The organism is Microbispora sp. GKU 823 (assembly GCF_002027145.1).
GTDB lineage: Bacteria > Actinomycetota > Actinomycetes > Streptosporangiales > Streptosporangiaceae > Microbispora > Microbispora siamensis.
Genome location: NZ_MWJN01000057.1, coordinates 1 through 55,289, shown reverse-complemented (window position 1 = coordinate 55,289; position 55,289 = coordinate 1). Strand labels below are relative to the sequence as shown.

General features: G+C 69.1%; 54 protein-coding genes and 1 pseudogene. 28 read left to right on the top strand and 27 right to left on the bottom strand.

All coding sequences use genetic code 11. The features are described 5' to 3' along the window. A partial coding sequence (locus B1L11_RS26830) for an alpha/beta fold hydrolase (RefSeq protein ID WP_218671334.1) occupies window positions 1–834 on the top strand: 834 nt, incomplete at its 5' end. Window positions 835–977: 143 nt separating this feature from the next. Further along, window positions 978–1,088, top strand: a pseudogene (locus B1L11_RS55180) (short-chain dehydrogenase/reductase); the annotation flags it as partial. A gap of 123 nt (window positions 1,089–1,211) precedes the next feature. On the opposite strand, the gene B1L11_RS26820 reads toward B1L11_RS55180, so the two are convergent. Beyond that, a complete protein-coding gene (locus tag B1L11_RS26820) occupies window positions 1,212–2,015 on the bottom strand; it encodes an enoyl-CoA hydratase/isomerase family protein (protein WP_079317259.1) in 804 nt (267 codons plus the stop codon). Window positions 2,016–2,063: 48 nt separating this feature from the next. Here B1L11_RS26820 and B1L11_RS26815 point away from each other — a divergent pair, with 48 nt between their 5' ends. From B1L11_RS26815 to B1L11_RS26800, 4 genes are all read left to right on the top strand, one after another. After that, window positions 2,064–2,867 (top strand): enoyl-CoA hydratase/isomerase family protein, encoded by an 804-nt coding sequence (locus tag B1L11_RS26815; RefSeq protein WP_079317257.1) that lies wholly within the window; start codon window positions 2,064–2,066, stop codon window positions 2,865–2,867. Further along, window positions 2,864–4,417, top strand: coding sequence for an AMP-binding protein (locus B1L11_RS26810; RefSeq protein ID WP_079317255.1), 1,554 nt, complete (start codon window positions 2,864–2,866; stop codon window positions 4,415–4,417). Before B1L11_RS26815 ends, B1L11_RS26810 begins: the two co-directional genes overlap by 4 nt. Before the next feature lie 36 nt (window positions 4,418–4,453). After that, on the top strand, window positions 4,454–5,227 hold the full coding sequence (locus B1L11_RS26805) for an SDR family NAD(P)-dependent oxidoreductase (protein WP_079317253.1): 774 nt from the start codon (window positions 4,454–4,456) through the stop codon (window positions 5,225–5,227). Window positions 5,228–5,295: 68 nt separating this feature from the next. Beyond that, window positions 5,296–5,955 carry a TetR/AcrR family transcriptional regulator gene (locus B1L11_RS26800; RefSeq protein WP_079317251.1) on the top strand — a complete coding sequence of 220 codons (660 nt, stop codon included), beginning with the start codon at window positions 5,296–5,298 and terminating at the stop codon, window positions 5,953–5,955. Here the strand turns inward: B1L11_RS26800 and B1L11_RS26795 are convergent. Genes B1L11_RS26795 through B1L11_RS26785 form a run of 3 tightly spaced genes read right to left on the bottom strand, consistent with a single transcriptional unit; the run spans window position 5,933 to window position 8,779 of the window. Then, on the bottom strand, window positions 5,933–7,396 hold the full coding sequence (locus tag B1L11_RS26795) for a sodium:solute symporter family protein (RefSeq protein ID WP_143737573.1): 1,464 nt from the start codon (window positions 7,394–7,396) through the stop codon (window positions 5,933–5,935). The two genes, B1L11_RS26800 and B1L11_RS26795, sit on opposite strands and share 23 nt — an antisense overlap. Continuing rightward, entirely contained in the window at window positions 7,393–7,593 is a 201-nt protein-coding gene (locus tag B1L11_RS26790; RefSeq protein ID WP_079317249.1) for a DUF3311 domain-containing protein, read from the bottom strand. Before B1L11_RS26790 ends, B1L11_RS26795 begins: the two co-directional genes overlap by 4 nt. Window positions 7,594–7,603: 10 nt before the next feature. Further along, entirely contained in the window at window positions 7,604–8,779 is a 1,176-nt protein-coding gene (locus B1L11_RS26785) for a M20 family metallopeptidase (protein ID WP_179155334.1), read from the bottom strand. 349 nt (window positions 8,780–9,128) lie between these two features. Between B1L11_RS26785 and B1L11_RS26780 the strand changes: the two genes are divergently transcribed. Genes B1L11_RS26780 through B1L11_RS26770 form a run of 3 tightly spaced genes read left to right on the top strand, consistent with a single transcriptional unit; the run spans window position 9,129 to window position 12,111 of the window. Beyond that, a complete protein-coding gene (locus B1L11_RS26780) occupies window positions 9,129–10,457 on the top strand; it encodes an amino acid permease (protein ID WP_079317245.1) in 1,329 nt (442 codons plus the stop codon). Between the two features lie 31 nt (window positions 10,458–10,488). Next, window positions 10,489–11,331 carry a 3-hydroxyacyl-CoA dehydrogenase family protein gene (locus B1L11_RS26775; protein ID WP_079317243.1) on the top strand — a complete coding sequence of 281 codons (843 nt, stop codon included), beginning with the start codon at window positions 10,489–10,491 and terminating at the stop codon, window positions 11,329–11,331. Window positions 11,332–11,346: 15 nt separating this feature from the next. Then, window positions 11,347–12,111 (top strand): crotonase/enoyl-CoA hydratase family protein, encoded by a 765-nt coding sequence (locus tag B1L11_RS26770; protein ID WP_079317241.1) that lies wholly within the window; start codon window positions 11,347–11,349, stop codon window positions 12,109–12,111. A 1-nt stretch (window position 12,112) separates the two neighbouring features. Here the strand turns inward: B1L11_RS26770 and B1L11_RS26765 are convergent, their stop codons facing one another. Next, window positions 12,113–12,784, bottom strand: coding sequence for a TetR/AcrR family transcriptional regulator (locus tag B1L11_RS26765; RefSeq protein ID WP_079317239.1), 672 nt, complete (start codon window positions 12,782–12,784; stop codon window positions 12,113–12,115). 103 nt (window positions 12,785–12,887) lie between these two features. On the opposite strand from B1L11_RS26765, the gene B1L11_RS26760 reads away from it, so the two are divergent. From B1L11_RS26760 to B1L11_RS26750, 3 genes are read left to right on the top strand one after another with little or no spacing between them, the layout of a single operon-like run. Continuing rightward, window positions 12,888–14,039, top strand: a complete 1,152-nt coding sequence (locus tag B1L11_RS26760) for an acyl-CoA dehydrogenase family protein (RefSeq protein ID WP_079317237.1) — start codon at window positions 12,888–12,890, stop codon at window positions 14,037–14,039. Between the two features lie 22 nt (window positions 14,040–14,061). Continuing rightward, a complete protein-coding gene (locus B1L11_RS26755) occupies window positions 14,062–14,364 on the top strand; it encodes a hypothetical protein (protein ID WP_079317235.1) in 303 nt (100 codons plus the stop codon). 40 nt (window positions 14,365–14,404) lie between these two features. Continuing rightward, complete coding sequence (locus B1L11_RS26750; RefSeq protein ID WP_079317233.1) at window positions 14,405–14,758, top strand: AMP-binding protein; 354 nt, start codon at window positions 14,405–14,407, stop codon at window positions 14,756–14,758. 368 nt (window positions 14,759–15,126) lie between these two features. Here the strand turns inward: B1L11_RS26750 and B1L11_RS26740 are convergent, their stop codons facing one another. Both B1L11_RS26740 and B1L11_RS26735 read right to left on the bottom strand, forming a co-directional pair. Then, the gene (locus B1L11_RS26740; RefSeq protein ID WP_079317229.1) at window positions 15,127–15,456 is read right to left on the bottom strand and encodes a hypothetical protein; all 330 of its coding nucleotides are present in this window, start codon (window positions 15,454–15,456) and stop codon (window positions 15,127–15,129) included. Between the two features lie 295 nt (window positions 15,457–15,751). Further along, complete coding sequence (locus tag B1L11_RS26735) at window positions 15,752–16,681, bottom strand: LysR family transcriptional regulator (protein ID WP_204050755.1); 930 nt, start codon at window positions 16,679–16,681, stop codon at window positions 15,752–15,754. A 200-nt stretch (window positions 16,682–16,881) separates the two neighbouring features. Here B1L11_RS26735 and B1L11_RS26730 point away from each other — a divergent pair, with 200 nt between their 5' ends. Genes B1L11_RS26730 through B1L11_RS26710 form a run of 5 tightly spaced genes read left to right on the top strand, consistent with a single transcriptional unit; the run spans window position 16,882 to window position 22,070 of the window. Beyond that, window positions 16,882–17,763, top strand: coding sequence for a cyclase family protein (locus B1L11_RS26730; protein ID WP_256862914.1), 882 nt, complete (start codon window positions 16,882–16,884; stop codon window positions 17,761–17,763). Window positions 17,764–17,778: 15 nt separating this feature from the next. Then, window positions 17,779–18,909, top strand: coding sequence for an FAD-dependent monooxygenase (locus B1L11_RS26725; RefSeq protein WP_079317227.1), 1,131 nt, complete (start codon window positions 17,779–17,781; stop codon window positions 18,907–18,909). 35 nt (window positions 18,910–18,944) lie between these two features. Further along, window positions 18,945–19,883 (top strand): VOC family protein, encoded by a 939-nt coding sequence (locus B1L11_RS26720; RefSeq protein WP_079317225.1) that lies wholly within the window; start codon window positions 18,945–18,947, stop codon window positions 19,881–19,883. A gap of 4 nt (window positions 19,884–19,887) precedes the next feature. Beyond that, window positions 19,888–20,856: a fumarylacetoacetate hydrolase family protein gene (locus tag B1L11_RS26715; protein WP_079317223.1), complete on the top strand. Its 969-nt coding sequence runs from the start codon at window positions 19,888–19,890 to the stop codon at window positions 20,854–20,856. A 44-nt stretch (window positions 20,857–20,900) separates the two neighbouring features. Next, window positions 20,901–22,070: a S9 family peptidase gene (locus B1L11_RS26710; protein WP_079317221.1), complete on the top strand. Its 1,170-nt coding sequence runs from the start codon at window positions 20,901–20,903 to the stop codon at window positions 22,068–22,070. Between the two features lie 233 nt (window positions 22,071–22,303). Here the strand turns inward: B1L11_RS26710 and B1L11_RS26705 are convergent, their stop codons facing one another. After that, a complete protein-coding gene (locus B1L11_RS26705; RefSeq protein ID WP_218671333.1) occupies window positions 22,304–23,569 on the bottom strand; it encodes an ROK family transcriptional regulator in 1,266 nt (421 codons plus the stop codon). A gap of 380 nt (window positions 23,570–23,949) precedes the next feature. Between B1L11_RS26705 and B1L11_RS26700 the strand changes: the two genes are divergently transcribed. The 10 genes from B1L11_RS26700 to B1L11_RS26660 all read left to right on the top strand — a co-directional run bounded on the left by B1L11_RS26700 (window position 23,950) and on the right by B1L11_RS26660 (window position 33,301). After that, window positions 23,950–25,248, top strand: coding sequence for an ABC transporter substrate-binding protein (locus tag B1L11_RS26700; protein WP_079317217.1), 1,299 nt, complete (start codon window positions 23,950–23,952; stop codon window positions 25,246–25,248). Between the two features lie 75 nt (window positions 25,249–25,323). After that, a complete protein-coding gene (locus B1L11_RS26695; RefSeq protein WP_079317215.1) occupies window positions 25,324–26,262 on the top strand; it encodes a carbohydrate ABC transporter permease in 939 nt (312 codons plus the stop codon). Window positions 26,263–26,276: 14 nt separating this feature from the next. Further along, window positions 26,277–27,119 carry a carbohydrate ABC transporter permease gene (locus B1L11_RS26690; protein ID WP_079317213.1) on the top strand — a complete coding sequence of 281 codons (843 nt, stop codon included), beginning with the start codon at window positions 26,277–26,279 and terminating at the stop codon, window positions 27,117–27,119. Window positions 27,120–27,175: 56 nt separating this feature from the next. Then, window positions 27,176–27,586 carry a DUF6379 domain-containing protein gene (locus B1L11_RS26685; RefSeq protein WP_204050747.1) on the top strand — a complete coding sequence of 137 codons (411 nt, stop codon included), beginning with the start codon at window positions 27,176–27,178 and terminating at the stop codon, window positions 27,584–27,586. After that, window positions 27,583–28,677, top strand: a complete 1,095-nt coding sequence (locus tag B1L11_RS26680; protein ID WP_079317210.1) for a sugar phosphate isomerase/epimerase — start codon at window positions 27,583–27,585, stop codon at window positions 28,675–28,677. The genes B1L11_RS26685 and B1L11_RS26680 overlap by 4 nt, the downstream gene beginning before the upstream one ends. Beyond that, window positions 28,677–29,075, top strand: a complete 399-nt coding sequence (locus B1L11_RS48655; protein WP_204050745.1) for a DUF6379 domain-containing protein — start codon at window positions 28,677–28,679, stop codon at window positions 29,073–29,075. Before B1L11_RS26680 ends, B1L11_RS48655 begins: the two co-directional genes overlap by 1 nt. 10 nt (window positions 29,076–29,085) lie before the next feature. Beyond that, a complete protein-coding gene (locus B1L11_RS26675) occupies window positions 29,086–30,150 on the top strand; it encodes a sugar phosphate isomerase/epimerase (RefSeq protein WP_218671332.1) in 1,065 nt (354 codons plus the stop codon). A 3-nt stretch (window positions 30,151–30,153) separates the two neighbouring features. Beyond that, on the top strand, window positions 30,154–30,930 hold the full coding sequence (locus B1L11_RS26670) for a TIM barrel protein (RefSeq protein ID WP_079317208.1): 777 nt from the start codon (window positions 30,154–30,156) through the stop codon (window positions 30,928–30,930). 35 nt (window positions 30,931–30,965) lie between these two features. Beyond that, entirely contained in the window at window positions 30,966–31,835 is an 870-nt protein-coding gene (locus B1L11_RS26665) for a ThuA domain-containing protein (RefSeq protein WP_204050742.1), read from the top strand. Between the two features lie 194 nt (window positions 31,836–32,029). Beyond that, window positions 32,030–33,301, top strand: coding sequence for an ROK family transcriptional regulator (locus B1L11_RS26660; protein WP_079317204.1), 1,272 nt, complete (start codon window positions 32,030–32,032; stop codon window positions 33,299–33,301). 101 nt (window positions 33,302–33,402) lie between these two features. On the opposite strand, the gene B1L11_RS26655 is transcribed toward B1L11_RS26660, so the two are convergent. The 6 genes from B1L11_RS26655 to B1L11_RS26630 all read right to left on the bottom strand — a co-directional run bounded on the left by B1L11_RS26655 (window position 33,403) and on the right by B1L11_RS26630 (window position 38,223). Then, on the bottom strand, window positions 33,403–34,425 hold the full coding sequence (locus B1L11_RS26655; protein WP_079317202.1) for a sugar phosphate isomerase/epimerase: 1,023 nt from the start codon (window positions 34,423–34,425) through the stop codon (window positions 33,403–33,405). Between the two features lie 13 nt (window positions 34,426–34,438). Next, complete coding sequence (locus B1L11_RS26650; RefSeq protein WP_079317200.1) at window positions 34,439–34,837, bottom strand: DUF6379 domain-containing protein; 399 nt, start codon at window positions 34,835–34,837, stop codon at window positions 34,439–34,441. 38 nt (window positions 34,838–34,875) lie between these two features. Continuing rightward, the gene (locus tag B1L11_RS26645) at window positions 34,876–35,262 is read right to left on the bottom strand and encodes a DUF6379 domain-containing protein (RefSeq protein WP_079317199.1); all 387 of its coding nucleotides are present in this window, start codon (window positions 35,260–35,262) and stop codon (window positions 34,876–34,878) included. 28 nt (window positions 35,263–35,290) lie between these two features. Next, window positions 35,291–36,253, bottom strand: coding sequence for a sugar phosphate isomerase/epimerase (locus B1L11_RS26640; protein WP_218671331.1), 963 nt, complete (start codon window positions 36,251–36,253; stop codon window positions 35,291–35,293). Between the two features lie 291 nt (window positions 36,254–36,544). After that, window positions 36,545–37,312: a nuclear transport factor 2 family protein gene (locus B1L11_RS26635; protein ID WP_079317197.1), complete on the bottom strand. Its 768-nt coding sequence runs from the start codon at window positions 37,310–37,312 to the stop codon at window positions 36,545–36,547. Continuing rightward, window positions 37,309–38,223, bottom strand: coding sequence for a ThuA domain-containing protein (locus tag B1L11_RS26630; protein ID WP_079317195.1), 915 nt, complete (start codon window positions 38,221–38,223; stop codon window positions 37,309–37,311). Before B1L11_RS26630 ends, B1L11_RS26635 begins: the two co-directional genes overlap by 4 nt. Before the next feature lie 604 nt (window positions 38,224–38,827). On the opposite strand from B1L11_RS26630, the gene B1L11_RS26625 reads away from it, so the two are divergent. Further along, on the top strand, window positions 38,828–39,973 hold the full coding sequence (locus tag B1L11_RS26625) for an ABC transporter substrate-binding protein (RefSeq protein ID WP_079317193.1): 1,146 nt from the start codon (window positions 38,828–38,830) through the stop codon (window positions 39,971–39,973). A gap of 60 nt (window positions 39,974–40,033) precedes the next feature. Here the strand turns inward: B1L11_RS26625 and B1L11_RS26620 are convergent, their stop codons facing one another. From B1L11_RS26620 to B1L11_RS26565, 13 genes are all read right to left on the bottom strand, one after another. After that, complete coding sequence (locus B1L11_RS26620) at window positions 40,034–41,008, bottom strand: sugar phosphate isomerase/epimerase (protein WP_079317191.1); 975 nt, start codon at window positions 41,006–41,008, stop codon at window positions 40,034–40,036. Between the two features lie 10 nt (window positions 41,009–41,018). Further along, entirely contained in the window at window positions 41,019–41,996 is a 978-nt protein-coding gene (locus B1L11_RS26615; protein WP_218671330.1) for a sugar phosphate isomerase/epimerase, read from the bottom strand. Beyond that, entirely contained in the window at window positions 41,993–42,964 is a 972-nt protein-coding gene (locus B1L11_RS26610; protein ID WP_079317189.1) for a sugar phosphate isomerase/epimerase, read from the bottom strand. The genes B1L11_RS26615 and B1L11_RS26610 overlap by 4 nt, the downstream gene beginning before the upstream one ends. Then, the gene (locus B1L11_RS26605; RefSeq protein WP_079317187.1) at window positions 42,961–43,929 is read right to left on the bottom strand and encodes a sugar phosphate isomerase/epimerase; all 969 of its coding nucleotides are present in this window, start codon (window positions 43,927–43,929) and stop codon (window positions 42,961–42,963) included. Before B1L11_RS26605 ends, B1L11_RS26610 begins: the two co-directional genes overlap by 4 nt. Window positions 43,930–43,988: 59 nt before the next feature. After that, on the bottom strand, window positions 43,989–45,167 hold the full coding sequence (locus B1L11_RS26600; protein WP_256862913.1) for a Gfo/Idh/MocA family protein: 1,179 nt from the start codon (window positions 45,165–45,167) through the stop codon (window positions 43,989–43,991). Window positions 45,168–45,169: 2 nt separating this feature from the next. Then, window positions 45,170–46,180 carry a sugar phosphate isomerase/epimerase gene (locus tag B1L11_RS26595; RefSeq protein ID WP_079317185.1) on the bottom strand — a complete coding sequence of 337 codons (1,011 nt, stop codon included), beginning with the start codon at window positions 46,178–46,180 and terminating at the stop codon, window positions 45,170–45,172. A gap of 23 nt (window positions 46,181–46,203) precedes the next feature. Beyond that, window positions 46,204–47,094: a sugar phosphate isomerase/epimerase gene (locus B1L11_RS26590; RefSeq protein WP_218671329.1), complete on the bottom strand. Its 891-nt coding sequence runs from the start codon at window positions 47,092–47,094 to the stop codon at window positions 46,204–46,206. Next, a complete protein-coding gene (locus B1L11_RS48650; RefSeq protein WP_218671328.1) occupies window positions 47,091–47,492 on the bottom strand; it encodes a DUF6379 domain-containing protein in 402 nt (133 codons plus the stop codon). The genes B1L11_RS26590 and B1L11_RS48650 overlap by 4 nt, the downstream gene beginning before the upstream one ends. Continuing rightward, window positions 47,486–49,063 carry a GMC oxidoreductase gene (locus B1L11_RS26585; protein WP_079317183.1) on the bottom strand — a complete coding sequence of 526 codons (1,578 nt, stop codon included), beginning with the start codon at window positions 49,061–49,063 and terminating at the stop codon, window positions 47,486–47,488. Before B1L11_RS26585 ends, B1L11_RS48650 begins: the two co-directional genes overlap by 7 nt. A gap of 154 nt (window positions 49,064–49,217) precedes the next feature. Beyond that, window positions 49,218–50,765: an MFS transporter gene (locus tag B1L11_RS26580; protein ID WP_079317181.1), complete on the bottom strand. Its 1,548-nt coding sequence runs from the start codon at window positions 50,763–50,765 to the stop codon at window positions 49,218–49,220. Between the two features lie 261 nt (window positions 50,766–51,026). Next, on the bottom strand, window positions 51,027–52,553 hold the full coding sequence (locus tag B1L11_RS26575; protein WP_079317179.1) for a GMC oxidoreductase: 1,527 nt from the start codon (window positions 52,551–52,553) through the stop codon (window positions 51,027–51,029). Between the two features lie 82 nt (window positions 52,554–52,635). After that, on the bottom strand, window positions 52,636–53,523 hold the full coding sequence (locus tag B1L11_RS26570) for a thioredoxin family protein (protein WP_179155333.1): 888 nt from the start codon (window positions 53,521–53,523) through the stop codon (window positions 52,636–52,638). Beyond that, window positions 53,517–54,599, bottom strand: coding sequence for a Gfo/Idh/MocA family protein (locus B1L11_RS26565; protein WP_179155332.1), 1,083 nt, complete (start codon window positions 54,597–54,599; stop codon window positions 53,517–53,519). The genes B1L11_RS26570 and B1L11_RS26565 overlap by 7 nt, the downstream gene beginning before the upstream one ends. Window positions 54,600–55,289: the final 690 nt, after the last annotated feature.

Below are 55,289 nucleotides of genomic sequence, written 5' to 3'. Positions count from 1 at the left end.
TGGCCAGTCCCGGTGACGGCACTTCGGACCGTCACAGTCGACGGCTCCCCCGTCCACGTCATGGAGAGCGGCACCGGACCCGCGGTGCTGATGCTGCACGGCTCCGGACCCGGTACGACCGGATCCGGCGCCTGGGCAACGACGGCACAGGCGCTGGGCACGTCCTGGCACCTGGTGGCTCCTGACCAGGCGGGGTTCGGCCGTACACCAATCCCGGCGGGCTCCAGGGGTGGGCTCCGGCTGTGGACGGAGCAGGCCGCGGGCCTGATGGATGCTCTCGGTGTCGAGCACTACGCCGTGGTGGGCCACTCCATGGGCGGTGCCGTGGCGCTGGCGTTGGCGGCCGCGCGTCCCCAGCAGGTCACCCGTGTCGTGGCGGTCTCGACGATGGGCGCCCCCGGGGCGCCGCTGTCCGCCGAACTCGACGCGGTCTGGGCCGCCCCCGCCAGCCCGCTCGGGGCACGAGACATGTTGAGTCGCCTCGTGTTCGACCAAGCGCTCGTGACCGAGTCGGCCGTCGCCGCCCGTGCAGCTGCGATGCGAGCGGGGGCGGCCGCATACGCGTCGTTGTTCCCTTCACCCAGGGCACGTTGGGCCGACGACCTCACCCTCTCGGCGCAAACGCTGGCAGGGATCCGCGCGCCCGTGCTGCTCGTCCACGGCGCCGAGGACCGAGTCACCCCGCTCAGGACGGCAGCCCTGCCCCTGCTCGAACACCTGGCCGATGTCCGTCTGCACGTGCTCGGCCGATGCGGGCACGTGCCGGCGCTCGAGCACCCGCACGACTTCAGGCGACTCCTGTCGTGCTTCCTCGGCCGGGAACGAGTTCACTAATTGCTGCGACAGGTCCGCAGCCCGTGCTCAAGCAGATCAGCATGAAGCAGGCGTGATCCGCGCAGAAGCGCCCTCCCCGAGACCCGAGCCATGACGAGGCAGCGGCCGATGTCATTGCTCGACATGGTCGTATCGACATCCTCGTGAACAACGCCGGACGTAGCCACGTCGGTGCCGCGAAGGAAACCGGCGAGGCCGAGCAGCGGGCCCTGTTCGAGGTCCACTTCTTCGGCCCCGCCGCGCTGACCCGCGCCGCCCTTCCCCACCTGCGGGCACCGCGGTCCGGCGTGATCGTGCAGGTCAGCAGCATGGAGGACGATTGTCGTTCGCGGGAGCGACCGCTACCACCAGCCACCCCATCGGCGGACTTCAGCTGCTCACCGGGAGCCCGGCTGGAAGACGGGAGGACGTTTCTCCTGGAGTGCGGCGATGCCTTCCTGCACCTCCGCCCCGGCGAATCCGAGGAATTCGAGCGCCAAAGCAGCGTCGAAATGCGGAGTGGCAGCTCGCAGCCAGGAATTGAGCGCCTGTTTGGTCCAGCGCAATGCGGTGGGAGCACCGCCCGCGAGCCGGACGGCGACGTCGGTGGCCTTGTCGAGCACCTCACTCTCGTCGACCGCGAGTGAGACCAGGCCGATGCGCTCCGCCTCCGCGCCGTCCAGCGGGTCACACGTGAGCAGGTAGTACTTGGCCTTGGCCAGCCCGCACAGCAGCGGCCAGACGAGGGCCGCGTGGTCACCGGCGGCGACTCCCAGTTTCGTGTGGCCGTCGATCAGCCGGGCGTTCTCGGCGACCACGGAGACGTCGGCGAGCAGGGCCACGACGAGTCCTGCTCCGACCGCTGCCCCGCGTACCGCTGACACCACGGGTTTGGTGAACTCGATGAGGTTGGTCACGAGTTCGCGGGCTTCGCGGAGCCCGGCGGTCCTGGCCTGGGGGTCGTCGGCCAGGCTGCGTACCCAGTCCAGGTCGCCGCCCGCACTGAACGTGCGGCCCGCCCCGGTCACCAGGACGGCGCGCACGCGCGGGTCGGCCTCGGCGTCGCGCCAGACGCGGGTGATCTCCCCGTGGCCCACCGCGTCCAGGGCGTTGGCGCGGCGGGGGTTGTTGATGGTGATCTGCAGGACGCCTTTCGAGGCCCAGCTCAGGTCCAGCCGCTGGTATTCCGGGTACCCGTCCATGATCCTCCTTGCATAGTATCGATCGATCGATACAATACACACGTGTCAATGGAATCCCAGGTCTCAGCCGCTGACAGTCACGCCGCACGAGTGCTGCTCCACCATCGAGGGCCGGTGTCGGTGGTGACGCTGAACCGGCCGGAGAGGCGCAACGCGCTGTCCCGCCAGATGGTGTACGACCTCATCGAAGCGCTCGTCGAGGCGGACGGGCACGACCGGACGGCGGCCATCGTGCTCACCGGTGCGGGCTCGGCGTTCTGCTCGGGCGACGATCTGTCGGAGGCGGCCGGCACCGACGCCGAGACCTTCGACGAGACCATCGAGGGGCTGCAACGCGTCACGAGAGTGCTGCTCACCTCCGGCAAGCCGAGTGTCGCCGCGATCAACGGCGCGGCGATGGGCGGCGGCCTGGAACTGACCCTGGCCTGCGACCTGAGGGTGGCCGGCCGGGACGCCGTATTCGCCTGCCCGGAGGTGGCCTGGGGTCTGGTGTGCACGAATGGGGCGTCGGTGCTGCTGCCGTCCATGATCGGGCACGGACGTGCGCGCGACATGTTGCTCACCGGACGGACCTACGACGCGACGTGGGCCCTGGCAGCCGGTCTGGTCACCGAGGTCCTTCCGGGCGACCAGGTCCTCGACCGGGCTATCGCACTCGGTGCGGAACTGGCGGGCCGCGCGCAGGCCGTCAACCTGACCCGGCGGCTGATCAGCGACGGCAGTCATGAGGATCTGCTGCGTGCACTGGAACGCGAGGCGATCACCGTCGGAGAGGCGCGACGCACCGACGTGGCCGAGGCGAACCTGCGTGAGTTCGCGGCTCGCCGGGCGCGAAGGGAGGCTCGGCCGTGATCGAAGACGTGCGCACCCTCAGCGACCTCGTCGACCAGCACGCCCGTACCCGGCCCGACCACCTGGCACTGCGGGTCGAGGACGACGCACTCACCTACCGCCAACTGGCCGCGCGGGTCCGGTCGGTGGCCGCCGGCTTGGCGGACAACGGTGTGTGCGCGGGGCAGACCGTGGCTCTCGTCCTGCCGAACTGCGTCGAGTTCGTCATCACCTGGCTGGCTCTGGGCAGGATCGGGGCCGTGGCGGCGCCGGTGAACACGGCGCTGCTGGGCGATGGGATCGCGGCCGCCCTGCGGAGGTCCAGGGCCGAGGTCGCGATCGTCGATGAGCAGTTCCTGCCTGCGCTGGGAGAAGCGCTGCTGAACGAGGTGAACCTGCGCGCGGTCTTCGTCCGCGGCCAGGCCGATACCGCTTCCTTCCGGCGCTGGGAGGACCTGACGGGACCCGCGTCCTCTGCACCCCCTCACGACACCCGTCCGGGAGATCCGAGCATTCTGCTGTTCACCTCCGGCAGCACGGGACGCTCGAAGGCCTGCGTGCTGTCGCACCGGTACGTGCTCCGGCAGGCGGAGGTCTTCTCCGAGCAACTCGGCCTGACGGCCGACGACGTGCTGTTCTGCCCCTTCCCGCTGTTCCACGCCGATGCCGCGATCTTCACCGTCGCCCCCGCGTTCCTGCTCGGCGCGACCGCGGCACTGGTGGAGCGCTTCTCGGTGCGGCGGTTCTGGGACCAGGTGCGCCGCTTCCAGGCGACCGTCTTCGACTTCATGGGCGCGACGCTGACCATGCTGTACAAGCAGGAGCCCGCACCCGACGACGCGGACAACCCCGCCCGGCTCGGCTGGGGCGTCCCGCTGCCGGGGTGGGCAGGTGACTTCGAGCGCAGGTTCGGGGTGGAGCTCGTCGAGGTGTACGGCCTCAGCGACACCGGGATCGTCCTGTACAACCGCCCTGGTGAGACACGTCGCCCTGGGGCGTGCGGACGTCCCGTCCACCCGTTCGACGTCAGGGTTCTGGATCCCGACGGATTCGAGCTGCCGGCCGGTGAGGTGGGAGAGATCTGCATCCGGCCCCTCGAGCCGCACGTGATCCTGAGCGAGTACCTCGGCATGCCCGAGGTCACCGTCCAGGCGTGGCGTGACCTGTGGTTCCACACCGGAGATCTCGCCCGCCGGGACGACGACGGCTACTTCTACTTCGTCGGCCGAGGCGCGGACGTGATCCGCCGGCGCGGGGAGAACATCTCCGCCCTCGACATCGAGGCGGTGATCAGCCGGCATCCCGCCGTACTGGAGGTCGCGGCGTTCGGCGTGCCGAGCGACCTCACAGAAGAGGACGTGATGGCGGTCGTGTCCCTCCGGCCGGGCCAGAGCCTGGACGCCCGCACCCTGCTGTCCTACTGCGAGGGCCGGCTCCCCCGCCACATGCTGCCGCGCTACGTCGAGTTCACCGGTCCGCTGCCCAAGACGCCGACCGAGAAGGTCGAAAAGCGCGTGCTCAAGTCACGCGGTATCGGCCCCCACACCTTCGACCGCGAAACGTACGACTGACCACCGTTTTCCACCACTGACGACAAGGGTTCCACGATGACCGACACCTCTCCCCTCAACCACCCCGCTCTCGGCAACGCCACGGCGATCGTGACCGGCGGCGCGAAGGGCATCGGCGCGGCGATCGTCCGCAGGCTGGCCGCCTCGGGCGCCGCCGTCGCCGTCATCGACCTCGACACCGCAGCCGCGCAGGCGCTCGCCGACGAGGTGCCCAACGTCTTCGCGCTGACCGCCGACGTCGGCGACCACGCGTCCATGACCGAGGCCGTGGAGGCGGCCTGCACACGGCTGAACGGCCTGGACATCCTGGTCAACAACGCCGGCTGGGATCACGTGAAGCGATTCGCCGACACCGAGCCGCCGCTGTGGGACAAGCTCATCCACATCAACTTGAAGGGCGTGTTCAACGCCACCCACCTGGCCCTCCCCCGGCTCGTCGCACGCGGCGGCGGCCGCATCGTCAACGTGGCCAGCGACGCCGGACGCGTCGGCTCCTCGGGCGAGGCGGTGTACGCCGCGTGCAAGGGGGGCACGATCGCCTTCACCAAGTCCATCGCCAGGGAGACCGCCCGCCACGGCATCGCCGTCAACTGCGTGTGCCCGGGCCCCACCGACACTCCCCTGCTCGAAGAGATCAAGCAGGACGAGCGCGCCGCGGCCACGATGGACGCGATCGTCCGTGCCACCCCCGACAGGCGCCTCGCCCAGCCCGAGGAGGTCGCCGAGGCGGTCGCCTTCTTCGCCGCGTCCCCGGCACACGTCACCGGCCAGATCCTGTCCGTCAGCGGCGGCCTGACGATGGCGGGGTGACGGCGGCAGTGATCGCGATCCGGTAGGTTCAGTCACACGAGACGGTCTGGTCAGGTAGGAGCCGAACGATGCCGCGCCCGCGCGCCGCCGATGCGGCGGAAACCCCCCGTCGTATCCGCTCGGCGGCCATCAGCCTCTTCGCCGAGCGGGGGTTCCACGGCACGGGCATCCGTGACATCGCCACACAGGCCGGCGTCACCCTGTCCTCGCTCTACCACCACTTCGGCAGCAAGGACGACCTGCTGGTGGACATCATGTTCACCAGCACCGCCCCGCTCAAACGAGCCGCCGACCAGGCGTATCAGGCGCTGGAGACACCTTGTCGGCGCCTGGCGATGCTGATCGAGCAGCATGTGTGGGAGCACGTCACCGACCGGCTAGCCAAGATCGTCAGCGACACCGAGATCCGGGCGCTGTCCGGTGAGCGTCGCGACCGCGTAGTGGCCCTGCGCGACTCCTACGAGAACGTGTGGCGGACCACAGTGGAAGAAGGCGTCGCCGAGGGCGTGTTCACCGTCTCGCAGCCAAAGGCGCTGACCATCGGCCTGCTGGAGATGTGCACCGCGGTGTCCCATTGGTTCCAGCCCAGCGGCGACCTCACCCTGCCAGAGCTGTGCCACAGCTACGCCGACGGGGGCCTGGCCCTGGTTCGCGCCGCACGCGGGGGTCGCCCCGTGCGGCGCGTGGACCTGGAGATCGGCGAGCCTACGCGGTTCCTGGTGAGCTGATCACGGGAGCACGCCGCTTGGTGGCGAGGGTGACCAGGGCGAGCACCGCGAGATTGATGACCAGCGCCAGCACCCCCACGTTCAGCTGTTGCAGCACCGGCGGCAGGAACGGCGCCACATCGGCCACGGTCAGGCCGTTCACGGTCAGGTAGGCGATGGCCGCGGTCCCGGCCAGCATCCCGGCGCCGGCGCCCCAGCGGTTGACCGGGTTCCGGCGCAGCAGGCTGAGCAGGAACGCGGGGGCGAGCTGGGTGACCAGCGCGTACGCCAGCAGCAGCAGGTTCACGATCGCCGCACCGTCGTTCAGCGCGAGGTAGATCGTCACCACTCCCACGCAGGGCACCGCGAGCTGGGCCACCCTGCGGAGGTCGGCTCCTGGCCGCAGCGGCTTGTACACGTTGTTGGCGATCAACGCGGACGTGGTGTTCAGCAGCATCGCGCCGGGCACCAGCGCCGCCAGCAGCCCGCCTCCGCCCACCAGGCCGATGACCACGGGCGGCAGCGACTCCTTGGCCAGCCGCAGCAGCGACAGGTCGGCCTGTCCGGCCGGCAGCCCCGGCACGGCCAGCACGGCCGCGAAGCCGACGAAGAACACGAACAGCAGGAACAGCTGGTACAGCGGGAAGATGACGGCGTTCTTCCTGAACGTCGACTCCTTGCGCGCCGAGAACGTGGCGGCGAACAGGTGCGGCCACATGTAGAAGCCGAGTGTGGAGATCACCACCGTCGAGATGTACCAGGAGATGCCCAGGTTGTCCGTGTGCAGTGTGGCGAATCGGGGACGCGCCGCCTCGACCGCCGCGAACAGGTCACCGACGTTGCCGAAGTGGTGCAGCGGCAGGTAGATGCCGAGGAACCCGACCACGACCACGATCAGGATGTCCTTGACGACCGAGGTCCAGGCCGCGGCGAAGAGCCCGGACAGCGTGACGTAGCCGGTCAGCAGGACCCCGCCGATCACGATCGCGGCCGAGGACGACACCGCGCCGTACGATGCCTCGGCGACGATGATCCCGAGCCCCTTCAGCTGCAGCACGAGGAACGGCACCATGCCGGCCACGCCGATGACCGTGACGACGACGCCGAGGCCCCGGCTGTCGTACTTCCTGATGAAGAAGTCGGCCTGCGACACCAGGCCGTGCTCCTTGGCGTACCGCCACAGCGCGGGCAGCAGCCAGTACGAGACCACGTAGGCGAGGGTCACGTACGCGAGGATGTAGTACGCCGCGCCGCCGTTGGCGTAGACGAACCCGCTGATGCCGAGAAACGTCGTCGTCGTGTAGATCTCCCCGGCCATCAGCAGGAACACGAAAACGCCGCCGAGCGAGCGGTCGCCGACAGCCCATCTCTCCAGGCTCATGGGGCTGCGTCCGCGTGCGCGTATGCCGAGGTAGACAGCCACGGCCAGGGTCAGCGCCATCAGGGCGAGCGAAGGGATCACTGGTCGGCCTCCTGTCGGTTGGCCGGGTCGAGCCGGTACACCGCCGCCATGCAGACCGAGGTGACGACGATGGACAGGCTCAGCCAGAACAGCAGGAACGGCAGCCCGAGCACGTACGGCTCGACGCGGTTGGCCCACGGGACGACGCCCAGGATGAGCACGAACGGCACTGCGGCCAGGATGAAACGCACCCACATGGTTCTCTCCTCATCCAGCGGTCAGGAAGGCGGTACGGAGGTAGACGGCCGTGGCCGTGACCATGTCGTCGACGGACACCCACTCATCGAGGCTGTGCGCCTGGGCCAGCGAGCCGGGGCCGAACAACGCCACCGGCGAGCCGAAGTAGGCCGCGTCGGAACTGGCGGGGAACCCGTGCGGCTCGCAGTCGGGGACGCCGCTGAGCCGGGCCGCCGTGCGCAGCGCCTCGGCCAGCCAGTGGCCGTGGGGCAGTTCGTAGGCGTCGACCGTCCACCACGCCTCGCCGATCGACCACGTTCCCCGCTCCAGGACCGCCGCCAACTCGACAGGGACGTCCGCGGGGCTCTCACCCGGCAGCAGGCGACGGCTGAACTGGACGCGGCATTCGGAGGGCACGATGTTCGGCTTCGTGCCCCCCTCGATGACGCCGACGTTCACCGTCGCGGGGCCGAGCAGCGGATGCCGTCGCCGGTCGAGCGTGCGCTGGTAGTCCTCGAAGCCACCCAGTAGCCGGGCCGCCGTGAGGATGGCGTTGGCGCCGTGCTGGGGGACACTCCCGTGCGTGGCCACCCCCGCGACCCGCAGGTCGTAGGCCGCGAGCCCCTTGGTGGCCAGGCAGAGCGTCAGCTCCGTCGGCTCACCGATGATCACCGCGTCGGCCCTGGGCCCGCTCGCGCCGAGCGCCTTGGCGCCTTCCTGGCGGTACTCCTCATCGCCCACGCCCGCGATCAGCAGATCTCCGGCGAGGCTGATCGACCGCTCGGCCAGAACCTCGGCGACCTCCAGGTAGCAGGCGAGCGCGGCCTTCATGTCGCACGCGCCCCGCCCGTGAACCCTGCCGTCGCCGACGACGCCGGTGAGCGCCTGCGGGTAACCCGTCGTCTCGACCGTGTCCATGTGGCCGGCGAACATCAGCGACCTGCCCCCCGAGGCGCCGGGAAGCCGTGCCAGCGCGTTGTGGCGGCCGGGCGCGTACTCGTCGACGTCGCACGTCCAGCCGAGTGCGGTGAGCCGATCGCGAAGGTAGGCCGCTACTCTCCGCTCCCCCTCCTCCGCGCCCCTCGGCGCTTCGCCGAAGGGGTTCACACTGGGGTGTTCGATGAGTTCGCAGAGGGTCTTCGTCAGTCGGTCACGATCGATCTGCTCGACGCAGCGGGCCAATTCCTCGGAGTTTGGGACGGCCATGAACACGCTCCTATGTCCGGATCTTGGCGACGTATTGTATCGATCGTTCGAAACATTGAAAAGAGTGCAACTTGCGGCGTAGCTCCACCTCGCAAGGCGACTTCTGACGGTCGGACCCATCCATGGCCTGAGCCTGTGGCCGCCGTCCGCGGATTTAGAGCTCGCTATTGTATCGATCGATCGACTCAATTAGGCTGCCGCACCAAGCGCCGGGCAGCCGCGACCTCTCATCGCGCGCCGAGGCTCCCCATCTGCGGCCGGCCGTACTGGAGGCGAACCCTTGCCGCACCACAACGACTCGAATCCCCCGCAGGCGCTGCGGCGATCCCTGCGACCTCGGCATCTGTCCATGATCGCGCTGGGAGGCGTCATCGGGGCGGGGCTGTTCGTCGGCTCCGGCGCCGTCATCCACACCGCGGGTGTGCTGGCCCCGCTCGCGTACGCGGTGGGCGGAGTGATCCTGCTCCTGGTGATGCGCATGCTCGCCGAAATGGCCGCCGCACGGCCCTCGGTCGGCTCGTTCTCGGACTACGCCCGCCTCGCCCTGGGGAAGGGGGCGGGGTTCATCATCGGCTGGACGTACTGGTACTTCTGGGTCGTCGTCGTGGCCTTCGAAGCCGTGGCCGGAGCGGAGATCATCGGCGAGTTCCTTCCGCACCTGCCGCTCTGGGTCGTCTCCGCCGCCGTCATGGGCGTGATGAGCGTGGTCAACCTGCTGTCCGCGCGCGGATTCGGAGAGGCCGAGTTCTGGTTCGCTGCCGTCAAGGTGGCGGCGATCGTGGTCTTCCTGGCGATCGCGGCCGCCGCGCTGTTCGGTGTGCTGCCCGGGCAGCCGGCGCACGTCCTGGCCATCGGCGACGGCCCGCTCGCCCCGACAGGCGCCACCGGGGTGTTGAGCGCCATCACCGTGGTGGTCTTCTCCTACTTCGGCGCGGAGATCGTCACCATCGCCGCCGCGGAGGCCACCGACCCGGTCAGGGCGGTCGCCAGGGCGGCCACCACCGTGGTGTGGCGGGTCATCGTCTTCTACGTCGGTTCGATCGCTCTCATCGTGGTGTTGATCCCGCAGGCCGAGATCCAGCCGGGCGAGAGCCCGTTCGTCGACCTCCTGGAGCGGCTCGGCGTTCCCGGGGCGGCCGTCGCCATGCAGCTCGTCGTGCTGACCGCAGTGCTGTCGGTGCTCAACGCCGGCATCTACACCGCGTCCCGCATGCTGTTCGCGCTGACCGCTCAAGGTGAGGCGCCGCGCTCCCTGGCCAGGACCACGGCCCGTGGCACGCCGATCCGCGCGATCGTGCTCAGCACGCTGGCCGGCTGGCTCGCGGTCGCGGTGGCTTACCTCGCCCCCGAAGCGGTGTTCGCGTTCCTGCTCAACGCCGCGGGCAGTGTCGCCTTGGTCATCTACGCCGTGATCGCGATCTCTCAGCTCCGGTTGCGCAGGCTCGTCGAGCAGGAGGGCGGAGACCTGCCCGTCAGGATGTGGGGTCATCCGTATCTGAGCTGGTTCACGCTGGGGCTCCTGGTGGCGGTCGCCGTCAGCATGGTCGTCCTGCCCGAATCGCGTGGCCAGCTCGGGCTCGGACTGGTCGCGCCCGCCGGGATCGCGGTGATCTACCTCGTCCGTCGGCTGTCCCGGCCCCGCGCCGCGTCCGTCCTCACGGCCGAAGAGCCGCAGTGACCATTGGTTACTCCAAACACTTGAAGGAGACATGACGAATCACCCGCGTCACGTGACGATCATCGGCGGGGGCACCATGGGGTGCGGCATCGCCGGCCTCATGGCCGCCACGGGCAGCACCGTGACCGTGGTCGAGGTCGACCAGGCGGCCGCCGGCCGGGTGGCCGAACGGGTCCGCCGGGAGTGGCCGGACGACCCCGCCGCGCTCGCCCGGCTGGAGACGACCACGAACCTCTCGCGCACCCCGCCGGAGGCGGACCTCGTCATCGAGGCCGTGGCGGAGGACGCGAAGCTGAAGGCGGACGTGCTCGCCGCGGCCGGCAGGGTGGCGCACCATGCGATCCTCGCCACCAACACCAGCTCCATCGCCATCGGCCGGCTCGCGCAGGCCGTCCATGACCCGGACAGGTTCCTCGGGCTGCACTTCTTCAACCCGGTGGCGAAGTCGGCCCTGGTCGAGATCGTCGCCGGTGAGCGGACAGCGCCACGGACGGTGGAGCTGGCGAAGAGCTGGAGTGAGACGTGGCAACGCCACTCCATAGTCGTCCGCGACAGTCCCGGGTTCGCCACCAGCCGTCTCGGGGTGCTGCTCGGCCTGGAGGCGATCCGCATGGTGGAGGAGGGTGTGGCGGAGCCGCACGACATCGACACCGCCATGGTCCTGGGCTACCGGCACCCCATCGGCCCGCTACGCCTGACCGACCTGGTGGGACTCGACGTCCGGCTCGCCATCGCCGAATACCTCTCCGGTGAGCTCGGCGACCGGTTCGCGCCACCGCGACTGCTGCGCGAGAAGGTCGCCGCCGGCCTCCTGGGCCGCAAAACGGGACAAGGCTTCTACACCTGGACGAGCCGCGCAGCCAACGAACGATGACCGAATGGGAGACCCATGTGCGATGAAGTGATCACCGAGTACGCCGACGGCCTTGCTGTCATCACCATCAACCGCCCGAAGGCACGCAACGCCATCAACCTCTCCGTCGCCGAAGGCATCGCCGCCGCGATGGACGAGCTCGACGCCCGCCAAGACCTGAAAGTCGGCATCCTCACCGGCGCGGGAGACGTCTTCTGCGCCGGTATGGACCTCAAGGCTTTCCTGCGCGGAGAACGCCCCTACGTGCCAGGACGCGGGTTCGCGGGCCTGGTCGAGGCGCCTCCGCGCAAACCGCTCATCGCCGCCGTCGAAGGCTACGCCGTGGCGGGCGGATGCGAGTTGGTGCTGGCGAGTGATCTCGTGGTGGCCGCCCACAACGCCCGGTTCGGCCTGCCCGAGGTACGTCGAGGGCTGGTCGCGGCCGGGGGCGGCCTGCTGCGCCTCCCCGGACGCATCCCGTACCAGATCGGCATGGAACTGGCGCTGACCGGCGACTTGCTGCCCGCGGAACGGGCCCACGCACTCGGCCTGGTCAACCGGCTGACCTCGCCGGGAGAAGCACTGGCGCAGGCCCGGCAGCTCGCCGCCGCGATCGCCGCGAACGGGCCGCTGGCGGTCCGCGTCACCAAGCAGGTGATCGTCGAGTCACGGGGATGGCCGGCGGAGTCCGCCTTCGACCGACAGCGGGAGCTGATCGCCCCGATATTCACCTCGCACGACGCCCAGGAGGGCGCCCGCGCCTTCGCCGAGAAACGGCCGCCGGTGTGGAGGGGGAAGTGACTCAGGTGACCCGCTCCGACGGGTCACCGCCTGCTGTCACGGTCCGGTACCGCAGCTCAAGCCCGTCGAGAAGGGACTCAAGACCGACCGCGAAGGCGCTCTCGTTGATCTCCTGCTGTCGCTCGGCGAGGAGATGCGCCTGCCCCAGGTGCGCGTAGTTCTCCTCGTACACGGTCGCGTCATCGGGAAACCCGCCGGCGAAGGAGCCGAGCGCCGAACCCGTGACGAAATACCGCATGAGCGCTCCCACCCGGGTGGCTTCACGGCGAGGCCACCCGGCCGCGACCAGCCCTCCGAAGACGGCGTCGGCGATGTGCAGCGCATGGGGACGCCGTCCGGGCCCCTTGGCCACCACCGGGACGATGTTGGGATGCGCGGCCAGCGTGGCCCGGTAGGACTTCGCCCAGGCCGCCAAGGCCGCGCGCCAGTCACGGTCATCGCCGCCGAGCCGGGCGAACATCGACGTGTCGACCTCGCTGAGCACCGCGTCCACGACGGAATCGACCAGTTCTTCCTTGGTGGCCACGTGGTTGTAGAGCGATGGCCCGCTGACCCCGAGTTCGGTGGCCAGCCGCCGCGTGGAGACGGCGTCGAGCCCTTCGGCGTCGACCAGGGCGAGAGCCGCGGACACGATGCGTTCCCGGCTCAGCAACGGCCGACGAGGTCGCGCCACGACATTCTCCCTGCGCCTGGATGCCATCCCCTAAAACTTGCACCGCTAGTTTACCTGGATTACGATGCAACTAAAACTTGCACTGCTAGTTTTGGAGGACGGGATGAACCTCGAACTGTCCGAGGAACAGATCGCCGTACGGCAACTCGCCGCCGAATTCGTCGCCCGCGAGATCGCTCCCCACGCCGCTGACTGGGACCGCGCGGAATCCGTCGACCGGTCGATCGTGAGCCGGCTGGGCGACCTCGGATTTCTCGGCCTGACGATCCCCGAGGAGTACGGCGGCTCAGCGGGCGATCATCTGGCCTACGCCCTGGTGCTGGAGGAACTCGGCCGGGGTGACTCCGCCGTCCGCGGAATCGTGTCCGTCTCCCTGGGGCTCGTCGCCAAGTCGATCAACACCTACGGCGACGAGGACCAGAGGAACCGGTGGCTGCCCGCACTCACCAGCGGCCAGGCGTTGGGCTGCTTCGCGCTGACCGAGCCCGGCAGCGGATCCGACGCGGCCGCGCTCACCACCAGAGCCGAGCGCGACGGCACGGACTGGGTGATCAACGGCTCCAAGATGTTCATCACCAACGGCACCTGGGCGGACGTCGCCCTGGTCTTCGCCCGCACCGGGGAGCCCGGCCACCGGGGCATCACCGCCTTCCTCGTCCCCACCGACACCCCCGGTCTCGAACGTCGGGAACTGCACGGCAAGCTCGGCCTGCGCGGACAGCCCACCGCTGAGCTGATCTTCGACGCCGTACGGGTACCGGAGCAGGCCGTCCTGGGCCCGGAGGGCAAAGGCTTCTCCATCGCCCTGGCGGCGCTGGCCAAGGGCCGTATGTCCGTCGCCGCAGGATGCGTGGGCCTGGCGCAGGCCTGCCTGGACGCGGCCGTCGCGTACGCCAAGGAACGCGAGCAGTTCGGCAAGCCCATCGCCGCCCACCAACTGGTGCAGGACCTGATCGCGAGCATCGCCCTGGACGTCGACGCCGCCCGGCTGCTGGTGTGGCGGGTCGCCGACCACATCGACCGCGGCCTGCCGTTCGCCACGGAATCGTCGATGGCGAAGCTGTACGCGAGCGAGGCGGCCGTGCGCGCCGCGAACGACGCGCTCCAGGTCTTCGGCGGCTACGGCTACATCGACGAGTACCCGGTCTCCAAGTACCTGCGGGACGCGCGGGTGATGACCCTCTACGAAGGCACCAGCCAGGTCCACAAACTGCTGATCGGCCGGGCCCTGACGGGCGTCGCCGCCTTCACCTGAGCCAGTGAAAGGGAACCCCCTGATGCGTCCCGTCCCCTTCGCCGCTGCCCGCCGGACTTCCGTCCGTAAGGCGTTGACCCGGGTCGGCTGGGCGATCGACGACCTCGACACAGTCGAAATCAACGAGGCGTTCGCCGCCCAGGCCCTCGCTTTCCTCCAGGACCTGCACCTCGACCGCGACGGCGGTGCCATCGCACTGGGTCACCCACTCGGCTGCTCAGGCGCGCGCATCCTCACGACCTTGCCGTACCGCATGAACCGCACGGACGCCAGAAAGGGCCTGGCGACCATGTGCGGTGTGGCCGTCCTCGTCCTGCACGACTGAGTCCGCTGGCGGAGACCATGACCCCTGGAGCCGGCGCCGGGTGCGCGCGTTGGCCGCGGCAGTGAGAAAGATCAGCCCAGGTCGCAGCGACCGGATCGCCCTGTTGTGTCCTGGCACGATGAGGTCTCACCACATCCGCCACGCCATCCTTGCCGCAGGAGCGGAGGCCGTGCAGGTGAGCCCGCTGATGTCGGTCGACGAGATCATGCGACTGCTCCTGGACAGCGGTGCCGTCGTGATGTTGTGCCACCGCGACATGATCACCCTGGGTTCGCAGGCAGCACGGATGGCGGGCATCCGGCTGTTCACCATCGGCCCACCATCCAGCGCCCCGGGCTCCGACGGCCGTCTGGAAGACCTGGCAGAGGCGCTGGTGGCCACAGCAAAGGGATGAAGCATCACCTTCCTGCGGCGGGAACGCCATCCGGATTCGCTCTCCTTCGTCACCGCATTCTGCTCGGCTAGCCACGTTCCGTCACCACCGAAAGTGGGCCAGAGCCGCTTACGGGACAGACCCGTTGTTCTTACAGTCCCTCCAGGAGGAGGCGGCGAGTGGGTCTCCGCCGCGGTATTCGAGCTGCAAGGCGGCGGCGAGCATCCGCCGGGCGCCCTCCCGGACGATTTCGTCGATCAGTGAGGAGGAGGCCGGGCTCTCTGCCACAGGCTGGTCGCCATCGGCGGGGTCAGGGACCACGGTGAGCATCGGGTCTGCCTTCCCGACCGACGTTAGCGCGTCGGCCATGCGTGAGAGACCTCAAACGATCACCGGGAAGGTACACCCCTTCCCGGCCGATCCACAGGTCTGCTCTGAGCGAGCTGGGCACCCATGACTACCAGCGTGTCTACGCCGTCGACGTCCTCGGCCATGCCGACGACCCCGAAGCCCTCGCGGCACTGCTCTTCCACTCGGCTGACTACGTAATGGTCGACCTGCTCCCCCACGGCTCGCGCCACCGCTTCGGCCCCGCCGACCTGCACCCCCGCCTCGACCACCAACGTATCCTCCCCACCCTGCAAGCCCGCGGAGAACTCATCCGAGTAGCCGCCGCTGGCGAAAACGTCGCCACCATCTGGGTGAGCGATCAGCAGCATCGGGGCAGCGTTGATGACCTCGGCATGGCGAGCGGCTCTATCGGGGAAGGCAGTTGAGATCTGGCTCGGCCGGTTTCAGATGCACGCCCCATCGCCCGCCTGCGAGATGCGCTTGGTTACACATCGAGCGGCTATGCGACGGCAGGCCGCCGAGGATGCTAAGTTCGCCCCCGCATCTACCGGGGGCTGCACCAGCACCTGGTGCCAGGTGGGTGCCGCAACCGCACCCACCTAACCTGGCTTCGACGCCATCTCACCATCGCGGGTCCACCTTCGGCACAGAACCAGCCGAGAACTAGCCGCTCACCTGTTGGGCGGCGCGCAGGAGCAGATCCCGGAAGAAGGCGTGCTCGGGATTGCGGTCGTAGACCGGGTGCCACCACATTGCGTCGACCAGCGGGCCGACTTCGAAAGGGCAGGGCAGCGAGCGGATCCCGACGTCGACCGAGAGCAGGCGCACCAGCCGCTCCTGCAGCAGCGCGATCCGGCGCGTCCCGGCGACGAGGCCGGGGATGGTCAGGAAACTCTCCGTCACGACCTGGACCCGCGGCTCGATCCCGAGCATCCGCATCTGCCGGGCGGCCGGAGTGGACGCCGTCGGCCCGTAGTAGGTCGCGACCCATGGCATGGCTTCGATCTGCTCAATGGTGAGCGTGTCACCGACGTCGGGGTTGTCCGCCGAGACCACCAGCACCCACCTGTCCCGCAGCACCTCCGCGTGGGGTAGGTCGGTGACGAAGCCGTGCGGCACCACCAGCAGGTCCGTTGTCAGCAACGTCTGCTCGGCGTGGTCGACCGCAGCAGGGGTGTTGTGCATCAGCCTTAGACGGGCGCCCGGCGCCTCCTGCCCCAACAGCTCCGTCAGGACGTTGCCGAGGACCGCACTGGCATAGTCGCTGAGCAGGACGCTGAACTCCCGGCTGGACTCCTTCGGGTCGAAGACCGGTTGCGCGGTGAAAATCCGCTCCACACCATCGAGGGCCAACCGCACCTGCGGCTTGAGCTGCGCGGCGAGCGGGCTGAGCCGGTACTCGTTGCCCACCCGGGTGAGCAGCTCGTCACCGAAGTGCCGACGCAGCCGGGCCAGCGACGCCGACAACGCCGGCTGGCTCAGCCCCAGCTGCTGGGCGGCCCGGGTGACGCTGCGCTGGTCGAGCAGCGCGTCGAGAGACACCAGCAGGTTGAGGTCCAGGTTCGAGAGCCGCATGACCAGCAGCTTATCCATGGCACTGATGAGCGGCATCACCCATTGCGTCTTCCCTGATAACCCTCCCTCCCGCACCATGGTCCACGTCCCCGACCCGAGAGAGGACCTTCGTGCCCCACGTCCCCGCCATGGCGCCCCTGGACCCTGCGGATCCCGAGGGAGCCATCGCCACCGCCGCCAAACGGAACTCCAATTGGGGTCGCTGGGGCGATGACGATGTGCTCGGCACACTGAACTTCCTCGACGAGGCCAAGCGCCGCGAGGGCGCGGCGCTGGTGCGCCGGGGAGTGAGCTTCTCGCTCGCCCAGTCGTTCGATATGAACGGTCCGCAGAAGGGCTGGCGGCGGCGCACCAACCCGGTGCACACGATGCTCGACACCGGGACCGACGCCGAGCGCGGCACGCAGGGCTTCCCACATGGGCTCGGCGGCGCCGACGATGTGATCTTCATGCCGCTGCAGGCCTCCACTCAATGGGACGGCCTCGGGCATATCTTCGACCACGGCCGCGCCTGGAACGGCCGCCGCGCGGGTGACGTCGTGACCAGCGACGGCGACGCGGTCACCGGCATCGAGACCGTGGCCTCGCTCATCTGCGGCCGTGGGGTGCTCCTCGACGTCGGCCGGGCCATCGGGACCGGCGGCGAACTGCCCGACGGCTTCGCCATCACCACCGAGCACCTCGAGGCGACCATCGCCGCCCAGGGCGAGTCGGCGCATGTCGGCCGCGGCGATCTGCTGTTGGTGCGCACCGGCCGGCTGGCACGGGCACGGCGAGAGGGCTGGGGCGACTACGCCGGCGGACCCTCCCCCGGCCTGTCGTTCACCACGGCGGACTGGCTGCACGACACCGAGATCGCCGGCATCGCCACCGACACCTGGGGCTTCGAGGTGCGCCCCAATGAGTTCGACGTCGCCTTCCAGCCGCTGCACCAGGTCGCCATCCCCAACATGGGGCTGTTCATCGGTGAGATGTGGGACCTCGACGCGCTGGCCGCCGATTGCGCCGCTGACGGCGTCTGGGACTTCTTCCTCACCGCCGCTCCCCTGCCCGTGACCGGTGCCGTGGGCGCCCCGGTCAATCCGATCGCAGTCAAGTGATCAAGGAGTCCTGACATGCCCGCCGTGAAGAACGTCCTCATCGTCGGCAGCGGCCTGGCCGGCGCCGGAGCAGCCATACACCTGGCCTCCGCCGGGGTGGCAGTGGACCTGGTGGAGATCGAGCCACAGGTCACCGCGCTCGGCTCGGGGATCACCCTCCAGGGCAACGCACTCCGCGAGCTTGACAGACTGGGCGTCTGGGGACGCGCGCGCCAGCGCGGCTACCCTTTCGACGTCACCGGCATCCGGGCGCCCGACCCGTACGGGACAGTGCTCTTCGAGATCCCGGATGCCAAGACCGGCGGCCCGGACTATCCCGCCGTGATGGGGATGTCCCGCCCCGAGCTGGCCTGCATCCTGCACGACCGCGCCGATGAGGTGGGCGTCAAGATCCGGTACGGGACGACGTTCACCGAACTGCGCCAGGACGACACCGGGGTCGCCGTCACCTTCTCCGACGAGTCCGCCAGCCGGTACGACCTCGTGATCGGTGCGGACGGCATCCGCTCCTGGACCCGCCGTGCGCTGGGCATCGACCTGGAGACCAAGTCGGTCGGCATGGGCATCTGGCGGAGCTTCGGCCCGCGGCCGGCCGGCGTGACACGCACCGACCTCTACTACGGCGGCCCCTCTTACATCGCCGGCTACTGCCCCACCGGTGAGGATTCGCTCTACGCATACATCGTGGAGGACGCGCAGGACCGCTCCACCCTCACGCCGGAGCAGCAGCTGGCCGTCATGAGGGATCTCTCCCAGGCCTACCACGGACCGTGGGACGAGATCCGGGAGACGCTCACCGATCCCTCCCGGGTCAACTACACGTGGTTCGAGACCCACCTGCTCGCGCCGCCGTGGAACCGCGGGCGAGTCGTGCTCATCGGCGACGCCGCGCACACCTGCCCGCCGACCATCGCCCAGGGCGGCGCCCAGGCCCTTGAGGACGCCGCCGTCCTCACGGAGCTCCTGATCACTCATGACGCCGTCGATCAGAATCTTTGGGACGAGTTCCACGCTCGCCGTGTGGACCGCGCGAAGACCGTCGTCGACGCCTCCAACCAGCTCGCCGCCTGGCAGCTCGCGCACGAACAGGGCGACATTCCCGGCCTCATGCGAACCATCGCGATGCTCGTCAGCCGCCCCGCCTGACCTACCCCTGGCCGATCCGCTACCGGAGAAACCCGATGCCCGAACGTCTGATCACCCATCTACGGCACGTCGACCTCGCCGTGCCCGACCACGCCAAGCAGCTCGAGTTCTACACGAACCTCTGGGGGCTCAAGGCCGAGCACAGCGACACCGGCCTGACCTTCCTGGCCGCCGAGGGGTCGCCCGAGCAGTACGTCGTCCGGCTGCGCGAGTCGGCCGACAAGCGCATCGACCTCATCGCGTTCGGCGCGGCCAGCCGTGCCGACGTCGACGCCCTCGCCGGTAACCTCGCCCGCGACGGCGTCCGGCTCATAACGGAGCCGGGCGACCTGCAGACCCCCGGAGGCGGTTACGGCTTCCGGTTCTTCGACAATGAGGGCCGTACGATCGAGATCAGCGCCGATGTCGCCGTACGGAAGCACAGAGCGGTCGAAGAGGGGGAGTCGATCCCCGTTCGACTCTCGCACGTCGTCATCAACTCCGCCGACCCTGAGAGCACCCGCGCCTTCTACGAAAAGCACCTCTCGTTCGCCCTCTCGGACACCCTGATGCACCCTCGCATGGGCGAGATGATGTGGTTCATGCGGATCAACGCCTGGCACCACAGCCTGGCGATCGCCCGCTGCCCGCACCCCTCGCTGCACCACGCCTCGTTCGAGATGCGTGGCCTGGACGAGTACATGCGGGGCACCGGCCGGGTGCTGCGCGCCGGCGTGGAGAAGATCTGGGGGCCCGGACGGCACCTGGCCGGCAACAACACCTTCAGCTACTTCCTTGACCCGTCCGGCAACACCATGGAGTACACGACCGAGCTGGAAGTCCTCGACGAGGACACCTGGCACCCCCATGTGTACGACTTCAGCAAGCCCGAGGTCAGCGACCAGTGGGGCACCGCGAACGCGATGAACGAGTTCGTCGCGCAGCGCTCGTTCAACGACCCCGACCAGGGTCTGTTCGTCGCACCCCCGGTCTGAGCCCATGAAGTTCGCAACCTGGGAAGACGGCGGGACCGTCACCGCCGGCGTCGTCGGTGAGCACGGGCTGCACGCCCTTCCAGCCGGCGTGACCGTGCTCGACCTGGTCCGCGCGGGGCTGCCCGCGGCGCTGGAGGCCGGGGCGGCCACGCTGTCCGCGCCGCCGGTCCCGCTTGACCGTGTCCGGCTGCTGCCGCCGCTGCAGCCGGAGACGATCCGCGACTTCGTCGCGTTCGAGGAGCACGTCGAGGGCGTGGTCATGAGTGTCGGCGATGGCGGCGGGGTCGCGGCGGAGTGGTACGAGGCGCCGACCTTCTACTTCACCAACCCCTACCCGCTCTACGGTGCACACGACGACATACCGATGCCCCCCGGCTCCCGGCTGTTCGACTTCGAGCTGGAGGTCGCGGCCGTGGTCGGCCGGAAGGTGGCTTCGGAGACCCCGGACCGAGTCCGTGACGCGATCTTCGGGTACGCCGTGCTCAACGACTGGTCCGCCCGGGACCTGCAGCGCCGGGAGATGAAGGTCTTGCTCGGCCCGGCCAAGGGCAAGGACTCCGCCACCACGTTGGGCCCCTGGCTGGTGACCGCCGACGAGCTGGAGCCCTACCGGGACGACGAGGGCTTCCTGCCCCTCGACATGCGAGTCAGCGTCAACGGCGTCGAGGTGGGTCAGGACCTGCTGTCGAACATGGGCTGGCCGTTCGAGGATCTCGTCTCCTACGCCGCCCGCGGCACCGTCCTGCGTCCCGGCGACGTACTCGGTTCGGGCACATGCGGCCACGGCGGCTGCCTCGCGGAGCTGTGGGGCCGCCGCGGCGAGATCAGCCCTCCTCCGCTGCGACCGGGCGACGTCGTGGAGATGACCGTGGAGGGTATCGGCACCATCCGCAACCGCGTCGTACCCGGACCCGAGCTGCCGCCTGTCGAGGCGGCCCGGCCACGGCCTCGGGCGCGTCAGCGGACCACCTGATCAGGAGCGCGCCCTGCCCGCGCTCCGGCTTGAGAGGAACCACAGTGTTTGAGTATTTTCCGGGCAACTACGTCTGGAACCTCGGCGTCGTCGCCACGCTGAACTCGGGCGGGCTGATCGACGAGGTGGACCGCGCGTGCCGCCCGATCAAGGAGGCCGCTGCCCAGGGCGAGGACGCCGGCACGCCCGACCTGCTATGCGCCTGGACCGCCCTCACCGACCAGCTGGTCGCCCAGGCGCAGGACGCGGAGAAGGCGGGGCACACCCGTACGGCCGGGCAGCTGTACTTCCGCGCGACCAACTACCTGTGTCAGGCCGAGCGGATGCTGTCGAACTCCGACCCGAACCGCATCCCGACCTACAAGCGGGTGCTGGAGCTGGCGCAGAGGGCGTTCGACCTCAGGGACCCGCGCGTCTCCCGGGTGGCCATCCCCTACGAGGGCACGACGCTGCCGGCCTACTTCAGCGCCGCCCCGGCCACCGACGCCGGCCCCGCGCCGGTCGTCGTGCTGGTCAACGGGCTGGACTCGACCAAGGAGCACATGTACTCCTCGAGTCACTGGGAGGAGCTGGCCGCACGCGGCATCTCCTGCCTGATGCTCGACCAGCCCGGCACCGGTGAGGCGCTCCGGCTGCAGGGGCTCACCGCCCGCGTCGACGCCGAGGCTTGGGCCGGGGCGGTGGTCGACTGGCTGGAAGCCCGGCCGGACGTCGACCGCGGCCGCATCGGCATCGTCGGCTGGTCGCTGGGCGGCTACTACGCTCCCCGCGCCGCGGCCTTCGAGAAGCGCTTCGCCCTGTGCGTGGCTTGGGGCGCCAACCACGACTGGGGCGCTGTCCAGCGCCGCAGACTCGAACGGGAGGGCGAGCGGCCAGTCCCGCACTACTGGGAGCACGTCTTGTGGGTGTGGGGCCACACCGATCTGCGGGAGTTCATCGAGTTCGCCGACCAGGTGAACCTGGAAGGCGTCGTCGAGAAGATCACCGTACCGTTCCTCATCGCGCACGGGGCGAACGACCGGCAGATCCCACTGGAGTACGCACACCGCTCCTACGAACAGGCGGTCAACTCCCCCAAGCGGGAGTTGCGGATCTTCACCGCCGAGGAGGGGGCCACGGAACACATCGGCTTGGACCATCTGCCCCACGTCAGCGTCTTCATCGCCGACTGGGTCGCCGACACCTTCGCCGAACTCGGCGGCCCTGCGACCTGAGGCTCGCCACGAGCCGAAGTCCGCCGACAAGGGACATTCGATGACTGACGCTCGGCGACAGCAGGGTCATGCGCTCACATCCTGAGGGCGAGGCCCGGGTCGTCGAGGTCCACCGGCCCGAGAGCGGGTAGCCGCGCTCGTGGCCGGCCTCGCCGCCCGCCACCGCGAGCAATCCCCGTGTCTGGTGCTCGCGGTCACCTTGGCGAGGTGGACGGGAGCACGGCCTCCTCGGCTCAGGCCGCGGAGCGCTCCCCCGCCGAGGGCAGGTCCGGATGCCCGGCGGGCGTGGAGAACGGGAGCCACTGCGCGAGCAGGCGAGGTGTGAACAGCTCATCGAGAACCAGGTGCACCGCCCCGGCGAGCCCCGCCTCCCCCAGAGACGTCGGTTCGATCCGCAGTGTCCGCGTGGCGAGCGGAAGAGAGCGGCGGTAGACGGCCTCACGAATGGCGGCCAGGACGTGGTCGCCGGCGCTGACCACCCCGCCGCCGAGGACAACGAGCGCCGGGTTGTAGAAGCTGACGAGCGTGGCGAGCGCGGTCCCGACGAGCCGGCCGGCGCGGGCCAGGAGGGCGCGGGCCGCCGCGTCTCCCCTCCCGGCGGCCACCGTGACGTCAGCGGTGGTCAGTGTGCCCTTCGCCGCCAGGATCTCCGCCAGCACCCGGCTGCCCCCGCTCTCGGCCAGCCGCCGCCCCTCGCGCGCCAGTGCCGCCCCGCCGGCGACCGCCTCGAGACACCCGGCATTCCCACAGCGACAGATGACGTTCTCCGCCTCCGGGACCGCGATGTGCCCGATGTCGCCGGCGCACCCGTTCGTCCCCCGGTGCAGCCGACCGCCGGACACTAGCCCGGCCCCGATCCCGGTGCCGATCTTGACGTAGAGCAGGTCCTGCGCGTCTCCTATGGTGGGATTGGTACGCAGCTCCCCCAGTGCCAGCAGGTTGACGTCGTTGTCCACCCAGGTCGGCGCGTCGTAGCGGCGCGACAACCGATCACGGATCGGGTATCCGTCCCAGCCGGGCATGATCGGCGGGGACACCGGAAGGCCGGTCGCGAATTCGACTGGTCCTGGGACACCGACCCCGATGCCCCACACACTCCGCCCCTCCACAGCCCGGGCCAGTAGCCCGTCGACGAGCTGCTCAACCCGGGCCATGATCACCTCAGGGCCGTCGGCGATGTCAACGGGCTCTTCCACGCTCTCGAGCACCCGACCCGAGAGGTCCGCGACGCCGATCTCCATTCCGGTCGCACCGATGTCCACACCGACAACCCGGCCGGCTCCGCGCGCAGCCGCAGCCGACGAGGAGCGCCGCCCCCCGGTGGAGGGACCGACCCCCGCGCGGGCCACAAGCCCCGCCGACTCCAGCTCCGCGATGCGCGCCGCGACGACGCTACGGCCGAGCTCCAACTGCTGGGAGATAAGCGGCTGGGTCATCCCGTGGCTGCCGCGGATCGCCGCGAGGACGGCGGCCAGGCTGTCCATCCGCCCAGAGGGCACTTCCCCTCCTTGCTTCCCCTAGGACACAGGCCAGGAATTCCGATCATGCTCGACAAAAGTAGCAGCAGACCGCTTGACCGGAGGAGCCCCTTGCGCGCGGGCCGGTCCGGCCGAAGCAGGTTGCCGACAGGAGACATCGCATGTGAGAGGCCATTTCCAAAGAGCGGAACCGCGATGCACTCCCGTGGCCAGAGAGTTCCGGCGGGCCATCGCAGGGTCCGTGGTTCGCCCGGCCTCCCAATAGATCCGGTCTATGCTGCCCATCAGCAAACTTATGTTGTTTACCGACAGAATAGCTGTAACACTCCCGACATACGCGATTCGTCCAGTGGATCCCTCACTCACTGTCACCCCTCTTCCCGGCCCTCGAAAGGCTCACCATGACGTTCTCGATCGCCCGGCACCGCCGCCGCGCTGCCGCCGTGGCGTTGCCTCTGGCCACCGGCCTGCTTCTCGCCGCCTGCGGAGGCGAGGACGGCAGCACCGCCAACGGTGAGGAGCCGCAGACCATCACGTTGTCCTACGCGAGCGCGAACACCGGCGAGAAGGCGTACGAAACCCTCGCTCAGGACTACATGAAGGCGCATCCGGGCGTCACGATCAAGACCAACCGGATCGCGCTGAACGCCTACAACCAGACGCTGACGACGCAGATGCAGGCCGGCAACGGACCGGATGTCATGTACATCAACGCCGGCACCGGTCAGGCGGGCTCGGTGGGCCAGCTCGGAAAGGCCGGCCTCCTGATGGACCTGGGCTCCAGCCTCAAGAGCGTCCTTCCCGAGGGCACCGAAGAGCTCTATTCGCTCGACGGCAAGCTCTTGGGGGTGCCGTCCGCCGTGACGATCAGCGCGATCGTCTACAACGACGACCTCGCCAAGCAGAACGGTGTGACGGTCACGCCTTCGTCCACCCTCCAGGACGTGCTGTCACAGTGCGGCAAGGTGAAGGCGGCGGGTAAATCGATCTTCGGGCTGGCCGGGTCCGTTCCGCAGAACCCCGGCATCATGGCGATGGAGATCGCCTCCTCCACCGTGTACGGCCCGAACCCGAACTGGAACCAGGACCGGGGCGCCGGCAAGACCACCTTCGCGCAGACGCAGGGGTGGCGCGACGCCCTGCAGGCCGTGATCGACCTGAACAAGTCGGGCTGCTTCCAGGACGGCGCGGCGGGGGCCGGCTTCGACGCCCTGACCAACGGCGCCAGCCAGGGCAAGCTCTTCGGTTTCTTCGCGCCGAGCGGGGCGACCAAGGACATCATGGACGCGGCGCAAGGGCACGTGAAGCTCATCGCGCTGCCGTTCCCGGCGCCCCAGGGCACGCAGACCTACGCTGCGCTGACTGCCAACATCGGTCTGGCCGGCAACGCGAAAACGAAGAGCCCGAAGCTCGTCCAGGACTTCATCAAGTTCTCCGTCTCTCCGGACGAGGCGAAGAAGTTCGCCGACGCGCAGGGCAGCATCCCGGTGGGCAGCGACATCGCAACGTCGGACCTGCTGCCTCAGTACCAGCCCATCGCGGACATGCTGAAGAACAAGCAGTACCGCCCCTTCGGCATCGACACCTGGCCCAACGGCCAGGTTTACGACGCCCTCGGCAGCGGCGCGACCGGCCTGCTCACGGGTCAGAAGACGATCGACGACGTGCTCAAGGCGATGGACGCTGCCTGGAGCAGCTGAGCCCGGCCGCGTGCGGGGTGGGATCTGCCGCCCCGCACGCCACCCGACGCGGAAACAGGGACTAGGGACGGCAAGATGACCATGACGGAAAGCCAAGCCGGCGCGGTGGGAGCCACGGCCGCGACCCCGAAGCCGGCGGCAGGCAGACAGCGCGCGTACCGCATCGGCTACGGCTATTGGTGGTGGGCGCTGCCGGCCGTGGCGCTCATGCTGGCCTTCATCTACGCGACGACCGCCAGCGGCGCCTTCTACGCCTTCACCAACTGGACGGGCATCGGCTCCTTCGACTTCATCGGTCTCAAGAACTTCACACGGATCTTCCAGACGGAGGAACTCACCGGAGCGCTCGTCAACACGCTGCTGCTGGCGTTCGGCTTCGTGCTCGGCAGCAACATCCTGGGACTGCTGTTCGCACTGGCCCTCAACCGCGGCCTCAAGACGCGATACGTCCTGCGGACATTGCTGTTCATGCCCGTGGTCATCGCCCCGATCGCGGTCTCCTACATCTGGAAGTTCATCTTCGCCTTCGACGGCCCGCTCAACGAGACGCTCGGCGCCATCGGCCTGAAGAGCTGGCAGCGCGACTGGCTGGCCGACCCGAAGCTCGCGCTCCTGGCCGTCCTCGTCGTCATGGTCTGGCAGAACATCGGCTTCACCATGGTGATCTACCTCGCCGGCCTGGCCACCGTCCCCGTGGAACTGGAGGAGGCCGCCGCCCTGGACGGCGCGGGCCCCCTGCGTCGTTTCCGGTCGGTCACGATGCCGATGATCCAGCCCTCCATCGCGATCGCGACGACACTATCACTCATCCAGGGGCTGCGGATCTTCGACCAGGTCATCGCACTCACCGGCGGAGGCCCCGCGGGCGCCACACAGACGCTGGCGACAGAGGTGTACCAGCACACGTTCGTCTTCAGCAATTTCGGTTTCGGCGCGGCCCTGGCCCTGGTGCTGAGCGTGCTCATCCTCATCTTCACCGTCGTCCAGCAGTACGCCACCCGCGACCGCCTCTAGATCGGACGAAAGCCGTGTTCCACTACACGAAGAAGACGCTGCTCCTCGAGATCGTCACGATCCTGGCGGCGGTCGTGATGTTGATGCCCTTCTACTTTCTGATCTCCACCTCGCTGAAGACGCAGGATCAGGTGCTCACCACGTCGTCGCTGTCCTTCCCGGTCAGTCCGACCTTCGAGAACTTCGTCACGCTGCTTTCGCCCTCCAGTGACGCGTCGTCGAGCATATTCCAGGGGTTGCTCAACAGCGTGATCATCACCGCCGGGACCATCGCCGCCCTCGTGGTGATCGGCTCCCCCGCGGCCTACGTGTTCGCCCGCAGCACCAGCCGCTGGAGCACCCGGACGTACTACCTGTTCATGATCGCAATCCTGCTGCCCACCCAGCTCGGTGTCGTGCCGCTCTACGTCGAGGCGCGCAACCTCGGCCTGGTGGGGACGCCGTTCGGGATGATCGTGGTCTACACCGGCATGCTCATCCCGCTGTCGGTATTCCTCTACGGCGGCTTCTTCCGGAGGCTACCGCGAGACTACGAGGAGGCGGCGACGGTCGACGGCGCCTCCCGGACCAGGATTTTCGCTCAGGTGGTGTTCCCTCTCATGGGCCCGGCCACCGGAACGGTCGCCATCCTCGCCGGCCTGATCGTGTGGAACGACTTCTTCACCGCTCTGATCTTCCTGAACGGTTCGGGATTCCAGACGTTACCGGTGGTCATGTACAACTACGTCGGCTCACTGGTCTCACAGTGGAACCTGATCTTCGCTGTCGTGATCATCTCGATGGTTCCCATTCTCGCCTTCTACTTCTTCGCCCAGAAGAAGTTCATCCAGGGCTACGCCGGCGGGCTGAAGGGCTGACCCCTTCCTTCCTGCCCCCGGCAGCCCTCTCACACCTTTGAGGAACGCCTGCATTGATGCCGGAACAGATCATCGAGCCCGGGACGCTGGCCGCCCGGGGGGACCGGGTGCGGCTCTCCGTCCGCATGCCCTGGTACCGGGCCCTGCCGCTGTCGTCCGTCGCCGACGTCCGGTGGATGGTCGACGGGGCTCAGGTGCCGCGTGACTCCATCACCTGGACCGTCGACGGTCGCTCCCACCGGCTCGACGACCTACCCGCCCGCCATGACCTGTGGTGGTACGTCCTCGACTCCGCGGAGCTCGAGGGCGATCTGCCCGCTCTGGACGACCGGGCCGAGCACCGGGTGAGCGTGACGTTGAGCCTGTACATCCCCTACATCACCACCGACCTGGGGGTTCTCAGGATCGAGGAGAAGGACGCCAAGACGATGCCGCTGACGGTGACGCGGAAAGGCAGGTCCGCATGACCGCGCCCGGCACGCCCGTGCAGGGGGTCACGCTCTACAGCTTCACCCGCGCCTTCCACGGGCGGCGGTACACGTTCGAGGAACTGGTGCGCGAGGTGGCCCGCCGTGGTCTCGGTCCCGGGCTGGAACTCGTCGGCTTCCAGAGCATCAAGGGATTCCCGGACGTCGACCCCGGTTTCGTGACACGCTTCCGGTCGCTGATCGACGAGATCGGTCTCGTACCGACCTGCCTCAGCGCGAACGCCGACGCCGGGCTGCGCCGCGACCGGATGCTCACCGACGACGAACTCGTCGACTACATGCGCCCCCAGATCGCCGTCGCCCGCGAGCTCGGCTTCCCTGTCGTACGGGTGCAGATCTCGCTCACCCCCGACGACATGGAGCGGCTGCTCCCGGTGGCCGAACAGCACGGCGTCCGGCTCGGCCTGGAGATCCACTCCCACCAGCACCCCAGGCACCCGCGCATCCAGGCGCTGCTCGAACGCTACGAGAAGCTCGGGTCGCCCCTGCTCGGCTTCGTCCCCGACTGGGGCGCGTCGCTGCGGGCGGTGCCGTCGACGCTGCTGCGCAAGTACCGCGAGGCGGGGTACGACGAGGACCTTCTGACGGGGATCGAGCAACTGTGGCGGGAGCACCACGCCGAGGGGCCCCCGATGACCGAGCCGCAGCACGGACGGTGGTTCCGGCAGGTCATGGAGCTGGCCCACCGCCATGGTGCCGGTGACCGGGCGATCGAGATGGCGGTCAACATCACCGGACTGTTCGGCCACGCGCCGGCGTCCGACTGGGCCGAGGTCCTTCCCTGGGCCGTGCACACCCACGGAAAGTTCTACGAGATCGACGCCGACGGCGACGAGCCGTCGGTGCCGGTGCGCGAGCTGGTCGACCTGTGGGTCGGAAGCGGCTACTCGGGAGCGATCTCCAGCGAGTGGGAGGGCTTCCACTGGAACGACTGGGACGACCCCTTCGACGTCGTCGCCCGTGAGCAGGCCCTCATCCGTGCGAGCGCCGCCGCGAGCGGCTCTCGCGTGATCGTCGATCCGGCCGAGGCCCGCCGCCTGGTGGGCCTGCGGGAAGGAAGGAACATCTGATGGCCACCGATGACACGGTCCTGACCGAGGACAGCCTGACCCGGCGTCCCGGCGGTCTGGCGGTCGCCCTCAAGGTGCCGTGGTACCGCAGCCTCTGGCTGTCGAGTGTCAGCGACATCGCCGTGACAGTGGACGGGGAGCGCGTCCCCCGCGACGACCTGCGGGTCGAGCTGGGCGAACGCACCTACCACGTCGACGAGCTGAAGGAGCAGTGGGACACGCTCTGGTTCATCCAGGACCGTCTCCAGGTCGTGGTCCCACGCGAGAAGCCGCCGGCGGAGGGCCAGGAGGTCGATGTCGAGGTGGCCGTCGAACTACGGCTTCCGTACATGCAGATCGCCCCCATGACGTACGTGACCAACCACGCGACCAACCGCCGCACGCTGACTGCGCGTTGAGAGGCCCCCGATGACGACGACCGTCCCCTCCCTCGTGGCCGCGCCCGCCGTACCGGGCAGCGGCATCAAGCTCGGTCTCACGCTCTACTCGCTGACCAGCGAGTGGGCCGCCGGCCGCTACGACCTGCACGGACTGCTCGACGTGGTCGCCGCGGCCGGGATCGGGCCTGGCATCGAGATCGTCGCCTCTCAGACGATCCGGACCTACCCCGTGGTCACCGACGAATTCGTCCGTGAGTGGCACGAGGCGTTCGACCGGCATGGGTTCGCCCCGAGCTCGTTCGGCGCGAACCTCGACATGGGCCGCCGCCGCGACAGGGACATGACCCTGGACGAGGAGTTCGAGTTCACCGCCGCCCAGTTCCGCAGCGCGCGGGCGCTGGGCTTCCCGCTGGTACGCATCCAGAGCGCCAAGCCGGAGCTCATCCGCCGGCTGATGCCGCTGGCCGAAGAGCTCGACCTCACGCTCGGCTGGGAGATCCACGCCCCCCTCGGCCCGAACTCTCCGCAGGTCGTGCGGATCCGTGAGCTCTACGACGAGATCGGCTCGCCTCGGCTGGGCTTCGTCGCCGACTTCAGTTCGACGATGCACAGCATGTCCCCCACGCTGCTGCGCGGGCTCGCCAAGAAGGGGCTCGCGCCGCGGGACCTGACGCGGCTGCAGGAGATCTGGGCGAAGGACTCCGGCATCAACGAGCGGCACGCCGAATTCGTCGACTATCTGCGCTCACGCGGCATCACGCCGGAGAGCCTCGGCTCGTTCGCGCGGCTCGCCTTCAACATGCACGGGCACGTCGACCCCCGCGAGTGGGCCGACATCATGCCGCAGATCGTGCACGTGCACGCCAAGTTCTACGACATCGACGAGAACGGCGACGAGCCGGCCATCGACTACCCGGCCATCGTCCGCGAGTTCGTGACCGGAGGCTACTCGGGCTTCTTCTCCAGCGAGTGGGAGGGCCATGCCTTCGCCGACCTGGACGAGGCCGACCCCGTCGATCTCGTACGCAGGCAGCACGACCTCATCCGCCGCGCCATATCGAACACCCTCAGCCACGAAGGAAAGCAGGCCTGAACCGTGTACCAGCTGTCCCCCAACATCGAACTGCTCTTCACCGAGGCCGGGCCGGACGCCGCCGACCGGATCCGCGCGGCGGCCGCCGCCGGCTTCGACGCCGTCGAGATGTGGGGCACGTCCGACAAGGACGTCAAGTCTCTCGCCGACGCCCTCACCGAGACCGGGGTCGCCCTGACCTCGCTTCTCGCCGAACCGCGGACCAACTTCACACTGCCGGGGACCGATCTCGGCCCCTTCTTCGAGGGCCTCGACCGGGCCGTCGAGAACGCCCGTCTTCTCGGCTGCCCGCGTGTCGTCCTCGGCTCGGGCATCGGCTTTCCCGGCGCCAAGCGCCCCCAGAACCTCCAGAAGCTCATCGAGGTCTTCTCCCAGGCCGTCGAGCGGACGCGCGGCTCCGGCGTGAAGCTCGTGCTCGAACCGGTCAACACGCGGGTCGACCACCCCGGCGCCCTGCTCGACCGCACCGCCGACGCCGTCCTGGTCGCGCGCGGGGTGGACTCCGACTCCTTCGGGATCCTCTACGACCTGTACCACTCCGTCACCGAGGGCGAGGATCCCGCGAAGGAGCTGGCGAACGCCGCCGGGCTCGTCGACTACGTGCAGATCGCCGACGCCCCCGGTCGCGGCGAGCCGGGCAGCGGTGCGATCGACTGGCCGCGGCACCTGTCGGTCCTGCGGGCCGCGGGCTACGACGGCCCGATCGGGCTCGAATACTTCCCGACGGTCCCGTCCGCGGAGTCCCTCGCGTACATCAGGTCTGCGGCCGCCGGCGCATGAGAGAAGGGCAGGCCGCGCCGGACAAGCTCGATGTCATGATCGCGACCGGCCGGGTCACCGAGGAACACGACAACGAGCACCGCAGCTTCCGGCATCACACCGGGATGCTGACCACCCTGCTCGAGTCGACCGGCCGCTTCCGCGTGCGGGTGCTGGAGGAGTTCCGCGGGATCGGCGAGGAACTGCTCGACCGCTTCGACGTCGTGCTCGTCATGTACGAGGGCCGGGACAACTACCGGCAGAAGGCCGAGGGTTTCGGCGCGACGACGAACGACGCGCTGCTGCGTTTCGTCCGCGACAAGGGCCGTGGAATGGTGTGGTTCCACGGGTCGGCCGTCCAGGACAGCGACTGGGGTTACCCCGAGGAGTTCAATGAGATGCGTGGCGCCACGATGAGCCGCGATCTCGGGCTGCGCCCCCGCCCCGTGGGCGAAGTCGTGGTCCGGACGGCGGAACCCCGCCACGCGATCACCGCCGGTCTGGATCCCGAGTGGGGAATCTCCAACGACGACATCCTGACCGGGGTCGCGATGCACCCGGGCGCGCGGGTCCTGCTGACCGTCTTCGACGACGTCGAGACGTACCGCCGCGCCGGATGGCCCCGGCCGCACACCCCGGTCGAGATTCCGCCCGGCGGGCTGGAGCAGCTGCGCGGGATGAACCAGGACCAGCCGCTCGCCTGGATCAACGAGTGGGGCGCCGGCCGGTGCTTCACCGTCACCCTCGGCCACGACTGGGACACCTTCCGCCGGGTCAACTTCATGACGCTGCTCTGCCGTGGCGTGGAGTGGGCCGCGTCCGGAAAGGTGACCCTCGATCCCCCCGACCGCGACGGCGAAAACCGGTGGCGTGTGTGGCCCTACTACGCGGGTGACACCTCCCGCTGGGACCGTTCAGGGTCGTGACGACGGCACCCGGGCCCCCTCCTCGCGAGGACGGGGGCCCGATTCCGCGGCCGGGTCCCGCGACCTCGACACACCGATCGGCTCGCCGTGGAATAATTATGTACGAATACAACGGAAGTCCTAACCGGCAAGGTCGCGGAGACCCTGGCTGATTAGCATGGCCCCCGTCGGGCCCGCGCAGGGAGGAGACACACGTGCAGCCACCGCCGTCCGCTCGGGACATCCTGGTCCTGGCCCAGATCGTCGATCTGGTCCGGGCCGGGGCCGCCATGACCCGTCCGGAGCTGGAGGCGGCGACCGGCCTGGGCCGCACCGTGGTGAACGAGCGGCTCCGCGAGGGGGTCGAGCTCGGCGTGCTCGCTGAGGTCGACGCGGTGCCGTCGGGCCACCGTCGCGGCAGGCCGTCCCGCTCGGTCCGGTTTCGCGACGAGGCGGGGCTGCTGCTGTCCGCAGCCCTGGGCACCGTCTCACTCCACGCCGCCGTGACCGACCTGGCCGGCAACGAACTCGCCCGGGACTTCCGCGACATCAACGTGCAGGACGGTCCCGAGGCCGTGCTCGGCGCGGTCCATGAAGTGTTCGGGGAACTCGTCAGGCGGGCGGGCCGAACAGTGCCGGTCTGGGGCATCGCCGTAGGCGTCCCAGGCCCGGTCGATGTCGCTTCCGGCCGCACCGTCGCTCCACCCAGCATGCCGGGCTGGGACGACTACGACGTACGGTCCTGGTTCCAGTGCCGCTGGGAGGCACCGGTGTGGGTCGACAACGAGGTCAACCTGATGGCACTCGGCGAGTGGGAACGCGGCGTGCCGCGGGAACGGCGCGACCTTCTGTACGTCAAGGTCGCCACCGGGATCGGCAGCGGCCTGGTCACCAACGGCCGCCTCCATCGCGGCGACAGCGGAGCCGCCGGCGACATCGGACATGTGCGGGTCACCGACGACCGGTCGGCGCGCTGCCGATGCGGCAAGATCGGCTGCCTCGAGGCCGTCGCGAGCGGATGGGCCCTGATGCGGACCCTCTCCAAGCATGCCAAGTCAGGAGAGAGCCCGCTGCTCGCCGAGCGGCTTGCCCGCCGGGGCCGCATCACGGCCGAGGACATCGGGCTGGCGACCGCCGCGGGCGATGAAGTCGCGCGGGCCGCGGTCGCCTCATCGGCTCGGCTCACCGGCAGGACGATCGCCGGCGTTGTCAACTTCGCCAACCCGGGAACCCTCGTCCTCGGTGGCGGTGTCATCCGCTACAGCCCTCTCTTTTTCGAGGAGTTCCGCAGCGCGGTCCTGGACGGCACGATCGAACTCGCCGCGCGCAACCTGACCATCCGCACGGCGTCGCTGAACTTCGCCGAAGGCATAATCGGCGGCGCGCTGCTCGCCGCGCACAACCTCTTCCGGCCCTCCGCGCTGCAGATCTGGCTGGGTGCAGGCACACCGGTCGGTTCGGCGCTGTGCCTGCAGACCGCCGCCTGAGACCATCGACTCGGCGGCCGAGAAGCCGCGCGACCTGACGGAGGACTGGCCGCCCGGGTCGTCGCCGGCGCGTAACCGCCGGCCGACCCGGGCTGTGGTGGTCACGGGGAGACTATCGTCGCCGACTGGTCCTCGAGCAGCCGCTTGAGCATGTCGTGCTGGGCCCTGACCTGGTCGAAGGCACTGTACCTGTCGGTGTAGGCGTGTGCCTCGTACTCGCTGGAGATGAAGCCGGTGTAACCCTGCTCACGCAGCACCCGAGCGATCGCCGGGAAGTCGATGGACGGGTCCTCCCCGTCGAACACTCCGTAGAACTTGCCATGTACGTGGATGACGTGCGGGAAGAAGTCGGCCCACCGCTCGGGATCCATCCGCCCGTGCATGGTGAAGATCATCTTAAGATTGCCGATCTCCGCGGGGCTGGCGCCGAGTTCGGTGGCCCGCCGCTCAAGCTCGGTGAACTTGGCCATCGTTGGACCGGGCTCGGACCAGAGCCGCCGAGTCAGTGCCGTCAGCTCGGGCGGGATGCCCGCCTTCCGATGCGCGTCGTCGACGGCGGCCGGCACGGCGCGCATGCTGGCGGAGAAGTCGGGGATGAAGCCGAGCCACTCGGTGTCGAGCCGGGTGAACAGCTCCTTGAGCTCGGCGACCGGCGGGGCGTCGATGGTCAGCGGGGCGTGAATCTCCACCCCGATCTTGACGCCGAGCTCCTCGGCGAGCGGCAGCAGCCGGGTCATGATCGCCGGTCCGCACTCCGCGCCGACTCGCACGGCCGGGAAGCCGAGCGCGGCCGCGCTGCGCATTTGGACGGCGACGTAGTCGTACGCCTCGTCGTCGCTGAGCAGCCGTCCCGGATAGAGGGCGAGGTCGAGGTTGACGGCCAGGCAGGCCGACGTCAGGCCGGAGTCCGCGATCAGGCCGCGGACTTCACGGACAGCTTCGTCATCCAGTCGTGGCCAGCCACGCAGGCTCTGGAAGGCCACCATTTCGACGCCCGGGCCCAGGTCGCGGCCGGCGACCTGGCGAATGAGAGCGGCAAGATCGTTTCCGGGCGCGCGCTGCTCGAGAGTGAGGCTGAACAGGGTGATGCCGAGGCGGGTCAGGCCGGGGGCGGTGTCGGTCATGAGCTTGCTCCTGTCAGGCAGCAGTCAGCGTCTTGTCGGTCGAGCTGGGCGCGAGCAGCGGCACCCGGTCCGGGCCGGTGAGGATGTACGGGATCGACAATCCGAGCAGCAGCTGCACCCGGTGCCGCTGGCCGGACGCCGCGGACACCGGCACATGGAGCACGACCGGGTCGGTCGTGAACCAGAAGTCATCGGTCCTGTCCGCCAGCTCGCCGAACTCGTAGCGGCGCCCGTTGGCGGTCACCGACAGCGTGTCCGGGGCGATCCGCCGGCCATCGACGGTCAGGTCGACGTGGGCGAGTGAGGTCAGGGGCAGCGCCCGGTACCAGTGGGAGTAGACGGCTATGTCCAGGCCGTCAGCGGTGGCGGTGAGCGAGTCTTCGCGCACCACCTGGTCGTCCAGCGGACCCATCGATCGGTTCCTCTCAGAAGTCGGGGCAGGGGTCGGGGTCAGGAGGCGAGGGTGAGCCGTTTCGTATTCCGGCCGCCGCCGGGAACCGGCATGTAGGAGAGACGAAGCCGGACGGAGACGGTGACCTCGTGCTCGCCCGGCGCGAGAGGCTCGTCGGTCTCGAACGTGAGCTGGGCGCGCTCCCCGAACTCCCACCGATCCTGGGTGGTGTGCGGCAGCTGAGCGAAGGTGTAGGTGTTGCCGTGAACAGTGAAGGTGGTGCGCTCCGGCGGGACGGGACGGCCGTCGAGAACGAGATCGACGGCCTCGACCATGGAGAGGATCAGGCCACGGTAGTACGGCATGCGCACCTCTACGACGCCGCCGGCGCGACCGTCCTCTCGGGCCCGGAAGCCCTCCTCACAGACGATGTACTGGTCGAACACAGCTCTCCTAGGACGGTGAGTGGTGGGGTCAGGCGTTCTCGCTGAGCAGGCGGGAGAACATGGCGTGCTGCCGGCGGACTTGCTCCACGCTGTCGACGGGGAGGGCGTCTTGGATATGGCGGTTGCCTTCGTACTCGCTGGAGAGGTAGCCGTCGAAGCCCCCCTCGATCAGCACGGGGATGATCTCGTCGTAGGGAATCAAGTACTCGACTTCGTCTTCGGTCATCTCGTAGAACTTGGCCTGGATGTGCCTGACGAGCGGCATGTGTTCGAGCATCTTCCGCGGGTCGGTCCAGATATAGTGGCTGGCCACACGGGCGAGCTCGAACTCGAGTGGGCCACCGCCGCGGTAGTTGACGATGTCCATGAGGGCGTGAGTGTCGCCGTGATCGTCGTAGAGCTTGACGATGTAATCGACGATTTTCGGATTGGCGCCGTCCCGGAGCGCGCGCTCGCTGACCACTCGCGGGAAGCGCTTGACGTAGGTCATCATGTCGGGCATCAGGCCGAGGGCCGGGGACTGAGTCCGGTGCATGACCTCCAGATGCTCGACGATCCACGGGTGCTCATAGTGGAAGGGGGCGTGCACCTCGATGAGGAGCTGGACGCCCTTCTCCTCGGCGTACGGCGCGGCCCCCTGCATGACCTCAGGAGACGTGTTGATGGTCGCCTTGACGATCGGCATCCCGAGGCGCACGGCGACGTCGATGTCACGGCAGATCGAGGCGACCTGCTCTTCGAGGGTCAGCCATCGGTGGGGGTAGAGCTTGGTGTCGAGGTAGGAGTTGGTCGCTGTGGGCGTGGTGCCGTACTTCTCCATCCAGGTGAACCAGGTGGCGACGAACTCGTCAGTCATGTTGGTGAAGTCAGGGATGGACTGCTCCGGAATGATCTCGATGCCAAACGCACCGATCTCGCTGGCGGCGCGGATGCAGTCCTCGAGGGACATCGTGCGGAGGAAGAACTCCTCCTGATAGGAGTACAGGCTCACGCCGCGCTTGATGGCGTGTGGGCGACCGGTCACGATCAGGCGCTCCTTGTCGATGAGCGAATACCGCGTTGAGCCGCGGCGTGGTCAGATGGACGGGCTGGCTCGCGAGCAGGTCGAGGAATGAAAGGGCGGTCGCGAGAAGGCCGGGGACACGTCGGCACCGCCCTCGGCGTCCCTGACGACGACACGCTCGGTTACGTCCTTGACCGCTTCAGCTGTGGGCCCCTGTCCGGCGCCTGCCGCTGAGCAGACCGATTTCCAGCAGCAGGCGCCGGACGGACCGCAGTGCCGTCAGCGGAAGGTGTCCTCGAATTCGGCGTAGGGCTGTGGGGGCTCGGGCAACAGGTGCTGAGCGGTGTCGATGCGGTAGGGCTGCGAAGGCGTGACGGTGGGCCCGTCCACGGGCGGCAGGAACACCGGCTTGCCGTCCTCGCCGAAGTACGCGAGCTTCGCCTCGTAATCGGCGCGCTCGTGGGCGGCGAAGGAGATCCAGTTCTCGTCATAGGGCGCGCGGGCGACCTCGAAGCAACGGAACTTCCAGATGCGCCACTGGCCGTCCTGTTTGAGGAAATCGACGCCGTATTTGCACCAGACCCAGTGCGCCCAGACCTTGCGCCCGTCGACGTCTTCCTTCGCGAAGAAGAACGGCGGGATATGCTCCGCCTCCGCCGGCTCGGTCAAGCCTGATTCCAGCCCCATCATGACCCACAGTCCCTTGGCGGTCGTGCCGTCGGCGGCGACCTCGATGACCGGTGTCGTGGTGTAGTGCAGGATCAGCTTCCCGACCGGGTGCGGCCGGCCCTTGTGGTAGGCCATGATCGTGTCCCAGTCCGTGTAGACGCCGTCGTCGTTGTACTGGGAACGGACTCCCTCGGTGCCGCGGCGCACCCACAGCTCGTCGACGATCCGCTCGTCCTCGAACGCGTTGTGGTAGTGCATGTACCGCGAGAAGACGTTCTCCACGTCCCCCCGGTCCTGCGCCCGGATCGCGGCTCGCTCGGCGGCCGTGAGGCGTGCCTCCAGGGCGGCCAGCCGCTCCTCAATCCCCTCGGTCGTCACCGCTCCGTCCCTTCACGCGTCCCGGCAGCGGCATGCTTGCGCTGCTCGTACATCTCACGGACCATCGGCTCCAGCGTCGTCGGCCACCAGTCGCCGCCAGGAACGGGCTCACCGAAACCGTTGGGCAGCCCCAGGGTCACCTTGCCGGTAGCCGCCCATTCGGCGCCCCGGGCGAACAGGCCCCGGAACGACGGGTGGGAGATCGCCTCCGGCCCGTGACCGAGCCCGGTCGCGAACACCCGGCCCTGCCCATAGCGATTCGTCCACACCAGGGCATGCTCCTGCCCCATCCCCGGCAGGGCGTCCCACTCCGCCGGCACCTGCGTGTAGCGCAACGGGTTGTCCCAGCCCGTCACGAGCACCTCGACCTCCGCACCCGGCGCCCACTGCAGGTTGACGTAGAGGTCATCGTCATAGTGGGGCATGAACTCCGGCATGCCCGCCGTGACGGGGTGGTCCGGAGCGACCACACGCAGCCGGAAGTCGGGTATCGGAGCCCGCCGGCTGCAGTGCTCACGCATGACGCCGCCGGCCATCCGCTCGAAGTCGTCCTCCCACCCGGCCCCCATCTGCAGGGACGCGTGGTAGACCAAGACTCCCTTTCCGGAGGCGACGTGGTCGTACAGCGCCTGCTCGGCGCGGGTGCCCCACCGCTGCTCGGGTGCGTGGCCCCAGGGCTCGAAGCGGCCGAAGTAGTTGAGGACGACGAGGTCGTACGGCTCGAGCGTCTCCGGCCCGGCCCCCCGGAACTCCTCGGTGATCCGGACGTCGAACAGCCCGGTCTCCCGCAGCAGCTCGGCGAGCATCGGCGAGACCGTCCGCCAGTCGTGGTGGATATCGGTATGCCCGGTGACGATCAGCGCCCGGAGCTTGTCCTCGCCGCCGAGCTGACGCAGGCCGATGTCAGGCATATGGCGTCACCGCCGCCCGCCTCGACTGGGCCGAAGACGTACGCAACCGGTTCCGCCCCGTGTCATCCAGGGACAGAACTTCCGTCGTCATACTCATCCGCCGTTCCTCTCGTTGGGGTTGAGACAGGTGCCGCCATCTGCATGCGAGGGTGTCGCGCGCTCTCGAGGCGGACGTTCCCGGCAAAGGCGATGCGTTGATGTGCCGCCAGAGATAAGATTCTGCATGAAAACCACATAAGTCAATCCCTTCGCGTTGGCTTGCTCCCTTCGGGCGACTCATCGCCCACCGGCCCGACTCGCATCTCACAAGGCCCGAAACAGAGTGAATGTCGCTGATGGGCGAGGAGCAGGACAGCGACCGGCGCCGCCCGTTGGAGGCCTCGCCGCAGCGGTGGCCCGCTACCCGCAGTCACCGTATGCAAATTACGTCTAAACCGAACTAAATCTGCCGCGAAAGGTCACCCGTGCTCCGACAGACAGGGCGGTACCACCGCATCCTCCCGACGTTCGCAACACTGCTCCTGGCCGCCGCCTCACTGGTCGGCTGCGCCCCCGCCTCGCCCAGCGCTGCGCCGAACCCCCGACGATTACCTTCTCCATAGAAGTGGCCAATCCCACCCAGAACGCCTACCAGGACCTAGCCCAGCAGTACATGAGGTCCCACAAGGGTGTGACGATCAAGGTCAACTCGATCAACCTGTCGTCCTACAACAGCACGCTCACCACCCAACTGCAGGCCGGCAACGGCCCTGACGTCTTCTACGTAAATCCGGGCAGCGGTCAGGCCGCGTCGGTAGCTCAGCTGGGCAAGGCCGGCCAACTGCTGGAGCTGACGGACCCGGAGACGACCGCCGCCATCCCGCAGAACGTCAAGGACCTGTTCACCGTGGGCGGCAGGACGTACGCCGTCCCCGTCGACCTCGATGCCGCGGGGATCATCTACAACGACCAGGCCGCGCGAGCCGTCGGCGTCAACCTGGACGCGACCTCATCGTTCAGCGACGTGCTGACCCAGTGCGCGACGGCGAAGTCCCAGGGCAAGGCGCTGTTCGGCCTGGCCGGCGCGCAGACGCCCAACACGGCCTTCTTCGCCATGGAACTCGCCGGCTCCACGGTCTACGGCCCCACCCCGGACTGGAATGCGCAGCGTGCGGCCGGAAAGACCACGTTCGAGAAGACCCCGGGCTGGCACGCCGCCCTCGACGTGGTCGTGAAGCTGAACAACGCCGGGTGCTTCCAGCCCGGGGCGGCCGGAGCCGGCTATGAGGCCCTGACGCAAGGGATGACGCGGGGCACCATCTTCGGGTTCTTCGCTCCCGGAGGCGGCGCCTCCGACATCATGAAGGCGGCCCACGGCGCGGTGAAACTGGTGGTGATCCCCTTCCCGTCGCCGTCGGGGAAGACCTACCTCACCGCGGCCACCTCTGACGGCATCGCCGGCAACGCGAAGACCAAGAGCCCGAAACTCGTCGCCGACTTCATCCACTGGTTCGTGCAGCAGCCGCAGGCGACCACCTTCGCCAACGAGAAGGGCGACCTGCCGATCGGCGATGTCAAGGCGTCCGACCTGCTGCCGCAGTACAGCGGAATCTCCGACGCCATCGTGCACAAGCAGTACGCGCAAATGGGCTATCTCGGCTGGTCGAACGGCCAGGTCTACGACGCTTTGGGCAGCGGGATCACGGGCCTGCTGACCGGGCAGAAGACCGTGGACCAGGTGCTGCGAGACATGGACGGGGTTTGGGGGTGACAAGCTGAAGGGGCGGGCGGGGACAAGTCCCACCCGCCCCTTGTCCGTCCCCGGCCGGCGCTAGGCCGCGGTCACCATCGGGCGCAGTTCGCGCTGCAGCAGGTAGCCGCCGAGGAGCGCGCTCGTGGCGGGATGCGGACTTTGGTCGCTCTCGAACACCACCCACCCGGCGTAGCCGATGCCGAGCAGCGCACGCGTCACCGCGGCGAAGTCCACCAGGCCGCCGTGGGCGCCGGGCTCGGCGAACCACCGCGGGATTTCCCGTGAACCGCCTCGCTGCCGCACGGAGTACTCGGCGTGCGGCTGGAGGTACTCCTCGTCTGTGTCGGCGGCGAGCGCGTCCTTGTACTGGACGTGCCAGATGCGGCCGGGGTGGCGCCGGATGACCTCGACCGGGTCGAGGCCCGCGACGGTCAGCTCGGCGGTGTCGACGGCCAGGCCGACGGCGGCCGGATCCGCGAGGCCGAGGAGCCGGTCGAGTGTTCCCGGCCGGCGAAGCGGGGACAGGAAGTCGACGTGCAGCGCCGTCCGGACGCCGTGCGCGAGCGTCGCCCGGCCGACTGCGGTCCAGCAGTCCGCCAGCCGCCGTAGCGCCGCGTCGTCGAGCGGGCCGACGTCACCGGCGGAGGGGGCGGCGCGGACGACGAGGACGGATCCGTCGAGCTGTGCCAGAGCGTCGGCGAACCATTCGGCCCGCGTCACGATGCCGGCGACGTCCGCGGCGACCAGTGGTGAGTACGGAGGCGTCAGGTGCTCCATCGACCGCTGCTGCGGATCGTAGAACCAGCTGGGCACCGCCGCGATGCCGCAGTCCGAGAGGAACTCACGGAAACCGGTGAGCGAGCCGAAGTTCGCGATCAGCTGCCGCGGGTTGCCCAGCGGCTCCCACCGCCCGGTGCCGGCCGTCAGCTCGACTCCCTCGAACCCGGCGATCGACACCGTCTTCAGCGCCCGCTCGTGCTGTTCCCGGCGGACGAAGTCGTCGAACTGCGGCTTCCACTGGTTCAGGGCATAGCCCCACCTGATGTCGGTCACGGCCGCCCCCCTACCGGTAGATCTTCTCGAGGACGTTCACCGCGTACCAGCGCGCGATCGCGGTGCTCTCGGCGTAGTCGCCGCCGTCCTTGTTGGCCTTGTCGTGCTCCACGCTGATCCAGCCCCGGTAGTCGTTGTCCCGGACCGCGGTCATCATCGCCTCGAAGTCGACCAGGCCGTGCGGAGTGCCCATCTCGTAGAACCACTTGCCCGTGGTCGGCGCCATGATCTCGGAATCCGGGCGATGACGGTGATCATCGCCGGCGGCGACGTTGCGGGTGTCCTTGAAGTGGAAGCCGCTCACCCGATGCGCGTGCCGGCGGTACAGGGCCACGGGATCGACCGAGGCGATGCAGTGCTGCGCGGTGTCGACGAAGAGGGAGACGTACCTGGGGTCGGTGTAGGAGTAGAAGACTTCGATGTCCGGCTCGCTTTGGATACCGCAGAAGAATTCGTGGTGGCAGGTCAGCTTCACGCCGTAGCCGGCGGTGATCTCGCCGACCTTGTTCCACAGCTCGGCGCTGATCTTGAGCTTGTCCTCGGTGACGGGCTCCATGTCGTAGTAGAGCGTCGCCGGCATCACGATGATGTTGTCCAGCTCGATGCTCGACCAGTGCCCCATGGTCACGCGGAAGTCCTCGAGGATGTTCTCGTGCGTCTCCGGCACGTGGGGCGCGTAGTTGCGCAGGTCGTAGTCGGCGGCGTGGAAGATGTTGACGATTCGCTCCAGGCCGTGGTCCTGGACCATCTCCTGGTATTTGGCCGGGCCGCCGTAGTCGCCGTACATCTGCCACAGACGGAAGTCGAAGGTGTCGATGGCGTCGAAGCCGACCGCCTTGATCTGCTTCAGAAAGGACGACATCGTGCGGTGGGAATGCCACTGGTCGACAGGCCCGGCGGGGCCGTTGGAACGCCAGTGGTCCATGTAGCTCCACTTGATGCGCCGCTCCGGCGTTTCGCTGCGCCGAGCGAGCTGATCGGCGGTCACGTGCGCGCCACCGACAGCTCGTGCTGCAGATACCAGCTGTTGAGCATGGCCAGCTCGGCGGGATTGCCGCCGTGGTCGCTCTCGACCACGACCCATCCCGGGTAGCCGCGCCGCCGCAGAGCGGCGACGAACGCCTTGACGTCGACGAGGCCGCCTTCGGTGCCGAGCTCGAAGAACCAGCGCTCGATGCGCCGGCCGGCTCCGCCGCGCAGCATCGTGGTCTCGGCGCCGGGCATGCGGTACTCCTCGCCGGTGTCGGCGTAGCGGGTGTCCTTGAGGTGCACGTGGGTGACCCGCTCGTGCCGCTCCTCGTAGAAGGCCACCGGATCGATGCCGCCGATCGTCAGCTCCGCGGTGTCGAGCGCGAGCCCGACGAGCTCCGGGTCGGTCGCGTCGAGCAGCCGGCGCAGCTCGTCGGCGGTGTGCACGGCGCTCAGGCAGTCGTAGTGCAGGGCCAGCCCCACGCCGGCGGCCGCGGCGACCTTGCCCACGCCGTTCCACACCTCCCCGATGGCCGCGATGTCGTCGCGGCCGAGCGGGGGCTGCATCCAGGCCGACCCGATGGGGCGGGCGACGAGCTGCTCGGCGCCGATCGCGGCGAGGAAGTCGACGAACGGCTTCGCGGACTCGACGATGGCCGCGTGATCGTCGCGGTTGCGGGTCGAGCGGAACGCCCAGCCCTCCTCCTCGACCGGCTGGCCCGGGTCCCAGAACATGCTCGAGACGCCGTTCACGGAGCAGGAGCGCAGAAACGCAAGGAAGCCTTCGGGGCTTCCGTGGTTGATCTCGATGACCTCGGGACGGCCGAGGTTGTCCCACCTGCCCGAGCCCGCGGCCAGCTCGATGTGGCCGAATCCGAGCGCGGACAGCGTCTTCAGCGCCCGGCGCTGGTCCTCGTGCCGGACGAAGACGTCCATGCGAATGTTCCACTGGTTGAGGGCGTAGGCCCACCGCAGCGTGTCCCTCATCGCCCGGCCTCCAGCTGCGCCTCGGCCTCGGCCTGCGCCTCCGCGAGGACGTTGTCGATGTACCACTTGGCCACGCACGTGGCCTCGGCGTAGCTGCCCCCGCCCAGTTCGGCCTTGTCGTGCTCCACCGTGAGCCAGCCGTCATACCCGGAGGTCACGATCTCCCGCATGAGCGCGGGGAAGTCGACCAGGCCGCCCTCGGTGCCCATCTCATAGAACCAGCGGGTCACGTTCGGCGCCATCAGCTCCGGGTCCGGAGGCGTACGGTACGCCTCGTGCTCGTCGACGGTGTGGGTGTCCTTGAAGTGGAAGCCGGTGCACCGGTCGCGGTAGTCGCGGAACATCTGCAACGGGTCCACGCCGGCGATCGTGTGCTGCGCCGTGTCGCAGAAGAAGTAGACATAGCGGGGATCGGTGTACCGGAAGAAGAGGTCCAGCTGTTCCCGCGTGCGGATCGCACCCCAGAACTCGAAGTGGCACGTCGTCCGCATGCCGTGCTCGAGTGTCATCTGCCCGACCCGGTTCCAGAGGTCGGCCATGATCTTGATCTTCTCGTCCGTCACCGGCTCCACCTGGAAATATGTGGTGGACGGCATCACGATGAAGTTCTCGACCGACAACCCTTCGACGGCTCGCACCGTCGCCATGCAGTCGGCGACGATCCGGTCGTGGGTCTCCGGGACGTGCGGCGCGGTGTACTTCGTCGCGTACGGATAGGCGGAGAAGATCCCAGTGATCTTCTCGAAGCCGTTGTCCTGCAGGAAGTGCTCGAAGGCCTTCACCGAGCCGTACATGCCCTCGAGCATGGGCAGGTAGAAGAAGAAGGTGTCGAAGCCCTTGAAGCCGAGGGCCGACAGTTGCTTGATGTAGCGGTCCATGTAGGCGCGGTTGAACGACGGGGGCTGCGGCCCCTGCGGCGTCTCCGTCACCCAGTGATCCATGTAGGACCACTTCGTCCAGGCCATGATGATTGCTCCTTCTCTGTCGTCTTCGCCGGGCGCGGCCGGGCTGTCGGCGGGTCCGCTCAGGTGAGCGGGGTCCAGTGGGCGCCGGCGGCCGCGCTGCGCTCCACCGCTTCCAGCACCCGCTGCACCTGGAGTCCCTCCTCGAAGGACGGGCGGGGCTGCTCGCCGGCGTCGATGGCCGCCACCAGGTCGCGCACCTGGTGGGTGAAGCCGTGCTCGTACCCGAGCATGTGGCCGGGCGGCCACCACGCCGCGACGTACGGATGCTCCGGCTCGGTGACCAGCACCCGGCGGAAGCCGGCGGTGTTGCCGTCCGCGAAGGAGAAGACCTGCAGGGTGTTGAGGTCCTCGAGGTCGAAGGCGAGGGCCCCGGTCGTGCCGCTGATCTCGAACCGCAGCGCGTTCTTCCGCCCGGGGGCCATCCTGGTCGCCTCGAAAGAGGCCAGGCCGCCGCCACTCAGCGTGCCGAAGAAGACCGCGGCGTCGTCGACGGTCACCGGCCCACGCCGGCTCTCGGAGGCACGGCCGGAGAGGCCGACCGACTCCTCCAGCATGGGCCGCTCGGTCACGAAGGTCCGGGTCATTCCGCTCACGCCGGTGAGCTCCTGGCCGGTCACGTACTGGATGGCGTCCACGATGTGGGCGCCGATGTCGCCGAGCGCGCCGGACCCGGCGGCCGAGCGGTCCAGGCGCCAGGTCAGCGGCGCGTTCTCGTCGCTGAGCCAGTCCTGCAGGTACACCGCCCGGGTCTGCCGGATCCGGCCGATCTCGCCTGACTCGACCAGTTCCCGCGCCAGCCGAACGGCCGGCACCCGGCGGTAGGTGAAGCCGACCATCGCGAGCACCCCGCGCTCCCGGGCCTTCACCGCGGCCTCCGCCATGGCCCCGGCCTCCGCGACGGTGTTGGCCAGCGGTTTCTCGCACAGGACGTGCTTGCCTGCGTCGAGCGCGGCGACGGCCACCTCCATGTGCGCCGAACCGGGCGTGACGACGTCGACGAGATCGATGTCGTCACGTTCCACGACGCGCCGCCAGTCCGTGTCGCACTCGGCCCAGCCGTGGCGGTCGGCGGCCTCGCGCAGCGTCTCCGGGTTGCGGCCGGCGACGGCCACCATCTCGATTCGGCGCGGCAGGTCGAAGAAGCGCTGCGCGGTCCGCCAGGCGTGCGAGTGCGCGGCCCCCATGAACCCATGGCCGATCATCGCCACACGGAGCGGCGGACGTGCGGCGTCGGTCACCGTCAGTCCTCCTTCCGCGCGAAGGCGGCGTCGAAGGCGGCCTCAGGGGCGTCGAAGAGCTTGCCGCGCACGAACGCGAGCGCGTCCGGAGCGCCCGCGAGCCGGTCCATGCCGGCGTCCTCCCACTCGACAGAGATCGGGCCGGAGTAGCCGATGCTGTTGAGCGCGCGGAAACACTTCTCCCACGGGACGTCGCCATGACCCGTGGAGACGAAGTCCCAGCCGCGGCGCAGGTCCGCCCAGGCCAGGTGCGAGCCGAGCCGGCCGTTGCGGCCGTCGCCCACGTTGAGCTTCACGTCTTTGCAGTCCACGTGGTAAATGCGGTCGGCGAACTCCAGGATGAACCCGACCGGGTCCAGGTCCTGCCACATGAAGTGCGACGGGTCCCAGTTCAGCCCGAACGCCGGCCTGTGCCCGACGGCCTCCAGCGCCCGCTTCGTCGTCCAGTAGTCGTAGGCGATCTCCGACGGGTGGACCTCGTGCGCGAAGCGCACGCCGACCTCGTCGAAGACGTCGAGGATCGGGTTCCACCGGTCGGCGAAGTCCTGGTAGCCGGCGTCGACGAGCTCCTGGGAGACGGGCGGGAACATCGCCACGTACTTCCAGATCGACGAGCCGGTGAACCCGACGACGGTGTCCACGCCGAGCCTGGCGGCGGTGCGGGCGGTGTTCTTCATCTCCTCCGCCGCGCGCTGCCGGACTCCCTCGGGGTCGCCGTCGCCCCAGATCGCGTCCGGGAGCATGGCGCGGTGCCGCTGGTCGATCGGGTCGTCGCAGACCGCCTGTCCCTTGAGGTGGTTGGAGATCGCGTAGACCTTGAGGCCGTACTTGTCGAGCACGGCGCGCTTCTCGTCGAGGTAGGCGTCGTCGACGGCGCCGCGGTTGGGGTCGAGGTGGTCACCCCAGCAGGCGATCTCGAGGCCGTCGTACCCCCAGGATGAGGCGAGCCGGGCCACTTCCTCGAACGGCAGGTCGGCCCACTGGCCGGTGAACAGGGTGATCGGGCGCGACATTACGGTTCCCTTCGTTCTACCGATCAGGCCGGGGTGACGAGACGCCGGATGAGGGCGTGCTGGCGCCGGAGTTGATCGGCCGCGCGGCCGACGCCGTAGTCGCCCTCGTACTCACTGGAGAGGTAGCCCGACCACCCGCGGCGCACGATGATCTCCAGGAATTCCGCCCATGGGATGTACTGGTCCCTCAGGTCGTCGTCGATCTCGTAGAACTTCGCCTGCACGTGGACGACGTGGTCGAGCACGTCCTCGAGGTCGGACACCGGTACGACCGGCACCTCCGGCGGACGCGCCGAGCCTTCGCCGAGCCGGCTCGCGACACCTCCGCGGCGGTGGTGCATCCGAGTCTGGAAGACGCCGGTGTCCATGAGCAGCCCGAAGTGCTCGGTGCCGGTGCGCTCGATGAAGGCGAGGTAGTCGTCGACCACCTTCGACCTGATGACGGACGGCCAGTGGATCTCCGGGCAGATGACGATCCCCTTCTCCGCCGCGAGGTCGAGCACCCGCTCGGTGGCGGGCTCCCAGACCGGATCGGGTTCCAGGTCCGAGGTGACGACCCCGAGCTTGGGGCGTACGAAGCGGAAGCCGAGCGTCGCGGCCAGCCGGATGTCGGTCTCCAGTTGCCAGACGGCCTCGTCCACGGTCATGGCACGGCCCCCGAACCGGCGGGTGTCCACCCAGGAGCCGTAGCACGTCGGCGTGAGGCCGTACCGCTCAAGCCGGGCGAACCAGGCGTCGATCCAGGCCGCGGGTGGGTTCGGGTAGTCCCGAACGTGGGCCTCACCGAGGATCTCCAGGCCGGTCGCGCCGAGGTCGGCCACGTCCTCGACACAGTCGTCGAGCGTCATCGTCACGCCGTACTCGCCCGTGTAGCTGTAGAGCGAGACGCCGTACTCGAACCGGGGCTCCGTCATCGCGTGATCACCAACCTGCGTTCCTCGCTCCAGACCGTCGGCTGGAGCTCCTCCGGGATGTACGACATGCGCAGCCGCAGTTCCGCGGCCACGGTGTGGAAGCCGATCGACAGCGGCCGCGGGCGCGGGACCGCGAGGATCGCGGGAACGTCCACAGGCCAGCGGGCGGTCTCGGAGGCGCGCAACTCGGCCGGTGAGTACCGCACACCGCCGATGCTCCAGCCGATGTCGCCGGGAGCGAAGCGCTCACCGTCAACGGTGATCGTCGCGCCCTCTATCAGGTTGGTCCACAGGCCCCGGTAGTACGGCAGCCGCAGCCGCACCTCGAAGCCGTCTCCGGCCGCCCGGTTGCGGAACCCCCGGGCCTGGATCATGGGGACCTCCAGCACGGTCACCACCCTCCGATCGTGGCCGTCGACGCGGCCGTGTCCTTCGTGTCCTCGGTCTCGGCGGCGAGCCGTGCCGCGATGTCCCGGGCTCCGCCGACCGCCAGGGCCACCGACGTGAGGGTCGGGTTGCAGGCGATCGGGGTCGGGATGACGTTGTTGCCGGCCACGTAGAGGCCGGACACACCCCACACCTCGCTGTTGGGCGCGCATACCGAGGTGTCGTCGTCGACCGGGCCCATCCGGGTCGTGCCCTGGTAGTGCAGCGACGCCCCGGGCGAGAGGACCATCGGCTCGTCGCCGATGAAGTCGCCCAGCGCGCGTGCGGCTCGCAGGATGGCCGCCCGCGCCCGCCCCAGGGTCTCGTGGTCGCGCGGGGTGAGCGTGTAGTGGATCCGTGGCTTCGGCATGCCGTAGTCGTCGGTCGCGGAGTCGTCGAACTCGATGCGGTCGGACTCCTGCAGGTCCTTTCCGCAGAACCAGCCGAGCCCCACGATCGTGCCCGGAGCGGGCTCGTCCTCGTCCAGCAGCGGGATCGGGGACGCGTCGAGCTGCATGACCTGGCCGTGGAAGGGCTCTTCGTCGATGTAGGGGACCCAGGAGACGCCGCTCTCCTCGGCAATCGCGGTGTCTCCCCGCGGGCTGTGCTCCGCCTCCGGCTGACGGCTGACGTCGCGGAGCCGTACGGCGAAGATCATCTGCGGCTGGTCGTTGAGATACCGGCCCAGCGCCGGAGGGCGCACCCCCGAGGCGTAGAGCAGCTGCGGGGTGCGCAGGGCATCGGCCGCGACGACGACGAACCGCGCACGCACCTCTCGCTCGCTGCCATCCATCCGGTCCCGGACGATCACGCCGACGGCCCTGCCGTCCTCGACGAGCACGCGGCGCACCTGCGCGTCGGCGAACAGCAGGAAGTTCGGGTTGTTCCTCGTCGCGTCACCGAACACGACATCGGAGCCGCTCCAGGCAAGGGCGCCGTCCGCCCGTCGCCGGACGGCGAGGGGCATCGGCCGCACGCGCCGTTCTTCGGGCCGGCTGGGGTCGAACTCCGTTCCCAGCCGTGCCCGCACCACATCGGCGTAAGGAGCGTCGTCGAACGGGTGCCGGTCGACACCAAGGAGCCGCTCGGCCTCGTCGAGCAGCTCGTCGAGGTCCGGCAGGAACGCGATGCGCTCCGCGCCTCCGGGTCGCGGGCACGCGGCGGTCCAGTGGGCGCCCATGCCTCCGACGTTGGTCGACATCGCCAGCGCAGGCAGGCCGTCCTCACCCGGCTGCCGGTAGCCGTCAGGCAGCAGGTGAGTGCCCGGGCGCACCACCCGCCGCGAGGGGTCGGGGTAGTGCCCCTCCGGGCTCTGCGTGTGCGGCCGCAACCCCTCGGAGCTGCGCTGGGCGGCGACCCTCGCCACGGGGTCGGCGATGTTCTTCACGTGCATGCCGGGCGGGTCGGTGAGCACCGGCCCTGACTCGAAAACGGCGACGGCGGCTTGGGGAGCCTGCTCGCTCAGGATCCGGGCGTACGCCGCGCCTGTTGGCCCGCTGCCGACGATCGCCACGTCGACAGCGTTGGGAAAGGACCTGGTCATGCCGCTCCATTCGGTGAGAGGGGGATCACAGCGCACGCCGTCGAATGTGGCAATTCTGCCGATTTTCAACATAACTGGTCAACGCGGTGCGGCCACGTACCTGCTGATAGCGGGTATCAGCCGTGCCGATGCCACGGGAATCGCGTCACCCCTGTCACCCGCCCTCGTGCGACGCGACCTGGTGGCCGACCGCTTCGTTCCGTCCCTGCCCGGTCGTCCGAGCACCACCGCTCAGCCGGCGATCCGGGATGAACAGCGACACCGCGAGAGCCACCACGAACAGCAGCACCAGCCCCAGGAGCAGGGGCGTGAGGGCCGCCAGGTAGGTCTCGGCATAGGCATGTCTCAGGGCGGGAGACAGTGTCCGCAACTGCACCGGCGACAGCCCCGCCAGGTACCGCCGGTCGCCCAGGCCGCTCAGGAGGCGGGCACTCAGCAGGCCGCCCAGCGCTGCCGCTCCGATGGACACCCCGACCTCCCGGACGAGGGCGACGGTGGAGGTCGCGGTGCCGACGACCCGGTCCGTGACGGCGTCCTGCACCGCCACGGTGCTGATCTGCATGAAGCAGCCGACGCCGAGGCCGACCACCCCGATCCAGACCGCGACGAGGAGAACAGGGGTGCTTGTCCGGACGGCGGCCAAACCCAGCATGCCGGCGGCGGCGATCGTACAGCCGAGCAGCGGAAAGTCGCGGTAGCGACCGGTGCGCGCCATCCGGTGTCCGGCCAGCAGGCTCGTCACCATGAGACCGAGGACCAGGGGCAGTATCAGCGTTCCGGCGGGCGTGGCGGACAGACCGAACGCCGCCTGCATCACGCCGGGCACGTAACCGACCAGGCCGAAGACACCGGCGCCGACGACGAACGCCAACACGCTGCTGATCACGACGGTCCGGTTCCGGAAGATCGAAATCGGGACGATCGGATGCGGATGCCGGCGGCACCGGTGCACGAACAGCCCGAAGGCCACAAGCACGAGGCCGGCCGTACTCAGGATGACCGGGGACGACCAGGGGTAGGTGGATCCGCCCCACGCGGCGACGAGGACGACACCCGTCGCCCAGACGGCCAGCAGGACCGCTCCGACGATGTCGAACCTGTCCCCTGTTCGTTCTGGGACGATCCGGGGGACGGACCGGAAGGCCAGGAGGAGAGCGAGCCCGCCCAGCGGCGCGTTGACCCAGAAGATCCAGCGCCAGCCCACCGTGTCGGTAAGCGCCCCGCCGAGCAGCGGCGCCACGACGCTCGCGACCGCGAAAACCGCGCCGATCGGCGCGAGGAACCGGCCCCGGTCCCGGGCGGGGACGGCGTCGGCGACGACCGCCTGGCCCAGCACCACGATTCCGCCCCCACCGATCCCTTGGGCGAACCGCAGTGCGATCAGGGAGAAGAAGCCGGCCGCGAAGCCACACAGCACGGAGGCGAGCACGAAACCGGCGACGCAGGCGAGATAGAGCGCTCGGCGGCCGCGGAGGTCGCCGAGACGTCCGAAGACGGGCATCGCCACGGTCATCGCCAGTGTGTAGGCGGTGAAGACCCATGCCGTCTGCCGTTCTCCGCCCAGGTCGGCGACGATGGTGGGCAACGCGGTCGCGACGATGGTCTGGTCGAGCGCGGTGAGCAGGGTGATGACGATCTGCGCGACGAAGAGCAGGCGCAGCCGAGCCGGACGGCCGTTCGCCGCCCCGGGACGAGGATTCACAGGGAGAAGTCACCTTCTCGACCCACGGGAGGGGTCACCGACGGCGGCAGGGTGCGCGGCTAGCGGCGCTGCGCCGAGCCGACGGGCACGCTCTTCAAAGGAGACGACCCCGACCGTCGCTCAAGTTTAGCGGGAAACATGCACAATTACCCATCAGCTACCGTACGCTCGGCCCGGCGGGCATGCCACCGGCCTGCGAGGGTCGAGAACCAGGACCCCGGCAGGCCGGTAGGCGGGACAAGTTCGCAGTTCCTCCACTGCTCACGGCCGTGCCCCGACGGCGCGGGCAGCCCGCAACTCGGCCGCGAGCGCCCGGGCGCCGCGCACAGCCAGGGCGACGCTGGTCAACGTCGGGTTGCAGGAGTTCGCCGTCGGAATGAGGCCGTTGCCCGCCAGCACCAGCCCGGACAGGCCCCACACACGCGACCAGGGGTCGCACACGCACGTGCCGTCGTCGGCGGGGCCCATGCGCACGGTGCCCATGTAATGGAGGGAGCTCCCGGCGGGCATCAGCACCGGTGTCCCCGTCACGAACTCGCCCAGCGCCGCCGCGGCGCGTGCCTGGTGGGCGCGGGCCCGATCGAGCTCCGCGTGCTCGCGCTCGGTGAGCTCGTAGGCGATGCGGATGCTCGGCAGTCCGTTCTCGTCGGGCTGCTCGTCGTCGAAGAAGAGCCGGTCCTCGGGCCGCGGCCACTTGCGCACCCCCCAGCCCATGCCCACGTAACCCGCGGGGTTGTCACGATGCGGGCTGTCCTCGGGCAACGGCACCGGGCAGACGGGCGAATACATCAGCTGCGCGTGGTACGGGTGCCGCTCCTCGTCGTAGCCGATGGAGACGACGGCGCGGATCGGATCCACCGGTGTGGCAACCCCCTGCTGCGACGGCAGGAGTCCTTCGCGGACCGCCACCACGCCGAAGACCAGCGGATGCTCGGTGAGATAGCGCCCCAGGGCCGCCGGCCGGATGCCCGACGCCCACAACAGCTGGGGAGTGCGGATCGCGTCGGCCGCCACGACGACGGCGTCGGCGCGCACCTCCTCCTCGACGCCGCTGCTCAGGTCCCTGAGGACGGCACCGACGACACGGTCACCGTCGCGGACCAGCCGTACGCACAGGGTTTCCGGCCGCAGCGTGAAACGCGGGTCGTCAAGGACGGGGCAGAGGACGACGTCGGTGCCGCTCCACCGCAGAGTTCCGTCAGGCCGAGGATCCGCCGCCACCGGCAGTGGGCGGACCGCGATCCCATCGGCTGCGAACTCCTCGCGCACACGCTCGAGGATCGCCGCGGCCTGAGGCGAGTCGCCGAAGGCGGCCTTGTTGACGTGCAGCAGCCCCTCCGCGGTAGCGACGTGCTCGTCCCACTCGGCCTCGTCGACGAAGGTGATTCGCTCACTTCCCGCGGGCCTGGGCGTCGCGCAGGTCCAATGCGCCCCCTGCCCGCCCACACAGGTGGCAACGGCCGCCGCCGGCATCCCGGGCGAGCCCTCGGCCGCACGGCCGATGAGGTGCGTGCCCTGCCGCGCGGTGATCGTCCCCTCCACGACGACACCACCCGGGATACCCGACACGCCCGCCTCGCCGGCCCGCCCCTGCGAAGCCAGCCGCGCGGCCGCCTGCTCGTCGGCGGAGGGAATGTTCTTCACGTTCATACCGGGCGGCGAGGTGATCACCGGACCGGCCTCGACCATGAGAACGGTCGCCGACGGGACCTGCTCCAGCAGCACCCGCGCGTAGGTCGCCCCCGTCGGGCCGCTGCCGACGATCAAAACGGTCGGGTGAGCGGTCATACGTACGCCTCCTCGGCGGTCGATCTGGATCCGGGGGTGGTGGGCGCTTTCTCAGGACATGTACGGCATGCCACGACAACTCCTACCGATTTGAGGGCTTGCGCGGATCGACCCAGCCCGGGAGATCCCACGGACGGGCCAGTACGCGGCGCAGCCGTGCGGCCAGGTCGGCGGGATCCGGCAGCGGCGAGGGACGCCCGTCGGCCCGCTCGTAGACGCGACAGGTGAGGGCGGGTGGGGCGTCGCCGGGGAAGACGTCGCGCCGCCCCACCTGGAAGGTGGGCGAGCCGGGGAACCCGAGCCGCTCGGCCTCCTCACGCGAGGTCACCTGCCGCTCAGCGACGTGCACGTCGCCCCGGCCGAGCTCGGCGAGCGTCCCCCGGAGCAGCTCGGCGGCGTGCTCGTGCGTCGGGCAGCCGTCCCACCACAGCAGCTCCACCCGCCATTTGATGGAACAGCCCGCCGGAGAGGTCAGCGGCCGGGCCACCTCACGGCCGGACAGGACGTCGTCGAGCGCCTCACGCAGCCACCCGGCGTTCTGGGCCGGGTCGTCGTGGTCGCCGTCAGGTGCGCCGTGGTAGCGGACGAGGCCCATACGGTCGACCACGAAGATCTCGGGGGTCGCCGTCGCACCATACGCCTGGGCTACCCACTGGTCGGCGTCTCGCAGGAAGGGGCCGGCGAGCTCGCCGGCGGCGACCCTCTCACGCATGGCCGTGCTCGAGTCCTCCGGATGGTCGGTCTCGTCGTTGCTCACCACCTGCAGCACCGTGACGTCCCGGTTCGCGTAGTCGCGGGCGACCTGCTGGATTCGGTCGTGCCAGGCGCGGGCGAACGGGCAGCCGTTGGCGGTGAAAACAACGACGGTCGCGACGGACCGCTCCGGGCTGAGGCACACAGGTGCTCCCGCGGTGTCGGGCAGCTCGAACAGCGGCGCCCGGTCGCCGACCGTCAACCGTCCACTCAGCACGAGGCCACCTCCACCCAAGTCTGCTTCTGCGCGGCTTCCAGGACAGCGGCGGTCAGCTGTGCCGCGCGCAATCCGTCGGCGAAGGTTGGCAGGCCGTCCGGCTCGACGCCGTCCACTGCCGCGTAGGCATCGGCGACAAAGGCGTCGAAGCAGTCCTGGTAGCCCTGGGGATGTCCGGCGGGCACGGCGGTGTACCGCGCGGCCACCAGGGACTCGCTGGTGCCGCGCAGCAGCTGCCGATTGATCTCCCGGCCGCCGATCCACAGCGTCTCGGGGTTCTCCTGGTCGAAAGTCAGGCTCTCTTTCGCACCGTCCACCGAGAACCACAACCGGTTCTTCCTGCCCGGGGTCACCTGGCTGACGGTGACATTGCCCACCGCTCCCCCGTCGGTCTCGAAAAGCACGACTGCCGCGTCCTCCGTCTCCACTCTCCGCCCGCCGCGGGCAGGCACCGCGATCATCGTCTGGGCCGCCACGCGCACGATGCGGTGCCCGCTGACGAACTCCACCAAGTCGCACCAGTGGACACCGATGTCGGCGAAGGCGCGGGACGGCCCGCCGACCGCGGAGTCCACCCGCCAGTTGTCGTCGCTGTCCTCGGCGAGCCAGTCCTGGAGGTACGAGCCGTGCAGCAGACGTACCGGCCCGGCAGTGCCGTCCGCGACGCGGGCACGAGCCTCCCGGACCGTCGGATAGAAGCGGTAGACGAACGGGACGGTGGCCGTGACACCGGCATCGACGGCGAGCTGCACCAGTTCCTCAGCCTCGTACGGGTTCACCGCGAGCGGCTTCTCGCAGACGACGTGCTTGCCGGCGGCGATGGCCGCACGCGCCAGCCGTGCATGAGTCGCGTTCGGTGCGCAGATGTGCACGACGTCGATGTCGTCGGCGCTCAGCAGCTCCTCGACCGTTTCCGTAAAGACTTCCGGACGGAGGCGCTCGGCGGCGTTCCGGGAAGACTCCGGTGTCGAGCCGACGGCCCGGACCACGACACCGCCCGCGCGCCGGATGGCCCGAGCGTGCACCGTTCCCATGAAACCGACGCCGACGATGCCGGCACGCATGCGATTGACCACCAGAGACCTCCAGAGGGTACCCGTGACCCCGACCACGGGACTGCCTGCACATATTTATGAATGAAATCGACGGAAGTCAACGCATACGAGGGCCATCAATCCCTGATGGCAGACATAGACGAGGCTGATTCCCTTGGCATGGAGGGCCGGCCCATGCGCCATCTGCGGGCCGCGTCAACGCTCCGCCAGCCGGAGCGTTCAGGGTGGCATCAAATGAAGGACTGCCGTTACGCTCGCGTCCGGCGTCCAGGTCTCCGACATGTGGACACCTTGAGTACCAGATCATGGAGACCAAGGAGTTCCTGGTGGCATCAACGCCTACCCGCCTGAATTCAAGGCCGACGCCGTCGCGCTGTACCTGTCAGGCTCGGCCCACATCTGGGCATCAGCCGTGAGACCTGCGACCGTGGGTCCGCCAGGCGCCCATGAACTGGCACGCCAAGCGAGGCCGGCGCCGAGGCGTTCGGACGCCCCGCCACCCAACGGCTCGGCGAGGTGTGGCGCAGGGTGGCGAAGGAGCCGATCCCGCCGAGTACGGCCAGGGCGACCACGGGCGGAGCCACGACGCAAGCGGCCAGAGTGACGGCCTGGGTGAGGTACCGCTGACCTGCTGTATCGCGGCGGAGGCCTTCGACCGGGCAGCTCGGGAGCCGTACGCGCGGATTCCGCCCCGGTGCGTAGGGCCGTGCG

Bases quoted from the DNA above. Each gene is read 5' to 3' on its own strand.
- B1L11_RS26820 (WP_079317259.1), bottom strand. From the start codon at position 2,015: ATGGACGGGTACCCGGAATACCAGCGGCTGGACCTGAGCTGGGCCTCG.
- B1L11_RS26815 (WP_079317257.1), top strand. From the start codon at position 2,064: ATGGAATCCCAGGTCTCAGCCGCTGACAGTCACGCCGCACGAGTGCTG.
- B1L11_RS26805 (WP_079317253.1), top strand. From the start codon at position 4,454: ATGACCGACACCTCTCCCCTCAACCACCCCGCTCTCGGCAACGCCACG.
- B1L11_RS26800 (WP_079317251.1), top strand. From the start codon at position 5,296: ATGCCGCGCCCGCGCGCCGCCGATGCGGCGGAAACCCCCCGTCGTATC.
- B1L11_RS26790 (WP_079317249.1), bottom strand. From the start codon at position 7,593: ATGTGGGTGCGTTTCATCCTGGCCGCAGTGCCGTTCGTGCTCATCCTG.
- B1L11_RS26785 (WP_179155334.1), bottom strand. From the start codon at position 8,779: ATGGCCGTCCCAAACTCCGAGGAATTGGCCCGCTGCGTCGAGCAGATC.
- B1L11_RS26780 (WP_079317245.1), top strand. From the start codon at position 9,129: ATGATCGCGCTGGGAGGCGTCATCGGGGCGGGGCTGTTCGTCGGCTCC.
- B1L11_RS26775 (WP_079317243.1), top strand. From the start codon at position 10,489: ATGACGAATCACCCGCGTCACGTGACGATCATCGGCGGGGGCACCATG.
- B1L11_RS26770 (WP_079317241.1), top strand. From the start codon at position 11,347: ATGTGCGATGAAGTGATCACCGAGTACGCCGACGGCCTTGCTGTCATC.
- B1L11_RS26760 (WP_079317237.1), top strand. From the start codon at position 12,888: ATGAACCTCGAACTGTCCGAGGAACAGATCGCCGTACGGCAACTCGCC.
- B1L11_RS26755 (WP_079317235.1), top strand. From the start codon at position 14,062: ATGCGTCCCGTCCCCTTCGCCGCTGCCCGCCGGACTTCCGTCCGTAAG.
- B1L11_RS26740 (WP_079317229.1), bottom strand. From the start codon at position 15,456: ATGCTGCTGATCGCTCACCCAGATGGTGGCGACGTTTTCGCCAGCGGC.
- B1L11_RS26735 (WP_204050755.1), bottom strand. From the start codon at position 16,681: ATGGATAAGCTGCTGGTCATGCGGCTCTCGAACCTGGACCTCAACCTG.
- B1L11_RS26725 (WP_079317227.1), top strand. From the start codon at position 17,779: ATGCCCGCCGTGAAGAACGTCCTCATCGTCGGCAGCGGCCTGGCCGGC.
- B1L11_RS26720 (WP_079317225.1), top strand. From the start codon at position 18,945: ATGCCCGAACGTCTGATCACCCATCTACGGCACGTCGACCTCGCCGTG.
- B1L11_RS26715 (WP_079317223.1), top strand. From the start codon at position 19,888: ATGAAGTTCGCAACCTGGGAAGACGGCGGGACCGTCACCGCCGGCGTC.
- B1L11_RS26700 (WP_079317217.1), top strand. From the start codon at position 23,950: ATGACGTTCTCGATCGCCCGGCACCGCCGCCGCGCTGCCGCCGTGGCG.
- B1L11_RS26695 (WP_079317215.1), top strand. From the start codon at position 25,324: ATGACCATGACGGAAAGCCAAGCCGGCGCGGTGGGAGCCACGGCCGCG.
- B1L11_RS26685 (WP_204050747.1), top strand. From the start codon at position 27,176: ATGCCGGAACAGATCATCGAGCCCGGGACGCTGGCCGCCCGGGGGGAC.
- B1L11_RS26680 (WP_079317210.1), top strand. From the start codon at position 27,583: ATGACCGCGCCCGGCACGCCCGTGCAGGGGGTCACGCTCTACAGCTTC.
- B1L11_RS48655 (WP_204050745.1), top strand. From the start codon at position 28,677: ATGGCCACCGATGACACGGTCCTGACCGAGGACAGCCTGACCCGGCGT.
- B1L11_RS26675 (WP_218671332.1), top strand. From the start codon at position 29,086: ATGACGACGACCGTCCCCTCCCTCGTGGCCGCGCCCGCCGTACCGGGC.
- B1L11_RS26665 (WP_204050742.1), top strand. From the start codon at position 30,966: ATGATCGCGACCGGCCGGGTCACCGAGGAACACGACAACGAGCACCGC.
- B1L11_RS26655 (WP_079317202.1), bottom strand. From the start codon at position 34,425: ATGACCGACACCGCCCCCGGCCTGACCCGCCTCGGCATCACCCTGTTC.
- B1L11_RS26650 (WP_079317200.1), bottom strand. From the start codon at position 34,837: ATGGGTCCGCTGGACGACCAGGTGGTGCGCGAAGACTCGCTCACCGCC.
- B1L11_RS26630 (WP_079317195.1), bottom strand. From the start codon at position 38,223: ATGCCTGACATCGGCCTGCGTCAGCTCGGCGGCGAGGACAAGCTCCGG.
- B1L11_RS26610 (WP_079317189.1), bottom strand. From the start codon at position 42,964: ATGAGGGACACGCTGCGGTGGGCCTACGCCCTCAACCAGTGGAACATT.
- B1L11_RS26605 (WP_079317187.1), bottom strand. From the start codon at position 43,929: ATGGCCTGGACGAAGTGGTCCTACATGGATCACTGGGTGACGGAGACG.
- B1L11_RS26595 (WP_079317185.1), bottom strand. From the start codon at position 46,180: ATGTCGCGCCCGATCACCCTGTTCACCGGCCAGTGGGCCGACCTGCCG.
- B1L11_RS26590 (WP_218671329.1), bottom strand. From the start codon at position 47,094: ATGACGGAGCCCCGGTTCGAGTACGGCGTCTCGCTCTACAGCTACACG.
- B1L11_RS26585 (WP_079317183.1), bottom strand. From the start codon at position 49,063: ATGACCAGGTCCTTTCCCAACGCTGTCGACGTGGCGATCGTCGGCAGC.
- B1L11_RS26575 (WP_079317179.1), bottom strand. From the start codon at position 52,553: ATGACCGCTCACCCGACCGTTTTGATCGTCGGCAGCGGCCCGACGGGG.